This window comes from Microtetraspora sp. AC03309, from assembly GCF_020826795.1.
GTDB lineage: Bacteria > Actinomycetota > Actinomycetes > Streptosporangiales > Streptosporangiaceae > Microtetraspora > Microtetraspora glauca.
Genome location: NZ_JADDIL010000003.1, coordinates 1 through 55,576, shown reverse-complemented (window position 1 = coordinate 55,576; position 55,576 = coordinate 1). Strand labels below are relative to the sequence as shown.

The 55,576-nt window shown below is 68.1% G+C and carries 57 protein-coding genes (1 of these 57 cut by a window edge); 38 read left to right on the top strand and 19 right to left on the bottom strand.

The annotated features are described in order from the left end of the window. The 4 genes from IMZ11_RS02135 to IMZ11_RS02120 all read left to right on the top strand — a co-directional run. Positions 1-251: the 3' portion of a winged helix-turn-helix domain-containing protein gene (locus IMZ11_RS02135; protein WP_228637197.1), read on the top strand. 7 nt of this gene lie to the left of the window's left edge; 251 of the gene's 258 nt are visible here — the last part of the coding sequence; the start codon falls outside the window, past its left edge; it ends in the stop codon at positions 249-251. Between the two features lie 171 nt (positions 252-422). Further along, complete coding sequence (locus IMZ11_RS02130) at positions 423-1,262, top strand: helix-turn-helix transcriptional regulator (protein ID WP_228637196.1); 840 nt, start codon at positions 423-425, stop codon at positions 1,260-1,262. Between the two features lie 15 nt (positions 1,263-1,277). Continuing rightward, positions 1,278-1,481 (top strand): DUF397 domain-containing protein, encoded by a 204-nt coding sequence (locus IMZ11_RS02125; RefSeq protein ID WP_228637195.1) that lies wholly within the window; start codon positions 1,278-1,280, stop codon positions 1,479-1,481. A 414-nt stretch (positions 1,482-1,895) separates the two neighbouring features. Further along, complete coding sequence (locus IMZ11_RS02120) at positions 1,896-2,552, top strand: hypothetical protein (protein ID WP_228637194.1); 657 nt, start codon at positions 1,896-1,898, stop codon at positions 2,550-2,552. Between the two features lie 214 nt (positions 2,553-2,766). Here the strand turns inward: IMZ11_RS02120 and IMZ11_RS02115 are convergent, their stop codons facing one another. Together IMZ11_RS02115 and IMZ11_RS02110 are read right to left on the bottom strand one after the other, a co-directional pair. Beyond that, positions 2,767-3,027, bottom strand: coding sequence for a hypothetical protein (locus IMZ11_RS02115; RefSeq protein ID WP_228637193.1), 261 nt, complete (start codon positions 3,025-3,027; stop codon positions 2,767-2,769). A gap of 564 nt (positions 3,028-3,591) precedes the next feature. After that, a complete protein-coding gene (locus IMZ11_RS02110) occupies positions 3,592-4,137 on the bottom strand; it encodes a hypothetical protein (RefSeq protein WP_228637192.1) in 546 nt (181 codons plus the stop codon). Positions 4,138-4,251: 114 nt separating this feature from the next. Between IMZ11_RS02110 and IMZ11_RS02105 the strand changes: the two genes are divergently transcribed. From IMZ11_RS02105 to IMZ11_RS02095, 3 genes are all read left to right on the top strand, one after another. Beyond that, positions 4,252-5,301 (top strand): NAD-dependent epimerase/dehydratase family protein, encoded by a 1,050-nt coding sequence (locus IMZ11_RS02105; protein WP_228637191.1) that lies wholly within the window; start codon positions 4,252-4,254, stop codon positions 5,299-5,301. A gap of 44 nt (positions 5,302-5,345) precedes the next feature. After that, the gene (locus tag IMZ11_RS02100) at positions 5,346-5,708 is read left to right on the top strand and encodes an MmcQ/YjbR family DNA-binding protein (RefSeq protein ID WP_228637190.1); all 363 of its coding nucleotides are present in this window, start codon (positions 5,346-5,348) and stop codon (positions 5,706-5,708) included. 310 nt (positions 5,709-6,018) lie between these two features. Beyond that, positions 6,019-6,891, top strand: coding sequence for an aldo/keto reductase (locus IMZ11_RS02095; RefSeq protein WP_228637189.1), 873 nt, complete (start codon positions 6,019-6,021; stop codon positions 6,889-6,891). 184 nt (positions 6,892-7,075) lie between these two features. Here the strand turns inward: IMZ11_RS02095 and IMZ11_RS02090 are convergent, their stop codons facing one another. Then, positions 7,076-7,756, bottom strand: coding sequence for a thioredoxin domain-containing protein (locus tag IMZ11_RS02090; protein ID WP_228637188.1), 681 nt, complete (start codon positions 7,754-7,756; stop codon positions 7,076-7,078). A 211-nt stretch (positions 7,757-7,967) separates the two neighbouring features. Between IMZ11_RS02090 and IMZ11_RS02085 the strand changes: the two genes are divergently transcribed. Continuing rightward, positions 7,968-9,428: an MFS transporter gene (locus IMZ11_RS02085; protein ID WP_228637187.1), complete on the top strand. Its 1,461-nt coding sequence runs from the start codon at positions 7,968-7,970 to the stop codon at positions 9,426-9,428. Positions 9,429-9,813: 385 nt separating this feature from the next. Further along, on the top strand, positions 9,814-10,185 hold the full coding sequence (locus IMZ11_RS02080; protein WP_228637186.1) for a hypothetical protein: 372 nt from the start codon (positions 9,814-9,816) through the stop codon (positions 10,183-10,185). Between the two features lie 16 nt (positions 10,186-10,201). On the opposite strand, the gene IMZ11_RS02075 is transcribed toward IMZ11_RS02080, so the two are convergent. Then, on the bottom strand, positions 10,202-10,756 hold the full coding sequence (locus tag IMZ11_RS02075; RefSeq protein ID WP_228637185.1) for a GNAT family N-acetyltransferase: 555 nt from the start codon (positions 10,754-10,756) through the stop codon (positions 10,202-10,204). 136 nt (positions 10,757-10,892) lie between these two features. Here IMZ11_RS02075 and IMZ11_RS02070 point away from each other — a divergent pair, with 136 nt between their 5' ends. Together IMZ11_RS02070 and IMZ11_RS02065 are read left to right on the top strand one after the other, a co-directional pair. Continuing rightward, the gene (locus tag IMZ11_RS02070; RefSeq protein WP_228637184.1) at positions 10,893-11,195 is read left to right on the top strand and encodes a hypothetical protein; all 303 of its coding nucleotides are present in this window, start codon (positions 10,893-10,895) and stop codon (positions 11,193-11,195) included. Beyond that, positions 11,192-12,349 carry an NlpC/P60 family protein gene (locus tag IMZ11_RS02065; RefSeq protein WP_228637183.1) on the top strand — a complete coding sequence of 386 codons (1,158 nt, stop codon included), beginning with the start codon at positions 11,192-11,194 and terminating at the stop codon, positions 12,347-12,349. The genes IMZ11_RS02070 and IMZ11_RS02065 overlap by 4 nt, the downstream gene beginning before the upstream one ends. Before the next feature lie 61 nt (positions 12,350-12,410). Here IMZ11_RS02065 and IMZ11_RS02060 read toward each other — a convergent pair whose 3' ends face one another. From IMZ11_RS02060 to IMZ11_RS02050, 3 genes are all read right to left on the bottom strand, one after another. Next, positions 12,411-13,724 carry an MFS transporter gene (locus IMZ11_RS02060; RefSeq protein ID WP_228637182.1) on the bottom strand — a complete coding sequence of 438 codons (1,314 nt, stop codon included), beginning with the start codon at positions 13,722-13,724 and terminating at the stop codon, positions 12,411-12,413. A gap of 43 nt (positions 13,725-13,767) precedes the next feature. Further along, entirely contained in the window at positions 13,768-14,667 is a 900-nt protein-coding gene (gene blaOXA, locus IMZ11_RS02055; RefSeq protein WP_228637181.1) for a class D beta-lactamase, read from the bottom strand. 101 nt (positions 14,668-14,768) lie between these two features. Next, the gene (locus IMZ11_RS02050; protein WP_228637375.1) at positions 14,769-15,044 is read right to left on the bottom strand and encodes a hypothetical protein; all 276 of its coding nucleotides are present in this window, start codon (positions 15,042-15,044) and stop codon (positions 14,769-14,771) included. On the opposite strand from IMZ11_RS02050, the gene IMZ11_RS02045 reads away from it, so the two are divergent. The 4 genes from IMZ11_RS02045 (at position 15,045) to IMZ11_RS02030 (ending at position 19,113) form a co-directional block, all read left to right on the top strand. Then, on the top strand, positions 15,045-15,866 hold the full coding sequence (locus tag IMZ11_RS02045) for a hypothetical protein (RefSeq protein WP_228637180.1): 822 nt from the start codon (positions 15,045-15,047) through the stop codon (positions 15,864-15,866). It abuts the gene before it with no gap. A gap of 174 nt (positions 15,867-16,040) precedes the next feature. Then, a complete protein-coding gene (locus tag IMZ11_RS02040) occupies positions 16,041-16,907 on the top strand; it encodes an AraC family transcriptional regulator (protein ID WP_228637179.1) in 867 nt (288 codons plus the stop codon). Positions 16,908-17,047: 140 nt separating this feature from the next. Continuing rightward, entirely contained in the window at positions 17,048-18,067 is a 1,020-nt protein-coding gene (locus tag IMZ11_RS02035; protein ID WP_228637178.1) for a DNA polymerase IV, read from the top strand. Positions 18,068-18,309: 242 nt separating this feature from the next. After that, on the top strand, positions 18,310-19,113 hold the full coding sequence (locus IMZ11_RS02030; RefSeq protein WP_228637177.1) for an SDR family NAD(P)-dependent oxidoreductase: 804 nt from the start codon (positions 18,310-18,312) through the stop codon (positions 19,111-19,113). Between the two features lie 210 nt (positions 19,114-19,323). Here the strand turns inward: IMZ11_RS02030 and IMZ11_RS02025 are convergent, their stop codons facing one another. Then, complete coding sequence (locus tag IMZ11_RS02025; protein ID WP_228637176.1) at positions 19,324-20,418, bottom strand: alpha/beta fold hydrolase; 1,095 nt, start codon at positions 20,416-20,418, stop codon at positions 19,324-19,326. 312 nt (positions 20,419-20,730) lie between these two features. Next, positions 20,731-21,264, bottom strand: coding sequence for a MarR family winged helix-turn-helix transcriptional regulator (locus tag IMZ11_RS02020; protein ID WP_228637175.1), 534 nt, complete (start codon positions 21,262-21,264; stop codon positions 20,731-20,733). A 152-nt stretch (positions 21,265-21,416) separates the two neighbouring features. On the opposite strand from IMZ11_RS02020, the gene IMZ11_RS02015 reads away from it, so the two are divergent. Next, the gene (locus IMZ11_RS02015) at positions 21,417-22,187 is read left to right on the top strand and encodes a pirin-like bicupin family protein (protein ID WP_061253086.1); all 771 of its coding nucleotides are present in this window, start codon (positions 21,417-21,419) and stop codon (positions 22,185-22,187) included. Positions 22,188-22,275: 88 nt separating this feature from the next. After that, positions 22,276-22,638, top strand: coding sequence for a GNAT family N-acetyltransferase (locus IMZ11_RS02010; RefSeq protein WP_228637174.1), 363 nt, complete (start codon positions 22,276-22,278; stop codon positions 22,636-22,638). 124 nt (positions 22,639-22,762) lie between these two features. On the opposite strand, the gene IMZ11_RS02005 is transcribed toward IMZ11_RS02010, so the two are convergent. Both IMZ11_RS02005 and IMZ11_RS02000 read right to left on the bottom strand, forming a co-directional pair. After that, positions 22,763-23,761 (bottom strand): hypothetical protein, encoded by a 999-nt coding sequence (locus IMZ11_RS02005; RefSeq protein ID WP_228637173.1) that lies wholly within the window; start codon positions 23,759-23,761, stop codon positions 22,763-22,765. A 164-nt stretch (positions 23,762-23,925) separates the two neighbouring features. Beyond that, positions 23,926-25,125, bottom strand: coding sequence for an MFS transporter (locus IMZ11_RS02000; protein ID WP_228637172.1), 1,200 nt, complete (start codon positions 25,123-25,125; stop codon positions 23,926-23,928). Positions 25,126-25,216: 91 nt separating this feature from the next. On the opposite strand from IMZ11_RS02000, the gene IMZ11_RS01995 reads away from it, so the two are divergent. Then, entirely contained in the window at positions 25,217-26,119 is a 903-nt protein-coding gene (locus IMZ11_RS01995) for a LysR family transcriptional regulator (protein WP_228637171.1), read from the top strand. A 178-nt stretch (positions 26,120-26,297) separates the two neighbouring features. Here the strand turns inward: IMZ11_RS01995 and IMZ11_RS01990 are convergent, their stop codons facing one another. Next, positions 26,298-26,954 (bottom strand): TetR/AcrR family transcriptional regulator, encoded by a 657-nt coding sequence (locus tag IMZ11_RS01990; RefSeq protein ID WP_228637373.1) that lies wholly within the window; start codon positions 26,952-26,954, stop codon positions 26,298-26,300. Positions 26,955-27,141: 187 nt separating this feature from the next. Between IMZ11_RS01990 and IMZ11_RS01985 the strand changes: the two genes are divergently transcribed. From IMZ11_RS01985 to IMZ11_RS01970, 4 genes are all read left to right on the top strand, one after another. After that, a complete protein-coding gene (locus IMZ11_RS01985; protein WP_228637170.1) occupies positions 27,142-28,371 on the top strand; it encodes an oxygenase MpaB family protein in 1,230 nt (409 codons plus the stop codon). A gap of 324 nt (positions 28,372-28,695) precedes the next feature. Beyond that, positions 28,696-29,928, top strand: a complete 1,233-nt coding sequence (locus IMZ11_RS01980) for an oxygenase MpaB family protein (protein ID WP_228637169.1) — start codon at positions 28,696-28,698, stop codon at positions 29,926-29,928. 3 nt (positions 29,929-29,931) lie between these two features. Then, complete coding sequence (locus IMZ11_RS01975) at positions 29,932-32,232, top strand: molybdopterin cofactor-binding domain-containing protein (protein ID WP_228637168.1); 2,301 nt, start codon at positions 29,932-29,934, stop codon at positions 32,230-32,232. A 15-nt stretch (positions 32,233-32,247) separates the two neighbouring features. Then, entirely contained in the window at positions 32,248-32,724 is a 477-nt protein-coding gene (locus IMZ11_RS01970; protein ID WP_228637167.1) for a (2Fe-2S)-binding protein, read from the top strand. A 281-nt stretch (positions 32,725-33,005) separates the two neighbouring features. On the opposite strand, the gene IMZ11_RS01965 is transcribed toward IMZ11_RS01970, so the two are convergent. Both IMZ11_RS01965 and IMZ11_RS01960 read right to left on the bottom strand, forming a co-directional pair. Then, positions 33,006-34,148, bottom strand: a complete 1,143-nt coding sequence (locus tag IMZ11_RS01965) for an acyl-CoA dehydrogenase family protein (protein ID WP_228637166.1) — start codon at positions 34,146-34,148, stop codon at positions 33,006-33,008. Beyond that, the gene (locus IMZ11_RS01960; RefSeq protein ID WP_228637164.1) at positions 34,145-35,926 is read right to left on the bottom strand and encodes a long-chain fatty acid--CoA ligase; all 1,782 of its coding nucleotides are present in this window, start codon (positions 35,924-35,926) and stop codon (positions 34,145-34,147) included. The genes IMZ11_RS01965 and IMZ11_RS01960 overlap by 4 nt, the downstream gene beginning before the upstream one ends. A 173-nt stretch (positions 35,927-36,099) precedes the next feature. Between IMZ11_RS01960 and IMZ11_RS01955 the strand changes: the two genes are divergently transcribed. The 4 genes from IMZ11_RS01955 to IMZ11_RS01940 all read left to right on the top strand — a co-directional run bounded on the left by IMZ11_RS01955 (position 36,100) and on the right by IMZ11_RS01940 (position 40,735). Continuing rightward, complete coding sequence (locus IMZ11_RS01955) at positions 36,100-37,317, top strand: TetR/AcrR family transcriptional regulator (RefSeq protein ID WP_228637163.1); 1,218 nt, start codon at positions 36,100-36,102, stop codon at positions 37,315-37,317. A gap of 278 nt (positions 37,318-37,595) precedes the next feature. Continuing rightward, a complete protein-coding gene (locus IMZ11_RS01950; protein ID WP_228637160.1) occupies positions 37,596-38,600 on the top strand; it encodes a hypothetical protein in 1,005 nt (334 codons plus the stop codon). Between the two features lie 315 nt (positions 38,601-38,915). Beyond that, positions 38,916-39,887 carry an ATP-binding cassette domain-containing protein gene (locus tag IMZ11_RS01945; RefSeq protein ID WP_228637157.1) on the top strand — a complete coding sequence of 324 codons (972 nt, stop codon included), beginning with the start codon at positions 38,916-38,918 and terminating at the stop codon, positions 39,885-39,887. Next, positions 39,884-40,735 (top strand): ABC transporter permease, encoded by an 852-nt coding sequence (locus IMZ11_RS01940; protein WP_228637155.1) that lies wholly within the window; start codon positions 39,884-39,886, stop codon positions 40,733-40,735. Before IMZ11_RS01945 ends, IMZ11_RS01940 begins: the two co-directional genes overlap by 4 nt. Before the next feature lie 6 nt (positions 40,736-40,741). Here IMZ11_RS01940 and IMZ11_RS01935 read toward each other — a convergent pair whose 3' ends face one another. Further along, complete coding sequence (locus tag IMZ11_RS01935) at positions 40,742-43,852, bottom strand: BTAD domain-containing putative transcriptional regulator (protein ID WP_228637150.1); 3,111 nt, start codon at positions 43,850-43,852, stop codon at positions 40,742-40,744. A 345-nt stretch (positions 43,853-44,197) separates the two neighbouring features. Here IMZ11_RS01935 and IMZ11_RS01930 point away from each other — a divergent pair, with 345 nt between their 5' ends. Continuing rightward, positions 44,198-44,791, top strand: coding sequence for a hypothetical protein (locus IMZ11_RS01930; RefSeq protein WP_228637146.1), 594 nt, complete (start codon positions 44,198-44,200; stop codon positions 44,789-44,791). Positions 44,792-44,884: 93 nt separating this feature from the next. Here IMZ11_RS01930 and IMZ11_RS01925 read toward each other — a convergent pair whose 3' ends face one another. Further along, the gene (locus tag IMZ11_RS01925) at positions 44,885-45,496 is read right to left on the bottom strand and encodes a DinB family protein (RefSeq protein ID WP_228637143.1); all 612 of its coding nucleotides are present in this window, start codon (positions 45,494-45,496) and stop codon (positions 44,885-44,887) included. 467 nt (positions 45,497-45,963) lie between these two features. On the opposite strand from IMZ11_RS01925, the gene IMZ11_RS01915 reads away from it, so the two are divergent. Continuing rightward, positions 45,964-46,947, top strand: a complete 984-nt coding sequence (locus IMZ11_RS01915) for a BtrH N-terminal domain-containing protein (RefSeq protein WP_228637140.1) — start codon at positions 45,964-45,966, stop codon at positions 46,945-46,947. A gap of 285 nt (positions 46,948-47,232) precedes the next feature. Here IMZ11_RS01915 and IMZ11_RS01910 read toward each other — a convergent pair whose 3' ends face one another. Then, positions 47,233-48,282, bottom strand: a complete 1,050-nt coding sequence (locus tag IMZ11_RS01910; protein WP_228637138.1) for a helix-turn-helix transcriptional regulator — start codon at positions 48,280-48,282, stop codon at positions 47,233-47,235. A gap of 174 nt (positions 48,283-48,456) precedes the next feature. On the opposite strand from IMZ11_RS01910, the gene IMZ11_RS01905 reads away from it, so the two are divergent. From IMZ11_RS01905 to IMZ11_RS01880, 6 genes are all read left to right on the top strand, one after another. Then, positions 48,457-48,918, top strand: a complete 462-nt coding sequence (locus IMZ11_RS01905) for a cupin domain-containing protein (RefSeq protein WP_061253105.1) — start codon at positions 48,457-48,459, stop codon at positions 48,916-48,918. 67 nt (positions 48,919-48,985) lie between these two features. After that, positions 48,986-49,915, top strand: a complete 930-nt coding sequence (locus IMZ11_RS01900; protein WP_228637135.1) for an AfsR/SARP family transcriptional regulator — start codon at positions 48,986-48,988, stop codon at positions 49,913-49,915. Between the two features lie 4 nt (positions 49,916-49,919). Beyond that, complete coding sequence (locus IMZ11_RS01895; RefSeq protein ID WP_228637132.1) at positions 49,920-50,405, top strand: cupin domain-containing protein; 486 nt, start codon at positions 49,920-49,922, stop codon at positions 50,403-50,405. 38 nt (positions 50,406-50,443) lie between these two features. After that, the gene (locus IMZ11_RS01890; RefSeq protein WP_228637129.1) at positions 50,444-50,596 is read left to right on the top strand and encodes a hypothetical protein; all 153 of its coding nucleotides are present in this window, start codon (positions 50,444-50,446) and stop codon (positions 50,594-50,596) included. A gap of 311 nt (positions 50,597-50,907) precedes the next feature. Further along, a complete protein-coding gene (locus tag IMZ11_RS01885) occupies positions 50,908-51,615 on the top strand; it encodes a carbonic anhydrase (RefSeq protein ID WP_228637126.1) in 708 nt (235 codons plus the stop codon). 68 nt (positions 51,616-51,683) lie between these two features. Then, complete coding sequence (locus tag IMZ11_RS01880) at positions 51,684-51,821, top strand: hypothetical protein (RefSeq protein WP_228637124.1); 138 nt, start codon at positions 51,684-51,686, stop codon at positions 51,819-51,821. 339 nt (positions 51,822-52,160) lie between these two features. On the opposite strand, the gene IMZ11_RS01875 is transcribed toward IMZ11_RS01880, so the two are convergent. Then, positions 52,161-52,580, bottom strand: a complete 420-nt coding sequence (locus IMZ11_RS01875) for a DNA-binding protein (RefSeq protein WP_228637122.1) — start codon at positions 52,578-52,580, stop codon at positions 52,161-52,163. 300 nt (positions 52,581-52,880) lie between these two features. Here IMZ11_RS01875 and IMZ11_RS01870 point away from each other — a divergent pair, with 300 nt between their 5' ends. The 4 genes from IMZ11_RS01870 (at position 52,881) to IMZ11_RS01855 (ending at position 54,888) form a co-directional block, all read left to right on the top strand. Continuing rightward, on the top strand, positions 52,881-53,084 hold the full coding sequence (locus tag IMZ11_RS01870; RefSeq protein ID WP_228637120.1) for a hypothetical protein: 204 nt from the start codon (positions 52,881-52,883) through the stop codon (positions 53,082-53,084). Further along, the gene (locus IMZ11_RS01865; RefSeq protein WP_228637118.1) at positions 53,068-53,793 is read left to right on the top strand and encodes a site-specific integrase; all 726 of its coding nucleotides are present in this window, start codon (positions 53,068-53,070) and stop codon (positions 53,791-53,793) included. The genes IMZ11_RS01870 and IMZ11_RS01865 overlap by 17 nt, the downstream gene beginning before the upstream one ends. Positions 53,794-53,964: 171 nt before the next feature. Next, positions 53,965-54,360, top strand: a complete 396-nt coding sequence (locus IMZ11_RS01860) for a hypothetical protein (RefSeq protein ID WP_228637115.1) — start codon at positions 53,965-53,967, stop codon at positions 54,358-54,360. Between the two features lie 276 nt (positions 54,361-54,636). Next, positions 54,637-54,888: a hypothetical protein gene (locus IMZ11_RS01855; RefSeq protein WP_228637113.1), complete on the top strand. Its 252-nt coding sequence runs from the start codon at positions 54,637-54,639 to the stop codon at positions 54,886-54,888. 266 nt (positions 54,889-55,154) lie between these two features. Here IMZ11_RS01855 and IMZ11_RS01850 read toward each other — a convergent pair whose 3' ends face one another. Continuing rightward, a complete protein-coding gene (locus IMZ11_RS01850; RefSeq protein WP_228637111.1) occupies positions 55,155-55,388 on the bottom strand; it encodes a hypothetical protein in 234 nt (77 codons plus the stop codon). Between the last annotated feature and the right edge of the window lie 188 nt (positions 55,389-55,576).

Sequence of the window (55,576 nt, the reverse complement as noted above, 5' to 3'; positions counted from 1 at the left end):
TGTTCGACGAGGACCGGACGGTGTGGGAGCAGGTTTATGAGCTCCTGCGCGCTCGGATCGAGGGCGACGTCTACAAGGAGCGGCGCCCGATCCCGAGCAGTGTCCATCTCGTCGAGGAGTTGGGGGTCGCGCAGAACACGATCCGTAAAGCCGTCTTGCGTCTTAAGGCGGAAGGGTTCGTCCGGCCCATCAACGGCAAGGGCACTTACGTTCGCCCACGTGAGGAATGGTCGCCGCCTGGCGATGAGTGACGCCATCGGCTGACCTCCCCGTCCCCGTTGACTGGATCGCCCTCGCGGGCTGCACACGTCATACTCTTAGCCGCAGCACGCATGCGCAAGAGGCAATTCCATATCAGCAATTTCATATAGGCAGATATGGCCCGGTTTGTGGTGGAATATCCACGACGCGCGAGGACGACCATGCATTTCAGCCCCGCCGAGCGACGGCAAGAACTGGCGATTACCCTCAAGAGCTACCGCGAGAACGCCGGACTCGACTCCACCAAGGTGTCGCGGCATCTCGGATGGGATCCGTCGAAGATCTCCCGCATCGAAGGCGGCCGATTCAAGCGGATCAACCTCCGTGATGTCCTCGACATGCTTGCCATGTACGGGATCACCGATGAGACCGACCTGCAGAACCTCGTACAGATCGTCCGGGAATCCCGCACGCGCGGCTGGTGGGAGGAGTACGCAGACCTCCTCTCCGACCTGCCCAACTTGGAAGCCGGCGCCGTAACCATCCAGACCTACGAGCTGCTTTGTGTCCCAGGACTGCTGCAGACACGGGAGTATGCCGCAGCCATGTTTCGCGGCCTTGGCATCACAGATGAGGGCGCGATTGCCCGGCGGGTCACGGCGAGGATGACGCGTCAGGAGGTCCTCGCGCGGCAGGACCCGCCCGAACTGCATGCCGTGATCGATGAGGCTGCTTTGCTCAAGAGCGTCGGCGGCCCGGATGTCATGCGTGAGCAGATCTATCGACTGATCGAGCTGGCAGCGCTGCCCAATGTCACGGTCCAAGTGATTCCGAATAGCATTGGCGCGCATGCTGCTATGACAATGCCGTTCACGGTCATGTCCTTCTCTGGCGAGCGGGCCTTGCGGATCGTGTACGTGGAGATGGCAGTCACGCCTGTCATCTCCTACAGGAGCGAGGACGTGGAGAGTTGCAGCACCATCTACGACCAGCTAGTGGCGAGCGCTCTGTCGCCGGAGGACACTGTGGCGGCCATGCATTCGATAGCGGCCCGTTCATAGTCCGGGGGAGGATTTATGCAGCGCGAAGAGCCGGCGTGGAGAACGTCGTCATATAGCGCGGAGGACAACTGTGTCGCAGTGGCGGATCTCCCCGAGGGGTGCGTCGGGGTCCGTGACAGCAAGAACCAGGATGGTCCTGTCCTCGTCTTCACGCCCGAAGAGTGGGATGCCTTCATCGCGGGCGCCAAGGCCGGCGAGTTCGACCGCGCAAGGCAGTAGAAGCAGAGAGCGAGCCCCTGGCAGTGCATCAGAGACCCGCTCTTTTGCTGTCCGATTTTGGGAGCGAAATGGGAGTGACCTTGGGAGCGCGAGAGTCCCTCAGAATGCCTCAGAATCCCCGCCATGTTGGCACTGGCCTGCGAAAACACTCAATCAGCCAAGGTCGCATAAGCCGCCTTTCCTCGTTCGCATCGAAGGGGTCTGGGGTTCAAATCCCCATAGCTCCACCAATGTCAGAGGCCGGTTCCGCCCAGCGGGACCGGCCTCTTTGATCTTCCGGGTGACTGACTGAGTGACTACGGCGCCGGCTTCCCGGTCTGGGCGACCCGCTAGACCTAGTCGTCGGCCACCTCGATGTCCGCTGCCCTCGATCCCCTCTTCGGAACACCCGCCGTTGGCGATATGGTCCCTGCCGTGTCTCAATCAGCCGAAGCCGGACCGCCCCGATCGCCGGTGACGGCGGACGACCTCGACCAAGCCGTCCAGCTCGCCATCGGGATCCTCCGGGAGGCGCCTTCGCAGGCGTGGGACGGCAAGGCCGGTTCGCTGGAGTGGGACTGCTGGGAGACCGTCGAGCACCTCAGCGACGACCTCTTCTCCTACGCCGCCCAACTGGGCCCCAGGACGCCGCCGTTGGACGGCGTCGTGCCCTTCGCGTGGGCGAGCAGAAGGCCCGGAGGCCCCCCGAACGCCATCCACGCGGACCGTACGGTGGGCCCGGCCGGGCTGTTGCAGGTGCTGGAGGCGAGTGGCGCGCTGCTGGTCGCCATGGTCCGTACGACGCCGTCTCAGGTCCGGGCACACCACGTCTTCGGGGCCTCGGACCCGGAAGGCTTCGCCGCGATGGGGATCGTGGAGACCCTGGTGCACACCCACGATCTGGCCGAGGGCCTCGGGCTTGCCTGGACACCACCCACCGATCTGTGCTCGCGGGTGCTCGCCCGCCTGTTTTCGAACACCCCAGAGGGCACGGACCCGTGGCTCACCCTGCTGTGGGCCACCGGACGCGCTGAACTTCCCGGGCATCCGCGCCTCACGACATGGCGCTGGTACGGCGCACCCCGGTCATAGATCTCCGGCAGAGGTACTCGCTGCCCGTGTGGCCAGGTGCGGCCCCGTGACGACGGGCCGCCCCGGGGGCCTCATGCGGCTGCGCGTGGGACACGCACCCGCCGCGCCGACGAGCATCGGCCGGAGCTGCTCGCGATACGCCGCCTTCGCGACCTGTCGGCCTGGGGTTCGTACGGGAGGCGGGCGGGAAGCCCGCATGTTCAGGGGACCCGGTTCAGGGTCGCCCCTTCCGGTAGCTCTCGTACAGCGCGGCGAGGTTGTCGGTGTAGAGCTCGGTGTGACCGCAGGCCGCGCAGATCCAGGCGCGGACGACCCCCGATGACGAGCCCTGCTTCCAGATGAAGCCGTGGTTCGGCGGTTCCGGCTCCGTGATGTGGACGCGCAGCGGGAGCGCGCCGTTCTGACCGCGGTCATGCACGTCGACATCGGCCATGACGTGGGAGGAGCCGCATTTCGGGCAGGAGCCGTTCTTCATAGATCCGCCTCTCCTGGGTCGGGGTCCATCAGGGCTCACCGGCTGTCCCGGGTGTTCGCGGTGTTCGCGTACGGCGCCGGCGTCGAAGGTGGTGTCGTGATCGATGCGGTGACGCCATGCCTGGTGGCGGGGGCTGCCGTGCTCCTCGATGACGTCCCGCCATTCGGCGGGCGCCGGTGGCAGGCCGTCCGGGCGCCATTAAGGGGAAGCCGCCGGTGAGAACCGGCTCGGCGACGAAGTCCGCGACATGCCGGCAGCCGTGTCCCGGGCACGCCACCAGTCGCGCTGCTGGGAAAGGGGTGCTTCACGGACGGCCTTCCGCGCTGGGTCGCTCGTTTCGCCGTGGCGAGCGGAGAACGCCTGCCTTCGCGCGTCAGGAGCCGAGGGGATGATTGGCGGCAGCGGAAGGATACCGGAGCGACGCCTGCCGGTACGGCGATCGGAGACAGTCGCGTTCCCGCACGCGTCTTCCGGTACGTGGGGGACGAACGCAGACCTCCCGACGTCTCCATGGCTCGCGCCCGCCGTGTGGGGAGCCCTGTGTACGGCGCCCCGGCTCCATGGTCAGACCGGGGGTGACGGTTGCCGGAGGAGGCGGTTCATGGTGGCCACGAGGACCATGCCGTACACCACGTGCCCGGCGGCCGTCACGGCGGCGCGGCAGGAGTCGTCACGGGTCTCCGGCGGGAGGATGCCGATGCACGGCACCCAGCCGTTGTGGCTCGCGATCCAGGCCGCGAGGGCGTAGCCGACGCCCAGCGGCAGCCGGGCTCGCCGCCCTCGGGAAAGGGTGGAGAACACGACACCGGATGCCACGCCGATCCCGAAGTGGGCGAGCGCCTCACCACGCCGGGTCCGACGGCCTCCGTGCCGGGAGGCGTGGGGAGCCCCGGGAGCCATGCCGGACGTGAGGGGAGTGCGGGAAGTCCGGGGAGGCAGGCCGGGCGTGAGGGGAGTGCGGGAGGCCCGGAGAGGCAGGCCGCCGGGCGTGACATGTCTGGACGGCTGGTCGCGCATCAGCCCGGCCTGGTCTCCGGCCAGCGACACCGCGGCCAGCGCCACGGTGGCGAGGGCGCCGCTTGCGGCGCCGTGCACCAGCTTGGTCAACATGATCGTCCTTCTTCCCCGAGAGATCCCCTCATGCCCGTCCAGGGCTCGGGCGAAACGGGCGAACCCGCAGGCAGGACGTGTTTCGACGGCCGCCATCTGGGCAGCCAACGGCACATGCGAGTAGTCGTGGTCGGAGCGACCGGAAACGTCGGGACGAGCGTGGTCTCCGCGCTGGAATCGGATCCCGACATCACCACGATCCTGGGCGTGGCGAGGCGGTTCCCCGGATGGAGGCCCGGCAAGACGGAGTGGCGGGCGGCCGACGTCATCACGGCGGACCTGGCCCGAATCTTCACCGGGGCCGACGCCGTCATCCATCTGGCGTGGTTGTTCCAGCCGACGCACGACCCGGTGACCACCTGGCGCGCCAACGTGATGGGCAGCCAGCGGGTGTTCCGCGCGGCGGCGAAGGCGGGCGTGTCCACGCTGGTGTACGCCTCGTCGGTGGGCGCGTACTCTCCGGGGCCGAAGGAACAGGGCGTCGACGAGACGTGGCCGACCCACGGCTGGCCGAACGCCGCGTACGGGCGCGAGAAGGCCTATGTCGAGCGACTGCTGGACATCTTCGAGCGGGATCACCCTGACATCCGCGTGGTGCGGATGCGGCCGGGCTTCATCTTCAAGCGCGAGGCCGCGACCGAGCAGCGACGCATCTTCGCAGGTCCCTTCCTGCCGGGACGGCTGGTGCGCCCCGGCATGATTCCCTTCGTGCCGGACATCCCGGGGCTGCGGCTGCAGGCGCTGCACGCCGAGGACGCCGCGGAGGCCTACCGGCTCGCGGTGACCCGTCCCGTCATCGGCGCGTTCAACATCGCCGCCGACCCGGTCATCACCCCGGACGTGCTGGCGGAGATCCTCGGCACCCGGACGGTGAGCATGCCGACCATGCTGGCGAGGGCGGCGGTGGCGGCCGGCTGGCATCTGCGTCTGGTGCCCGCGTCCCCCGGGCTGCTGGAGATGGCCTTGAAGATCCCCCGGATGGACATCTCCCGGGCCCACGACGAGCTCGGCTGGCATCCCCTCCGTACCGGACGGCAGGCGCTGGAGGAGTTCTTCGAGGGCCTGCGCGCCGGCGAGGGGATGGACACGCCCCCGCTGGCGATGGAGACCGGAGTGAAGGGTCGCATCAAGGAGTTCGCCACGGGAGTCGGGCAGCGCGCCTGACCGAGCGGCGGAGGAATGTCGGTCCTGCCTGATAGACCTGCGACATGGACAATCTCCATGACCAGGCGGTCGGCGTCGAGGAGTTCCTGCGACTCGTGCGGGCGCTTCCGGAGGCTCAGGTCGGTGCCCCCGCCAACTATGTCGGGATCAAGGTGCGGGGAAAAGGGTTCGCCTACCTTCAGGAGGACACCGGCATCGCCCTGGTGAAGGTGACCATGGAGGAGCGGGAGGCGCTCGTCGGGCAGGATCCGGAGACCTTCGCGCGTTCCTACACCTCCGGCCGTTTCGGCTGGGTGCAGATCCGGCTGGACATGGTGCCGCCGGACGAGCTGGCCGAGTTGGTGACCGAGGCATGGTGCCTCACGGCTCCCCGCCGGTTGGTCGAGGAGTATGAGGCGGCCGGGTGACCACTCAAGGATCTCGGTCGCAATGAGGTGATCTGTTCGGGCTACCCGTCGTCTCCCGGGTGCGCTCTCCGGCCTGCCGACTCCCGGGCGTGCTCCATAACCCTCCGCTCTGTCTTCTGGACGTGCTCACGGCCCTCTGTCTCCCGGGTGCGCTCTACGGCCTGCCGACTCCTGGACGTCCTGGAGTCGCATGTGCGACGGTCGCTGGGATTCCACCTTTTCCGGGGCTCCATCTTGCTCGTTCTCGGGTACGCGGAGACTGGTGGGGGATGTCCCATGACCTCGTCTCATGACTTTTCAGGGGTGGCACATGGCAAGGCAGGCGGAGCGCCTTCCGGCACAGCGGAGCGGCACCTTTCTTCTCGGCGGAGATCTGCCGGTCGTCCGGCTCGGTTACGGCGCGATGCAGCTCACCGGGCCGGGCGTCTGGGGCGAGCCGCGTGACCGGGGGGAGGCGCGCGCGGTGTTGCGCCGGGCCGTGGAGCTCGGGGTGAACTTCATCGACACCGCCGACTCCTACGGTCCCTATGTCAGCGAGGAGATCATCGCCGAGGCGCTGCATCCGTACGGCGACTCTCTGGTGATCGCGACCAAGGCGGGTCTGGTCCGCACCGGCCCGGGCGAGTGGCATCCGGTCGGTCGCCCGGAATACCTCCGCCAGGAGGTCGAGATGTCGCTCCGCCGGTTGCGGCTCGACCGGATCGACCTGCTCCAACTGCACCGGATCGACCCGCAGGTGCCGCTGCCCGACCAGATCGGCGTGCTGGCCGATCTGAAGAACGAGGGAAAGATCCGGCACATCGGGGTGTCCGAGGTCTCCGTGGAGGAGATCGAGCAGGTAAGGAAGATCGCGGAGATCGTCTCCGTGCAGAACCTGTACAACCTGGCGAACCGCCAGTCCGAGGCGGTGCTGGACTACGCGGAGCGGGAGGGGCTGGGCTTCATCCCCTGGTTCCCGATCGCGACCGGTGAGCTGGCCAAGCCCGGCGGCCCGCTGGCGGGTGCGGCGAAGGACCATGGCGTCAGTCCGGCCCAGCTCGCGCTGGCATGGTTGCTGCGCCGCTCTCCTGTGATGCTCCCGATCCCCGGCACGTCACGGGTCGCGCACTTGGAGGAGAACGTCGCCGCGGCGGAGGTCGACCTCACCGACGACGAGTACGACGTCCTCGCCAAGGCCGTCTGACGTCTCCTCGCCGAGGCCGAGGCCGTACGGCTGGGTAGGGACGTCGGGCGCCGGAGCGACTGCGCGGCCGCGCCTCACGGGCGAGATCGCCGGTGTGGATCATTGAAACGGGCCATGTCGCCGTGAGACTCCGGGTGGATCCGGCGGCGCCTCCTAGGCGGGACGTCTGATGATCACCGGAGAATCAGACCTGCTGTACGGGCGTGGCCCATGAGGTGCTCCAGTCGAGGTCGCGTCCGTCCAGCCGGATGGTCGGCGTGCCCTGGACACCGCGGGCGAAGGCGAGCTTCGACAGCGCGTCGGCGCGGTCGGCGGTCTCCTGGGAGTTCAGGCACGTGGTGAACTCGGACTCGGCGATGCCGATCCCCTTCGCGTACCCCACGAGTTCCTCGACGGCAAATCCGCCCGCCAGCGTCTCTTCGGGCTGGTGGGAGTACAGCGCGTCGTGGAAGTCCAGCCACTTGCGCGGGTCGGTGACGCACAGGGACGCCATGAGCGCACGACGCGAGTTGTCCCGCGTCACGCGGGTGTTCTCGCCGAAGACCGTGAACGGGTGGATGATCACCGCGACCTTGCCCTGCACCGCCCATTCCCGGACGACGCCGCCGTTGAGCCGCTCGAAGTCCCGGCAGTACGGGCACTGGTAGTCCTCGTACACCTCCAGGACGGGGGCGGTGACTCCGGGGCGCGCCATCAAGATGGTCCCGTCGGGACGGAATGAGACGAGGTCGGACGGAGAGGCGGCGGCGCGCTCCTGCTGCCCGTTCGGCGCGAGCGCGACGATGCCCAGCATGACGATGACGACGGCCGCGACGGCCAGCTTGACCGCACGCGTGCGGATCGCGTGGAAGCGGGAGGTATCCAAGATCAGCCTGCCCCTAAGAACGGCGCACGGTTCCGCGTTGATCGTATCCGGGCGTTCCTCCTACGCAGGCCACCGGGCTCCCGGGCGACGTGCGGCATCGCCGATCATGCCCCCTTGAGTGAGGGCCGCCGGAATGTTGCCGGAAGCGACTGTGCATGATGCGTATGTCGGGGTGTGGGCCGGTCCGCCGGACATGCGAGCGGGGGGCCTTTTGAGCGCGACGTCACTCACCGGTCACGAAAAGGGGTCCGCGACCGGCTCGTCGCGCACCAGAGGCGTGATCGCCGTCCTGTGCATCGCCGGCATCCTGGTCGCCTTGATGCAGACTCTGGTGCTTCCGCTGGTGTCCGAGCTGCCCGTCCTGCTGCACACCTCCGCATCGAACGCGTCCTGGGTGTTCACCTCGACGCTGCTCGCCGGCGCGGTCGCCACCCCCGTCATCACCAGGCTCGCCGACATGTACGGCAAGCGGCGGATGCTGCTGCTCAGCCTGACGCTGCTGATCGTGGGTTCCCTGGTGTGCGCGCTGAGTGAATCGCTCGTACCGATGGTGATCGGGCGGGCTCTGCAGGGATTCGGCATCGGGGTGATCCCGCTCGGCATCAGCATCATGCGCGACGAACTGCCGCCCGAGAGGCTGGGCGCGGCGATGGCGCTGATGAGTTCCTCGATGGGCATCGGCGGGGCTCTGGGCCTGCCGGCCGCGGCGGCGGTGGCGCAGTACGTCCACTGGCACGTGCTCTTCTGGGCGTCCGGCGGGCTGGCCCTGGTGGTGCTGGCGTTGGTGATCGTCCTGGTGCCGGAGTCGCCGGTGCGCAGCGGAGGCAGATTCGACCTCGTCGGCGCGTTCGGTCTCTGCACGGGGCTGATCTGCCTGCTGCTGGGTGTCTCCAAGGGGGGCGACTGGGGCTGGACGAGCGGGGTCACCCTCGGACTTCTCGGCGCGGCCGTGCTGGTGCTGCTCGTCTGGGGCTGGTACGAGCTGCGCGCCCGGGAGCCCCTCGTGGACCTGCGGACCACCGCCCGCCGTCAGGTCCTGATGACCAACCTCGCCTCCGTCGTGGTCGGATTCGCCATGTACGCGCAGGCGCTGGTCATCCCGCAGCTCCTGCAGCTGCCCACGGCGACCGGGTACGGCCTGGGCCAGTCCATGCTGGCGGCCGGGCTGTGCCTGCTCCCCGGCGGACTCGTGATGGTGCTGGTCTCGTCGCTGTCCGCGCGCATCTCGGCGGCTCGCGGGCCCAGGGCGTCGCTGGTCACCGGCTGCCTGGTGATCGTCTGCGGATACGCGATGGGGCTCGGGATGACCCGCGAGGTATGGCAGATCATGGTGATCTCCGCGGTCATCTCCGCCGGGATCGCCTTCACGTACGCCGCCATGCCCGCGCTGATCATGTCCGTGGTGCCGACCTCGGAGACGGCGGCGGCGAACGGGCTCAACAGCCTGATGCGGTCCATCGGCACCTCCACCGCGAGTGCCGTCATCGGTGTGGTGCTCAGCCACATGATCGTTCACCTGGGGCCGAGTTCGCTGCCCTCCATGGCCGGGTTCCGTACCAGCTTCGTGATCGGCGGCGGCGCGGCGCTGCTGGCCGCGCTGCTGGCCCTGGCGATCCCGCGCCGCCGGACCGGCGTGGCCCCGGTGCTCGCCGGTGGAAACGCGACCGGCTGAGCCGGAGGCCGCGTCGCATGCCATACGCGTACCGCGACACGCATGTGCCCGATCCAGTCGATCTGCTCGTGGGGCGGGAAGGCGGGATGGAGCGGCTGGACACGAAGATCTTCCTGGTGCGCCCACCGGACTCGCCGGGCCCACGGTCCCCCCGCCGGCGCGTGTGTCATCCCATCCAGAGTGAGAAGGATGTCCCGATCCGGGAAATCGTGAGATCGTGAATTTCATGTGATCGCCGGACGTGCCGAAAGAAGGGGATCCCATGTCGACAGCTCCGCCGGAGGCTCGGCACGACGTACGGCCGCACACGGCGTCGGGACCGAAACGCCGATTGGGACGCGTCATCGCGAGCCTGTCGGTTCTTCCTCTGCTCTACGTTCTCGCGATGGCGCCTGTGTGGATCCACGACCACCAGATGGCCGGAGTCGCCGACCGATTCCTGGACCATCCCCCTCCGCCGGAGACGTCTATCAGCAGCACCGACTACCACGGTTCGGTAGGGGCGTACGACATGAAGGACATGTGCACTTTCCGGCTGCGCTTCGACCTGAGCACCACACTGTCTCTGGATGAGATCGCCGGCTACTACAGGGCGGCCGGGATCCGGCCGAGCGAGGGCGGGAACGACTCCCTTGAGTTCATGGTGTGGGAGTCCCCTCACCTGACGGGATACCGGTACGGCGTTGATGATCGGCCGGTCATCGTTGAGATCCAGGACCGCGATCACGGCTCCTTCTGGGACCTCCGCTGCATGTGAGCCGACTGGACCGGTGTTACGAGGTGACGGGATCCGGGGTGGGGATGCTCCTCATGGCGGGTGCGTCCCAGGTGTACTCGACGACGGAGACCTCGAATCCCGCGGAGAACGGTTCCACGAACTCCCGGGTCACCCGACCTCCCATGCGCCGGTAGAAGGATCGTGCCGGGGTGTTGTCCCGGAGCACCTCCAGATAGACGGCCCGGCCGGGGTGGTGCGCGGCCGCCCACTCGAAGCCGTGGTGCATGAGGTGGCGTCCGATGCCCGAACGCTTCAGGGCCGGGCTGACGTGGAGGTTGTCCAGCAGGACGCGCCCGTCGTCCTGGAGAAGGAGATAGACGAATCCGCTGAGCGCGTCGCCGTCCTCGGCGATCAGGAGGCGCCAGGTGGTGTCGCCGCCGGGGTGCGGATCGGCTCCCAGCCGGGCACGCCACAGGCGTGATCGCTCGTCGAGCAGCGGCCCGTTGAGGTAGCTGTCCGGCATGAGCCCGGCATAGGCCGTCCGCCAGCTCGCGGTGTGTAGCGCCGCGACCGCTTCGATGTCGTTCGCGGTGCCTTGTCGGATTTTCACGGAACGGAGAATATCCACCTGCCTGATCCGGCCCGGCCACAAGGCTGTCGGGGCTCGCCGCTTGATCGCATTACGCACCTGATCGTAAAATTTCCGGCACGACGGATGTCAGACGAGCACCTGGGGCGAGGCTTACATGGCGGGGTTCGAGGTCTACGTCGACGCTCTGGAGGATTGCGCCGGCAAAGCAATGAGTGTCTCCAACCTGTTCAAGGCTGATGCCGACGAGGCTCCCGTGCACGTCGGCCAGCTCTCCTTCGGGACACTTGAGAACACGTCCGGCAAGCTCGTCGCAGCCGTCGGCAAGCTCCAGGCGAAGATCCGATCCGAGACACGGCACGCCCAGCAGAACCTGGCCGAGGTCGAGACGGCCGTGCACACGGTCATCGGGAACGTCAAGAGTGCCAACTCCCCGGGCTCTGGGGTGGTGCAGGCGTGACGGACATCTGGGACACATACCTTCAGCCCATCCAGCGCATCATCGACACACTGGCGACCGATCAGTCCGAGATCAGCGCGCTCTCGGCACGCCTGCGGAAGGTGGCCGGTGACGTGACCGAGCACACCGATGCCCTCAAGCGCGTGGTCGGCACCGTCGACGACGCGTGGAACGGCGAGGCCGCCGAGAGCTTCGTCACCTACATGGCCGCCTATCCCAATGCCGCCACGGACCTGAGCAGCGCTCTGACCAGCTGCGCCAGCATGATCGACGCTGCGGCGACGGCGCTGTCGACCGCCAAGACCGACGTCCAGACGATCTACAACGAGAAGCGCCTCTGGCTGGACGAGCAGCGTAGCAACAGCGACGTGATCTCCATGACGAGCATCAGGATCGAGGTGGACGACGGCGTGAGCCGGGCGGCGGCGCCGAAGCAGCGGGCGGTCGACGCCGTCACGAAGGCGGTCGACGAGGTCGACAAGTACGTCTCGGTCTCCTTCTTCACGTCCATCAATCCTCCCAGCCAGCAGACCTTCACCGCGAAGGACAACCCTGCGATGCGCTGGATCCCCGACCCCGCGTACTCCCATGGGAACGTCGATCTGGCGAGCTACACCGGCACCGAGACCGGCGCGGGACCCGACTCCGCCTCCGGTACGGGCGCCGGCAGCGGCACCGCCGCTCAGACCGGCGGCAACGGGTCCGGCTCGGGCGGAGGCGTCTACGGGCCGCAGAACACCAGGGTCCCGCCGAACGCCCACAGCCTTGCCAAGAACCCCCGGGCAGGTGCCGTCATCGACTACGCGCTCGCGCAACTCGGCGACCGCTATGTCTGGGGTGCGACGGGGCCGAACACCTTCGACTGCTCCGGGCTGACGCTACGCGCCTACCAGGCGGCGGGGATCAACATTCCCCGGGTCGCCGCGGACCAGTGGTTCCAGGGACCCCGCATCCCCGACGGTACGGAGCAGGCGGGAGACCTCATCTTCTTCGACAACAACGGGGACGGCAGCCCCGACCACGTGGGCATCGTGCTCGACCCCGAGAAGCACACGATGATCCACGCGCCCAACTCGCACTCGGTGGTCCGTATCGAGAGCTACGCGAACTATTCGACGCCCCGCGTCGGCTTCTCCCGCCCCGGGAACCACTAGCCGAGACGGGGAGCCGGTCGCTCGCGGCTCACCGGACGACATGGCCGGTTTCTGGACAGGGCTACGCGCTTCCGCGTCCCGGCGGATGGGGGCGGGGAAGGCGCAGGGCGGCGGCGGAGAGCGCCGCGACCAGGCCGAGTCCGACCAGCGCCGTCGCCATGCCCTGGCTCCCGGCGTCGAGAAGCGGGCCGACGGCGAACCCTCCCGCCAGGGAGACCACTCCGGAGAGGAAGCTGAGCAGACCGAAATAGGCGCCGAAGCGCTGCGGTGGAGCGCAGCGGGTGAAGGTCTGGAACACCGCCGACTGCGTCAGCCCGGCGGCCAGTCCGTGCAGTACGGCGGCCGCCACCAGCACGGCGGTCCGGTCACCTCCGTCGGGAGGCACCGCCAGCAGCGCCAGATAGCCGATCCCCGCGCAGAGCAGGCCGCTCCTGAGCAACCAGGGGCGCTCGCCTCGCCCGCCACCCGCGCACCAGGGCTGGATCGCGGCCGTGGCCGCCGCCACCACGCAGAAGAACAGGGTCGTCGCGCCGGCGCCGACCCCTGTGAGCGGGACCACGGTCGCGATCTGGTTGGTGAGCAGCGTGACGGGCGCCGCGATCAGGGCGTATCGGAGGAAGCCCCGGTCGCGGAGCGCCACCGACACCCCTTCGGCGAGCGCCCGTACGTCCAGGCGCATGTCCGTCCGCGTGTCCGCCGGCGGGTCCGGCGGTGTGTCCGTACGCGGGTTGCCGGGCTCGCGACGTAGCAGCATGAACAGCACGGCGCCGGCCGCCCACGCACCCGCGGTCACCGCCGACAGCAGCCAGAACCCGCCCGCCAGCAGGACCAGCCCGATGGGCGGGCCCGCCACCGCGCCCAGCTGGCCGACGATCACGTAGGCCGCGAAGCCACGGGAGCGATGTGCCGGAGCCACCCCGGCCAGCAGCGACTGGGCGGCCGGATGGAACAGCGCCCCGCCCACCGCCATCACCACGGCCGCGCAGAGCAGCCCGCCGAATCCACTGGTGAACCCCAGCAGCGCGAACGCCGTCGCCCGCAGCCCGCAGGCCAGCGCCCCCGTACGCGCCGGGCCGATCGCGTCCGTGATCGCGCCGGCGGGCAGGTACAGCATGTACTGGATCGCTACGCGCAGGCCGAGCACCACGGCGATGGTGCCGGCGAGCATGCCGAGATCATGGCGCAGGTGGAGGACCAGGTGCGCCATCACCGCGTAGTAGCCGAGCGAGATGGCCAGCTGTATCCCCACGACGATCGCGACCGTCCGGCGGTCGGAGACCGCCTGCCGTCCTCGCCGCGCAGGGGTGGGTGCTGTCGCCACACCCCCGGCCGACGGGCGGCCGGGGGCATCGGGATCCGTGCGCGGCGACGTCATGGCATCGGAGGATTCCATGTGATCGCGACGCCCGGCGAACCGGTCATGCCTTCGGGAGGACGCCGAGCGCCTTCAGCAACTCTCTGGCGAGGGGGATCCGCTTCTCGGTGTCCTTGTCGACGTTGATGTCGATGTTCAGCGCGAAGGTGTAGAGGCGGTCACCGCGCTCGACCCAGCCGACCCACCAGCCGATGCCCGGCTTGGTGGACATGCCCCAGCCGGTCTTGGCGAACAGCGCGTAGCCGTCCTTCTCCTCGATCTTCAGCAGGTCGCGCACCGTCAGCTGGTTCCGCTTGGACGCCGGCAACTGCTGACGGGCCAGCCGGGACAGGAAGCCGGTCTGCTCGACCGCCGAGATCTCCAGCGGGCCGTCGAGCCAGAAGCGGTCCACGACCGTACCGACCCGGCGGTTGCCGTAGTGCAGCCGGTTGACCCACTGCTGCTCCCGCTTGAGGCCGATCCGGCGGGAGAGCGTCTGGAACACCGGGACGTTGGACGCCCGGACCGCGTCACGCAGGTTCATGTCGTGCTCCCACTCCGGGAACGGCTGCGGCTGCCCGCCGTAGGGGATCACCTCGTTCTCGTCTTTGACGGCTCGGGTCTCCAGCGCGATCAGGCTGTGCGGGATCTTGAACGTGGAGGCCGGGATCAACCGCTGTCGCGCCCGCTGCGAGTCGACGACGGTGGTCTGTCCCCGCTTCACGTCGTAGAGCGCGAACGTTCCACGCACGGCCGCATCGCGGAACAGCGCCTGAAGATCGTCGCGAACGATCAGGTCGTGGTGGCCCACCGCCTGCGACGCCTCGGGGGCGGCGGTGCTCGTGGCGTGGCCGCCGGTGGCGCCGTAGGCGGTTCCTCCGAACAGTGCGGAGGCGGTCAGGACGGCCACGCCCAGCGCCCCGCGCAGCCGTGCCCGGGGGGCGGGGGTGGGGGAGTTCTGCATGTCAAGCTCCTCACTATCGATCTTCAGTGAGAGAGCAGACCAGAACTCGTCAGATCATGTCCAATATCGATATGGCTTTCCAATCGATATTGAGATGAATATCAGACGTGGTGGAGGGGGTAATTCGCGCCGCAGATTCCGCAGCGATGTGCTGCTCGGCCGTCGACGCGGCCGTAGCGGTCGATGGCTTTGGTCGGCTGCTTGTCGTCAGCGGCCCCGACCGGTTCGTCGACCCGTTCGGTCGCCAGGGTGTCGCGGACGCGGAAGCCGGGGAGACCCGCGAGCACCTCCAGGTAGTGGTCCGACTCCAGACGCGACAGGTCGTGCTCCGGGTCCGGGCTTGACCCGTGAATCGGCGATGCAGCATCGTCATCCACGTGTCATGGGCGAACGACGAACCCGGAGCCGAGGCGCTCGCCTTCGAGCGCGTGCCGAAGTCGCGCCCGAAGCCGTGGGCGGCCGCGGCGGTCATGGCCGCGCTCCTCATCGTCGGTGGAGCAGGTGCCACCTGGTTCTTCGGGACGCGGTCAGCGGATGTCCTTCCTCCGCCGGACGGTCCCTGGCCCGAGCAACGCGGGTTCGTGGTTTCGCAGTGCTCGGTGGAAGGGCTCACGCCGCTGACCCAGCCGGTTGTGGAGAAGTTCCTCCGTACCTTGCCGGAGATCGAGAGTCTCACGGCCTACACCAAGCTGCAGGCGTCGGCGGAGCCACTGACGCCCGGCATCACCTGCGGTGTTCAGGCGTACTTCATGGGAACCGCTCACCGTGCGGATGACATCCCGAAGATCGCGGTCGATATCAGCACGTCGCCGGTTCCCGTGAACCTGGTGCGGAGGCCGTCCAACTTCTGGGCGGGCAAGGCGGACGTCCACATCATCTTGACCCGTCCAGGGTCCGGTCTACTCCAGTTTGGAATAGAGGGAGCCCGGGTGGCGACCGAGCGGGACAAAGAAATCATCGCCGAGAAGATCCGGCGGACAGTGGACGTCGACACGATCTACTACGAGGACAGTGCTTTCGCGACGAAGCTCCACGCCTTCTACTGCCCTGATCGGTTGTGCCATGTCGAACCGGGGCCGATCGACCAGCAGAGCTTCTACGTCAGGACCGATGAGCCTGACGCGGCCGAGACGCTGAAGCGCGCGCTGGGCGGCATGCCGGGCGTGGACTTCGTCCTTCCGGTCCGGCCCGACATCTGACTCGGCCCGCTTGTCCGCCGGCACGCGCCATGCGACGGCGGAAGCGCGGAGCGCCGCATCGCTGATCACAAGAGCATGGGCGTGCCGTACCCGATCGTGCCGGGCACAGGATGTCGGGTCCGGCGGGGCGTTCCTGCCTAGCGTTGGTGATCGTAAGAGGAAGGAGGGCCGGGGATGCTGGAGCGGCTGAACCAGGCCATGGAGCACATCGAGCGCCATCTCGATCAGCGGATCGAGGTGGCCGAGTTGGCGCGGTTGGCCTTCACGTCGGAGTACCACTTCCGGCGGCTGTTCTCCGCGCTGGCGGGCATCCCGCTGTCGGAGTACATCCGCCGCAGGCGGCTCACCGTCGCGGGCGCGCAGGTGCTCGCCGGCGAGGAGACGCTGCTCGATATCGCGGTGCGGTACGGCTACGGCTCGGCTGAGGCGTTCGCACGCGCGTTCCGCGCCGTGCACGGCGTCGGCCCGGGCGAGGCCCGGCGGACCGGTGCGGCTCTGTACTCCCAGCCCCGGATGTCCTTCCGCCTCATCATCGAAGGGAGCAGCAGCATGCGGTACCGGATCGTGGAGAAGGAAGAGTTCCGCCTGGTGGGCAAGAAGGCACGCGTTCCGCTCGTCCACGAGGGGATGAACCCGGCGATCGTCGCGTTCATACGGAGCATCGACCAGGAGACCGTGCGGCAGATGGAGCGACTCTCCGACCAGGAGCCGCAGGGAGTCGTCAACGTGGCCGACCACGTCGCCGACGGCCGTGAGGAGGGCACCGAACTGGACTACTACCACGGCGTGGTGACCAGCGCCGTCGCGCCCGAGGACATGGAGACCCTCACCGTCCCGGCGGGGACCTGGGCGGTGTTCGAGAGTTCGGGCGCGTTCCCGCAGACACTCCAGTACCTGTGGCGGGACGTGTTCACGCAGTGGTTCCCCTCCAACCCGTACCGGAGCAGGCCGGGGCCCGAGATCTCCCGCACGCGGCTGTCGCAGGACGGGACGGAGGCGGACGCCGAGCTGTGGATCCCCGTGGAGCGGGTCGCGGACTGAGGACGAGCGCCCGCCGGCACGGCCGGTCGGCGGGCGCTCGTCCCCGCCGGCCGTACGCGACCAGGACTCCGGCGATCTCGTACGGGCTTCGGTCGGTCACCCGGCTCCTGCTCGGGGTGGGACGGTGCGCACAATGAGATGTGAGCCGTTGGGTGCTGCACGTCGACCTCGACCAGTTCATCGCCGCCGTCGAGCTGCTGCGCCGTCCGGAACTGCGCGGGCGCCCGGTGGTCGTCGGCGGGGACGGCGATCCGACCAAGCGCGGCGTGGTCAGCACGGCCTCGTACGAGGCACGCCCGTACGGCGTGCACTCCGGCCTCCCGCTCCGTACGGCGGCGCGGCGATGTCCGGACGCGGTGTTCCTCCCGGTCGACCGGGAGGCGTACGAAGCGGCGTCGTCCGACGTGATGGCGACGTTGAAGGAACTCGACGCCGTGGTCGAAGTGGTCGGCTGGGATGAGGCGTTCCTCGCGGTCGACGGCGATCCCGAGGAGACGGCGCGTCTGATCCGGCGGCGCGTACGCGAGTCCACCGACCTCGAGTGCACCGTCGGCATCGGGCGGAACAAGCTGCAGGCCAAGCTGGCGACCGGCTTCGGCAAGCCCGCCGGAGTCTTCCGGCTGACCGACGAGACATGGTTCGAGGTGCTCGGCGACCGGCCGACCGATGCGCTGTGGGGTGTGGGGGCCAAGACCGCCAAGCGGCTCGCCGCGATGGGCATCGGCACCGTCTCCGAACTCGCGACCACCGACCCGCACGCTCTCGCTGAACGGTTCGGTCCCACGATCGGGCCGTGGCTGGTACGGCTCGCGCTCGGCCGGGACGAGTCGCGGGTGGTCGACACGCCGTACGTTCCGCGCTCACGCGGCCGTGAGACCACCTTCCAGCACGATCTCGACGACTGGGACGAGGTACGGCGCGAGGTCGTACGGCTGGCCCGGCGCGTAGCGGACGACGTGGCCGCCGAGCGGCGGCCCGCCACTCGGATCGTGGTCAAGGTGCGCTACGCGCCTTTCGTGACTCACACCCACGGCTATCCCCTGGCGGCGCCGACCACTGATGTGGCGGCGATCGAGCGGGCCGCCCTCGCCGCCCTCGATCGGTTCGACGGACGGAGGCCGGTGCGGTTGCTGGGCGTCAGAGCCGAGTTCCCCCGTTAGCTGACCTGTCAGGTTTCACGTTCCGGCGGTCCTGTTCTGGCTGTTCCTCGTAATTCGGTTCTGCGATCCCCGTCGAGATCGAAGAGCTCGTAAATCATGCGCGGATATACGGATGCCGCGTCCGATTTCCGCTGCGATTGCTGGTCCGAATCACGCCATCCCTCGTCAGGTGATCGCTCCTAACGTATTCCGCGAAGAGCCCATCCACTTTTCCGGATGGCGATTACACGAGGGAAAACAGTATGGATCTCCAGCTTTCCGGCCGGGTCGCCGTTGTCACCGGCGCCTCCAAGGGCATCGGCCTGGCCGTCACCCGCACCCTCCTGAGCGAGGGCGTCCGCGTCGTGGCCGCCTCGCGGAAAAGCACCCCCGAGTTGGAGGCGCTCAGTGGCGATCTGCGCCATGTCCCGGCCGACCTGATGGACCCCGAGGCCCCCGGGGAGATCGTGGCGAGGGCCGTGTCCGAGTTCGGTGGGCTCGACATCCTGGTGAACAACGCCGGTGGACCGCCGCCCGGCGTGGCCCTGCCGCGCTTCTCGTTCCTGACTCCTACTGACGAAGACTGGCGGGTGATGTTCGAGTTCAACCTGTTCTCGATCGTGCGCACCGTCCGGGCAGCCATCACACCGATGCTCGCCCGTGGCGGAGGTTCGATCGTCAACGTTTCCTCGGGCAGCGCCCGCCTGCCCGCTCCCATGAACGTCGACTACAACGCCGCCAAGGCGGGCCTCAACAATCTGACCAAGGCCCTCTCGGAGGAGTTCGCACCCCAGGGCATCCGGGTGAACACCATCTCCCCAGGTCCCGTGCGTACGGCATGGTGGACGGAGAGCGGCGGCGCGGCCGACATCATCGCCGCCCAGGCCGGAACCGACCGCGACAGCGTCATCAACCAGGTGGCACCCGAAATGATGAAGCTGTCGACCGGCCGTCTGGTCGAGCCCCAGGAGATCGCCGATGTGGTCGCCTTGCTCGCCTCACCTCGCTCGGCCAGCACGACCGGCGCGGACTTCGCCGTCGACGGTGGGTTCCTCAAGCAGGTCTGACCCACCGATCGGCCCCTGCGGAAGGAAGGCGTCTTCGGCGGAAAGGAGCTCACGAGGCTGGGCTCTGCCGCGTAGCCGCAACTCGCGATCGCCGCGAGGAGATCACTCCGACCATGCCGATTATGAACAGGCCGATGGAAATGTAGGAGACGGGCGTTTCGGCACGAGGTGTGCGCAGGCCGTAGCCCCAGACGACGGTGAGGCGCCGGGTCACACCGCTTGCGGGGTCTCGTCGGGGTCGCCGGGTGGACGTTGCCGCTTCAGCGTGTACGAAGCCGGGCTCGTGTACCGCGGCCATGTGGGGTCCGGGGGCACGGTCGTCCCTTGGAGGATGATCCGGGCGACGACTTCGGGCGTGTCGTTCATGGGGATGTGCCCGCATCCGGGCAGCCGCACCATCCGCGCGCCAGGGATCATCGCGGCTGCCCGCGCCGCCTGACGTATGGGAAGGATGTGGTCGCCACTGCCCCAGGCGATGGTCACCGGAACGCCGGGGATGTCACCGAGGAACAGATCCGGGGCGCGCCCGGCCCGCAATGTGGCGGCGAACCCCGCCGCCTGGCGCATCGCCTGCAACGACGCGGCCACGGCGTCCGGAGGGCAGAGTTCGGGACGCCCGTAGAGGGTGCCGGTCAGGGCGACCCGCCCGACGGGCGTCTTCGACAACGGCACCACGATCGAATCCGGCAGGCGCGCCATCTGGTGCGCCGCGGCCAGGACGGCGTAGGCATACCGTCGCTCGGCCTCGTTCCAGAATCCGGCTGGAGCGAGGGCGATCACACTGCGGGCGAGGTGAGCCTGGGCCAGTCGCAGCGCGATCAGCCCTCCCAGCGAATGCCCCACGACGTGCGGCCGCTCCAGCCCCAACGCGGTGAACACCGCGCCCAGCTCGCTCACCACGGTGGGCAGATCACGCGGTACGCAGGCAGGGGACTCGGGAGACTCCCCGAAGCCCGGCAGATCGACCGTGATCACCTCACGTTCTGCCACGAGCAACGGCACCACCGGATCCCATGCCTGACGGCGTGACCCGAGGCCGTGCAGCAGGACCACCGGCTCTCCGCTCCCATGCCGCTCGTAGGCGAGGGTCATCGGAGCGAGTCCTTCCGGCCGCACCTCGACGAAGGAGACCCCTTTCGCCGCGGCCGGGATCGCCCCATCAGGGACGTTCTCGACCTGTACGGAGGATGTGGGAGATGTCCCACCCATCCACCGCCGGACCTGTTCTGTCGCCCACGTCCTTGTCCGCCGCATTCCGCCGCCGAGGTAGGTAGCCGCGGTGAAGGGGGAGGCCAGCACCGCCATAGGCGTAATCTTCGACATCGCTCATGGGTGGGACCTCCGCTCCCTTCTCGAACTGCACGGTTCCCACCGAACCTCTCATCTACGTATAACAGCCGCGGTGAGCTGGTTCATCGCAAGGGTCGTGATCCAGCCCGCCGTGTGGCCGCGCGAACGATATCCCGCGAGCCAGGCACATGGCCTTCACCGGGCGGCGGTGAGCGGAGTGCGCGCGGCATGCGTTCCTCGCCCGCGGGCTGTCATCGTCACGCAAGACGCAAGCGGTTCCCGACGTCCTTGTCCGGGTCCCTCACCGATACGCGCGCGAGATCACTGTCAGCCGACGTCGCCTTCGGTTTCGGCGTCCGCGTCGGAGAGGCGATCGAGAATCCGAGTGGTGAGCCGTTCGAGCATGGCGACCTCCTCGCGGGTCAGCCCGTCGAAGAAGAACCGCCGTACCACGCCGACATGGCCGGGCGCGGCGGCGGTGATGGCCTGGCGCCCTTTCTCGGTGAGCACGACGAACGCGCCTCGCCCGTCCTCGGAGCACTCCTCGCGCTCGACCAGGCCGCGGCGGCGCATCCGGGCCAGGTGGTGTGACAGGCGGCTCTGCTCCCACTGCAGCTCGTGTTGCAGCTCGAACGGGCGCAGCCGCGCCTCCGGGGTGTCGGTGAGCTGGACCAGCACGTCGTAGTCGGCGAGGGACAGGCCCGACTCGAGCTGGAGCTCGCGGTTGAGCCGCGCCGCCAGCAGGCCCTGCATGCGCACGTAGGCCCGCCAGGCGCGCTGCTCGTCCGCGTCCAGCCAGGGAGTGCCGGCTTCGGAGTCTGCCCGACCGGAGGGGGCGAGTGGGGAGGAGGGACCGTCCATGCCGTCCAGCGTACCCCGGATGGATGACACGTCATGCGCTTGCGGAATAGATGATGCGTCATGTATGTTGAGCCGGAACGTAGATGACAGATCATCTACAGAGCCGGACCTCACCTCCGGCGCTTCGGGCGAGACCTCCGGAAGGGGATCCCATGACCAGGACCACGCCGACCCCGCGAGTGGACGTCCGCCGCGCGGACGAGCGGTTCGCCACGGCGACCACGTGGCTTGATTCAAAGCACTCCTTCTCCTTCAGCCGTCACTACGACCCCGGCAACACTCACCACGGCACGCTGCTGGTCAACAACGACGACCGGGTGCTCCCGGGCACCGGCTTCGACACTCACCCGCACCAGGACATGGAGATCGTCACCTGGGTCATGGAGGGTTCTCTGGTCCACCAGGACTCGACCGGCCACTCCGGCGTGATCTACCCCGGCCTGGCGCAGCGGATGAGCGCGGGCACCGGCATCCTGCACTCGGAGAAGAACGACTCCTGGCGGCTGCGGGGCGGCGCCGCCCACGACGAGCCGGTGCACTTCGTCCAGATGTGGGTGGTCCCCGACGAGCCCGGCATCACCCCCGGCTACGAGCAACTCGAAATCGAGAACGAGCTGCTGTCCGGCGGCCTGGTTCCGGTGGCGTCCGGGATGGACAAGCACGATGGCGCCTCCGCCATCCGGATCAAGAACCGGTACGCCGCGCTCTACGCCGCCCGGCTGCGGCCGGAGCAGAGCGTCGAGCTGCCCGAGGCTCCGTTCCTGCACCTGTTCGTGCCGCGCGGCACGGTCACGCTCGAAGGCGCGGGCACTCTCGGCCCCGGCGACGCCGTACGGTTCACCGCGACCGGTGGGCAGCGGGTCACCGCCGTCGAGCCCGCCGAGATCCTGGTGTGGGAGATGCACGCCACGATCGCCGCCTGACCGTCACGCCGCAGAACAGAGAGTCCGTCCGTACGACCCGGGTCGCCGTGGGGCGATCCGGGCGCCCGCCGAAGGAGCCGAGACACACATGGAGCACACCGAACCACGGGTTGCCGACAACCCGGAGGCCAGGCGGTTCGAGATCACCGTGGACGGGAAGGTCGCAGGTTTCGCCGAGTACCGGCGTCACGGATCGAGGATCTCGTTCATCCACACCGAGGTCGATCCCGCGTACGAGGGGCGCGGCCTCGGCTCGGCACTCGTCCGGGGCGCGCTGGACGCGTCCCGGGCCGCCGGACTGTCGGTCATGCCGTACTGCCCGTTCGTCCGCGACTACATCGCCCGGCATCCCGGATACCTCGACCTGGTTCCGCCTGACCGGCGGGACCGCTTCTCCCTCCCCACCGAGGACGAGCGCACCGGGGATTCGGCAACGGGTCTGTCCGGTTGAGAAAGAGAGACAGAGCCGTCGCTCGTAGAGTCCCGATCCGGCGGCGCGTCTCTGACCGGCGGGTGCTCGGTGCAGCTCCGCCCTGCTGTAGTGTCACCGGCCGGCGATCTTGTCACCGCTGTCGTCAGTGGCACCCCATGTCGTTCGCGACCTTGTTCAGAACGGCGCGTTTGATCGCCGCGTACTCGGCGTCGGAACCTGAGGCGAATACATGCACGAACCTGGCGGCACCACCGTCGCCGCACACTAGACGTGTCGCGGCGTCGCGGTCGTAGCGGAGGTCCTCGCGCGTCAGATCCAGGGGCTTGCCAGGAGATACGCGCACGGTGGTTCGAACGCCGTCCGGCGAGAGGGCGTTCAGAATCGCCTCGTCGTACAGGACGACAGCCGAGAACAGACCCAGGTCGTGCTCGTCGTCGCCTTCGCGGAGGGCTGCGCACCGGGCGACAGGGCCCTCGCCGAAGACGCCGATCTGTGCCAGATCACCGTTCTTCTTCCGTACGGTCGCGGGTAGCTCCACACCGCAGGGTGATTCGCCCGGGGCGAGGCGTACGGACTCCATTCCGGACCAGTCGAAGGTGCCAGGATCGGGGAACGGCTTGCCTCCGCACCTGGCGATCTTCGCGTTGCCGACGGTGAGCAGGGATTTCGCGGCGAAATCCGCGGCGCCGCGCCGCTCCGACGCCGTGCCGGGGACGTTGACGTTCACCAGTGCGTTCCCGCATGGGGGCAGATAGAGCCAGCCCTCGACGCGGTCGCCGCTGGGCCTGATCATCCCTGGCAGGCCGTGGCCCAGCGGGACGATGCCGAGCCTCCACCACAGATGTGCCTTGAGCGGCGTCTTCATCACGGTGGTGCTGAACCGCCAGTCGCCCGTCGTGACGGTGCACTCCGCGTCACCCCACCGGTCCTCACCCTCGGCGACCTCCCAGGACGTGTCGCCACGCCGTGCCGCGTCCGACAACAGTGATCGGTCGATGGAGTTCCAGCACGACCGGTCCGGCAGCGCGTTGCTCCACGGCCACGCCTGGTTCACCGTCGCCCAGGCCGCCGCGAGCAGCGCCGCCGTCCCCAGCGCGACGGCGGTCCACAGCGCTTTGGTACGTCGGCTGCTGCGGTCCATGTCTCCCTATTGATCAATTCGCGTAGACGCGTAAACCTAGCAAGCGCGGGGCCGGTCGCCGGTACCGAGGGAGACGAACGCGGGCATGGGGGACATGAGGAGTGGCCAGATCACGCTTACGACCTGCGGCGGAGTGGGGCGGCACCCCGATCAGGCGCGATTCTTCATGAACCGGTCGTCCCACTCCTGCCCGAGATGCCGGCGACGGCCGCGCCGGCCGCAGCGAGTGCCGCTCCCACCCACATGACCGCGGAGATCGACACGCCGTCCACGACCCGGCCGCCGGCGAACGAGCCGAGCGCGATGGAGACGTTGAAGGCGCAGACGAAGAGCGCCGTGCCCATTTCACCGCCACCCGACCGCATGATCCAGAGCTGCAGGGTCACCCCCACACCGCCGTAGCCCAGGCCCCACACCACGAGCACGATCAGGGGCAGGCCGATCAGGGGCAGCGCGGCCGTGGAGAGTGCCATGAGCACGGCCAGCGCGACCAGGACCGGCTTGGGGTTCCTGGCCGCCCATGCGCCTGCCGCGAAATTACCGGCCACGCCCGCGGCGCCGTACAGGAGGAGGGCGGTGCTGACGAGGGCGGGACCGGCGTGCGAGACCTGCTCCAGGAACGGCCGGACATAGGTGTAGGCCGCGAAGTGCCCGGACACGATCAGGACGGTCAGGACGAGGACGACCTTGAGCGGGCCGGAGAGCCACGTGAGCTGCCCTTCCGAGGCGTGGGCCGGGGCCTCGTGGGGCAACGGCTCAGACGCGCGGGCTCGGGGTTCGCCGGGTAGGGGCGGCAGGGTGGTGGCCAGCAGCGCGAGCATGGCCAGGGCCAGCACCCCCATGGCGATGAACGCGGTCCGCCATCCCGCGAACGACGAGATGAACGTCGCCGCGGGCACCCCCAGTACCGACGCCACCGACACTCCGGCCAAGATGATCGACGTGGCCCGCCCGACGGACCCTTCGGGCACCAGCCGCAGCCCGAGGCCGGCCGCGAAGGCCCAGAACCCGCCGATGCTCACCCCGGTCAGCACCCGGGCGGCCAGCATGACGGGGTAGTTCGGCGCGAGCGCGCCCGTCAGGTTGGCCACCGCCAGCAGCGCCATCAGCCCCAGCAGCGTGACGCGCCGGTCGAGCCGTCGGGTGGTGATTGCCAGCACGGGCGCGGAGACGGCGGCGACCAGTCCGGGAACCGACATCATCAGCCCGGCCGTCCCGTCGGAGACGTCGAGGGTGGCGGCGATCGAGGTCAACAGGCCGACGGGCAGCATCTCGCTGGTCACGATGGTGAAGGTGCCTACCGCGACCGAGGACACGGCGAGCCAGCGTGCCCGGGTGGCGGCGGAAACATCAGTCATGGTCATGCCGGCAAGCCTTCTGCCGGCTACCAGCGGGAACAATGGCGAAGATCGAAAGCTTGGTTTAGGTGGACTAAACGATCAGCCGGAGGCGGAGATGGAGTTCAGGGAGCTGGAGTGCTTCGTTGTGCTCAGCGAGGAGCTGCACTTCGCGCGTACGGCCGAGCGCCTCTACCTGTCACCTGGCCGGGTGAGCCAGCTCATGCGCTCGTTGGAGACCAGGATCGGCGGCCGGCTCTTCCACCGGACCAGCAGGCGCGTGCGCCTTACGACCTTGGGCGAACGTTTCCTGGCCGACCTGCGCCTCTCCTATGACGGCCTCGCGAACGCGGTCAGCCGGGCCAAGGCGGCCGCCCGCGAGGTGACAGGCGTGATCAGGATCGGCTTTTTGGCCACGCCCACGGACGTCGTCATCGGCAGCGTGCGCACCTTCGAGCGCCAGTACCCGGGGTGCGAGGCGGAGCTGGTGGAGATCCCGCTCTCCGATCCCTTCGGCAAGTTGCGGGCCGGACAGGTGGACATCGCGTTCACGCTGCTCCCGGTGGACGAGCCCGATCTGGCGACGGGCGAAGGGCTGAACCGGGTCTCGTACCAGCTCGGCGTCTCCTCGCGCCACCCGTTGGCCGCCCGTACGAGCATCGGAGCGGAGGAGCTGGCGGACGTGTCCCTGATCGGCCTGGACGGCCCGGCTCCGCGCGTGTGGCGCGAGCGTGTGGCACCGTCCGCAACCCCTTCCGGTCGGCCCATTCCCCTGGCCGGTACGGTGGCCACCAGCCAGGAGGGTCTGACCCAGGTGGCGCTCAACCGGGGCGGCATGTTGTTCTGCACCCCCACGGCGGCTCACCACGGGCGCCCGGACGTCAGCTTCGTCCCCGTCACGGGGTTGCCTCCCTCGATCCTCGGCCTGGCTTGGGTGAAGACGGCGGAGACGGCGGCGATTCGGGCGTTCAACGAGGCGGCGGTCGGGCACGCGCTCGGGGGAGCGGCCCTGGTGGCGTAAGACCTAAGGCGAGACAAAATGCCAGATGAGATTCCCCCCGTCTGCTTCTGGCATGACACCGATCACTCCTCATCGGTGCTGCGGTTCGCAGGGGCTGACCTCCTGGCGCCGTCACCTGACATCATCGCCAGATGTTCGACTTCGGGGTCGCTGAAGCGGACTTCTCTTTCCTTGGCGGTCAATCCGACGAGCGGGTTGCTTCCAGCATGGGCACGAGGAACTGCCGGGCGACCGCGGCCAACTGCTCGTCGTCGTCGAGGTCGATGATGTGGCTGGGGGTCGCGAGGAAGGAGGTGGAGACTCGAACCATCAGTTCGGCCACGAGATCGGTGTCCAAGTCGCTCGACACGTTGCCCGCGCGTTGCTCGCTGCGGAGCTGGCCCGCGACGAACTGCCGTACGGTGGCGAGGGTCCGGCCCCCGTCACTGATCATGGAGGGCACGAGCAGGTCCGGTTCCGCGGCGATCAGACCGCCGATCAGCGGGTTGCTCCGGATCGCGCGCAACGAGCTCACAAAGCCCAGAACCACCCGGTCGGCGGCGGTGCCGGCTTGTTCTATATCGATGAGAAACTGATCGAAATACCGGCGAAACTCGCGACGCACCACGTGTTCGACCAGCACGTCCTTCGTGGCGAACCGCCGGTAGACCGTGATCCGTGAAACCCCCGCCCGTCGGGCCACGTCCTCCACGGTGGACCGTCGAATTCCCATCCGGCAGAACTGTTCATACGCCGCATCGAGTATGCGCGCACGGGTCTCGTCCATGTCGTCGACGCGTTCGACGGCGTCGAGGTATGCGCGCTCCAGCAACGACTCCGAGTCCGAAGGCGCCATAAGAGCGGACAGCGCGGATTCCACGCATCATCTCCTGTGAGTCATCTGACCGGTTCGCCTAACAAGATGTTGTGGGTCTTGTGAGGAGCGCAACAGTGTGCTGTCATTGCGATGATACACAGAAGCACACTCTGTGTCATCGTATCAACGCGCGCGCTCGGCCTCGACAACGAGGAGGAACGAAAGCATGGGCGAAGTCAGCAGGCGCAATATGTTGAAGGCCGGTGGTGCGCTCGGTGCGCTCGGTGCGCTCGGCATCGCGACGCCCGCACAGGCGCGTACACCGTGGACGTGGTCGGCCAGCGGGTCGGTGGCGGGCACAGGGGCAGGCATCGACCCGCGGTGGGTGTGGGACGAGGAGGCCGATCCGCTGGTCGCCTCGCTGATCGACCGGGGAGACGTGCCCAAGGTCAATCCGCTACTCCGGACCTGGACCAAGAACGGTCAGCCGTTGCCGGCCGGACTGCCTGCAGACCTGCGGGACTTCATGGAGCGAGCCCGCCAGATGCCCTCATGGGTCGACGGGGGCAAGCTCGCCACCGCGGTCCAGTTCAACAACAAGCGGGGTCTCTACCTCGGCGTGCTGTACGGCTTCGCCAGCGGCATGATCAGCACGGCCATCCCCAAGGAGGCGCGAGCGGTCTACTACTCGCAGGGTGGTGCGGACATGAAGGACCGCGTCTCCAAGACCGCCAAGCTCGGGTACGACATCGGGACCGCGAACGCCTACGACGCCGATGGCGAAATGATCGTGACCTGCGTCAAGACCCGGCTGGTCCATGCGGCCGTCCGTCACCTGCTGCCGAAGTCCCCGTACTGGCAGAAGTCCGCCGACGAGGAGATCCCGATCAGCCAGGCGGACATGATGGTCACGTGGCACAGCCTGCCCACGACTGTCATGAAGACCCTGCAGGCGTGGAAGGTGCCGCTCCCCGTCGACGAGTCCGAGGCATTCCTGCACTCGTGGCAGGTGGCCGGGCACATGCTCGGCATCAAGGACGAGTACATCCCCTCGTCGTGGAGCGAGGCCAACTCCCAGGCCAAGCAGGTCCTGGACCCGGTGCTGGCCCCGACGCCCGAGGGCATCAAGCTGGCCGACATCCTCCTGAACCTCGGCTCCGGCATCGATGGCAGCCTCATCACCAAGGACATTCTCGCCGCGTTCACGCGCTTCCTGCTCGGCGACAAGATCGGCGACTGGATGAAGATCCCCAAGGAGCCGTTCTGGGGAGGGGTCCTCAACACGTTCTGGGGGCCCTTCATCGCCGTCCGTGAAGGACTGCTCAAGGTGTTCCCCGGGACGCAGAGCACCTACTGGCTCTTCGAGGAGCTCCTTCGCCAGGTGCTGCTGGTCTACCTGTCCGAAGCACGAAAGATCAACATCGAGATTCCGCTGTCCAACAACCCCAACTACTGATCGGGACCGCCTGGGTCGGACCCACGGCCCAGGCGATGAGCACCGCTGTGAATTCCGGGGTCCGAGACGTGGGGGAGTCCGGGCCCCAGGATCTCCGTTCCGCCCTGCCGAGCTCGCAAGGCACCAGAGCTGTTCGGTCGCGGCGCTGTGGCAGTTCCTCGATATCGATGAGGAGCCGGCCGGGATACCGAGGTCCAGCCGGGAACCGCGAAGCGACAGCCGTTTCTGCGGGTGTTTCCGGCTTGGTCCGCACCCTTCGAGATACAAGTAAACCTGATGCGTATCAACGTATCATCAGCTTCCGCAACTCACGAGGAGCCCAGCATGGCGGAGTTGAGTAGGCGCAAGATTCTGATTTCAGGCGGGGCCCTGGGGACGCTCGGAGCATTGGGGGTGGCGTTCCCGGCTCGGGCGATGCCCTGGACCTGGGCGCCGACCGGTTCGATCGCCGGTGCCGGCGCAGGCGTCGATCCGCGGTGGGTGTGGGACGAGGAGGCCGACCCGCTGGTCGCCTCGCTGCTCGATCGCGGCGCCGTGCCCGAGGTCAACCGTCTGCTCTGGGACTGGAACCGTAACGACCAGCCCCTGCCCGCAGGGCTACCGGCGGACCTGCGGGACTTCATGGAGCGAGCCCGCCAACTGCCCTCGTGGGCGGACCAGGGCAAGCTGGAGATCGCGGCCCAGTTCAACAAGTCCCGAGGGTTCTACCTCAACCTGCTCAACGGCGTGGGTGGCGGCATGCTGAGCACCGCCATTCCCAAGGAGGCGCGCGCGGTCTACTACTCCAAGGGTGGCGCGGACATGGAAGACCGCGTCGCCAAGACCAGCCTCCTGGGATTCGCCGTCGGTGACCTGAACGCGTACCGGCCCGACGGCACCTGCGTCGTTCAGGCCGTGAAGACCCGGCTGGTGCACGCGGCGGTACGGCACCTGCTGCCGCAGTCCCCGTACTGGGGGCAGGTCTCCGGCGAGGAGATTCCGATCAGCCAGGAAGACATGCTGGTCACCTGGCACACCTTGCCGACCTACGCCATGCGCAAGCTGCGCGGGTGGAATGTCCCGATCAAGACCGCCGAGTCCGAGGCGTACCTGCATGTGTGGCAGGTGACCGCGCACATGCTCGGCATCAGGGACGAGTACATCCCCGCGAGCTGGGACGCGGCCAACGCTCAGTCGGACCAGATCCTGCCCCGGAACATGGGACCGACGCCCGAGGGTGTGAAGCTGACCGACATCCTGCTGGATCAGCTCGCCGAGCAGACCAGCCTCGGCACCAAGGCCAGCCGGTCCCTGTGCAACGCGCTCGCCAGGTACCTGGTCGACGACCAGATCGCGGGCTGGGACGGCATCGAGCGCGAGCCGGTGTGGGACCCGGCGGTCAGGACCGCCTGGCCGCTTCTGGTGAAGTTCCGCGAGGGTCTCATTCCGCTGCCGCTGGTCCCCGAGATCGCCTGGGTCATCGACGAAGCCCTGCGGAAGTACATCCTGTTCTATCTCACCAAGGCCAAGGAGACCAAGATCGAAATTCCCACGATCAACCGTCCGAACTCGAGCTGAGCGATGACGGAAACAAATGGTGGCGGGCTACCGGACGAGGCCATTGGGCGGCGGCGGTTCCTCGGGTACGTGGTAGCGGCTCCGACCCTGGTGGCCGCTGCCAACCTCGTCCCGACGCCGGCGTCGGCAGACGTCCAGCTGCCTTCGCCGGAAATCACCGACATACTCGACCTCAGCGACATGATGACCCTGGCGGCGCTGCCGACCTCGGGCCTGATCACGGTCGAGGTCAACCGGGACGGCACGGTGTCGTTCGCGTTGCCGCGGGTCGAGGTGGGGCAGGGCATCACCACCTCGACTGCCATGCTGATCGCCGAGGAGATGTCCGTTCCGCTGGACCGGGTGCGGGTCACGCTGGCCGACGCCCGGCCGGAACTGGTGTTCAACCAGCTCACCGGTGGGTCGAACACGACCATCGCGACCTTCACCCCGATCCGGGTCGCCGCCGCCGTCGCCCGCTCCCGGCTGATGGTGGCGGCGGCGGCCGAACTCGGTTCGGCGGTCACCGCCCTGACGCTGAAGGCCGGAGTGATCAGCGATCGCTCCGGCCGCAGCGTCGACATCGGTGCGCTCGCCGAGAAGGCCGCGAGCATGCGGACCCAGCAGGTGTCGGTGGAGCTCACCCCACGCGAGAACTTCACCGTCATCGGCAGGCCGCACAACCGGATCGACGCGCTGGACGCGGTGACCGGACGCAAGAAGTTCACGATGGATCTCGACGTCCCGGGCGCGAAGCCGACGATGGTGTGTCGCCCGCCGACCATCAACGGCAAAGTCGGTTCGGTGGCCAATCTCGACGAGGTCCGTGCCATGCCGGGCGTCACCGACGTCGTGACGATTTCCACCGGGGTGGCGGTGCGCGCCGAGACCTTCGGCCAGTGCATCGACGCCGTACGCGCCCTGAAGGTCTCCTGGAAGGCCGGTACCGCGGAAGGGAAGTCCGACGAGACCGTACTCCGGGAACTGGAAGCCGCGGAGTTACCGCTCGGGCTCAGGCCGCCGACTCCGATCGTCGAAGGCAAGTTCACCTTCTACTTCCGGAGCAACAGCGCGCTGGAGCCCAACTGCGCGATCGCGGACGTGCGGGCGGACCGCGCCGAGATCTGGTCGGGGTTGAAGTCGCCGATCGTCGCCCAGGAGACCATCGCGGCCAAGCTGGGGCTGCCGGTCGGCAAGGTTACCGTGCACGTCGTCGAGGGCGGTGGTTCCTTCGGGCGCAAGCTGTTCTTCGACGCCGCGCTGGAAGCCGCCGAGGTGTCCCAGAAGACCGGCAAGCCGGTCAAGCTCATGTGGCACCGCGCCGACGACTCCCGCCAGGGCCGCACACACCCGATGGCCACCTCGCGGGTACGTGTCTCCTACCTCGGCGGCACCGTGCTGAGCTACGGTCAGCGGCACACCAGCGTCTCCACGGACCTCGGCCACGGGCTCGGCGAGATCATCACCGCCATGGCCGCGAAGCTTCCGGTGGGCGACATCGGGTTCTCCGAAACGTTCTTCCAGCTCAGCCAGACGATGTCGTACGACTTCGGTAGCAACAGCCGGTTGCTCAGCGAAACGGACAAGAGCTTCAACACCGGCAGCATGCGCAACGTCTACTCGCCCGACGTCACCTGCGCCCGGGAGCTCATCGTCGACCAGCTCGCCGCGAAGATGGGCAAGGACCCCTGTCGGTTGCGGCGTGACTTTCTCCGCGATGACCGCTCCCGCGCGGTGCTGGCCAAGGTGGCCGAGGCCGGCGGCTGGGGGCGCTCGATGCCGGCCGGCACCGCGCAGGGCATCGCGTTCCACGCGGAGTACAAGTCCGTCAGCGCCGCGCTGGTGGAGATCGACTGCCGGCCCGAGACCGTCAACCGTCCCGTCCGCGACGGCGTGGCCGGACCACGCGTCACCAAGGTCGTATTCGCGGTGGACGTCGGCCTTGTCGTGAACCCGCGGGGTCTGGAAGCGCAGATGATGGGCTGCGTCATGGACGGCATCGCGCTGGCCTTGACCTCCAGTCTGCACCTGCGCGACGGATACTTCCTCGAAGCGAGCTGGGACAACTACTTCTACACCCGGCAGTGGAACACTCCGCCCGAACTCCAGATCATCATCATGCCCGGCACCTCAGAGAAGCCCGGCGGTGCCGGGGAGCTGGGCGTCGCCGCGTCGATGGCCGCGGTCGCCTGTGCGTACGGCCGCGCGACCGGAAAGATGCCCACCAGTTTCCCGATCAACCACGGCACGCTCTCCTTCACCCCCAAACCGACTGTTCCCCCCATTCCCCCATCCCCGACCGACGGCCTGAACTACGTCCGCTGAAACAAGGAGATCTGAGTGTCCGAGCACACGTTTCGCGTCAACGGCGAGCAGGTCACCGTCAACGTCGACGGGGACGTGCGACTGCTGTGGGTCCTGCGCGACATTCTCGGTATCACCGGACCCAAGTACGGCTGCGGCATCAACGTCTGCAAGGCGTGTACCAGCCACATCAACAGCAAAGCGGTCAACCCCTGCGCGGTCCCCGTCGGGGATCTCCAGCCGACAGACGAGGTCACTACCATCGAAGGGCTTCCGGCCACGGTCGGTAAGGACCTGCACCCTATGCAGCAGGCATGGCTCGACCACGACGTCGCCCAGTGCGGCTACTGCCAACCCGGCCAGATCATGGCCGCCGTGGCGCTGGTCCGCCGTGTCGCCGCCGAAGGCCGCGCAATCACCGACGCCGACCTGGACGGCATCCGCAACATCTGCCGCTGCGGCACCTACTTCCGCATCCGCCAAGCCATCAAAGCCGGTGCCGAGAACATGTGAGGTGGACTCTCCCGCGTAGCGGGACAGGAAACGCCGGTTCGCCGTCGAGGCGAACCGGCGCCTTGTCATGAAGCAGGAAAGCCGCAGAAGTGCCGCACGCGCGGTACAGGCGGAATCGTCGGCGATCATGCCGCCGGAGAGCGCGTCACGAGGTCACCCCGCCACGGTGAGTGCGGACGAGCGCCTCCCGGCTGAGGCCCGGCGGATCCCGTTGAGGACCCGAGGTCAGCCATACGCTGGGTCGGACCCCTACCGGGAGGCGCTCATCCGCGTCATCACTGTCAGAGTCCGTAGGCCTTTCCGATGATGTCGCGCTGGATCTCGCTCGTGCCGCCGTAGACCGTGGACACCACCGTGGATCGCAGCAGGCGTTCCATGCCGTACTCCGTGGCGTAGCCGTAGCCGCCCATCATCTGCATGCCGTCGAGCGCCATGGCCTTGGCGAACTCCGTGGCCTTCAGCTTGGCCATCGACGTCTCGCGCGGCAGTTGCCGCTCCGGGTCGGCCTCGATCCGCCGCGCCACATCGTGCACCAGCAACCGGGCGCACTCCAACTCCGTCGCGTGGTCGGCGAGCCGGTGCCGCAGTGCCTGGAAGCTGCCGACCGGACGGCCGAACTGCCGGCGTTCCCGCACGTAGGACACCGTGTCGTCGAACACCCTGCGTGCGGTGCCGAGCATCAGACCGGCAATGATCATGCGCTCCAGGTTCAGCCCCGCCATCAACTGGCGCCAGGCCTGGTCGACCTGGCCGACCACCGCGTCGTCGGGCAGGAGGCAGTCGGTGAAGTAAAGGTCGTTGACCTCGCGGCCGCCCATCGTGTCGATGCCGCGCACGGTGAGGCCGTCGATTCCGGCCGGTACGGAGAACATGGTGAGCCCGTCGTGCTTGCGGTCTTCCGTGGAGGTGCGGGCGACAAGCAGGATGTGTTCAGCGATGTGCGCGTTGGAGCACCAGGTCTTCTGGCCGTTGATCACCCACCCGCCGTCACGCCGCTCGGCCTTGCAGGTCAGCGCGCCGACGTCCGAACCGGCGCCGGGCTCGGACATCGACACCGCCAGCACCTTGCCGCTCAGGAAATCGCCGAGCACGCGCCGTTTCTGCTCCTCGCTGCCGAACTTCTCGTACGAGGCGGCGGTGATCGCGGACGTGGCGAACCCGCCGATCGGGACCTGCCAGTAGGCGGTCGTCTCCAGGAACAGGAGCAGATCGACCATGCTCTGACCGGCGCCGCCGTACTCCTCCGGCACCGCGACTCCCAGCCAGCCAAGCTCGGCCATCTTCCGGTACAGCTCGGCGTTGTGCGGTGAGCTGCCGCCGTCGGTCAGCTTGAGCCACTGCTCGCGGGTCCCGACCTCGCGTTTGCAGAAGTCATCGATCGCGGCGACGAAGTCACGTCGCTCATCGGTCAAGGTCAAGGTCACGATCCTTCCGTGTAGAGCTTCTCGATCACGTCGGCGTAGCGCTGCTGGATCACGCGCCGCCGCAGCTTCAGTGATGGGGTGAGCTCTCCGCCGTCCGGGCGCCACGCGTGGTCGAGCACGCGGAACGCCTTCACCTGTTCCGGCCGCGACAATGCCTCGTTCGCCCGCTGGACGGCGGCGGCCAGTTCCTCATGCAGGCGTGGTTCCGCGGCCAGCTCCTTCAGGTCCACAGCGGCCAGGCCGTGGGCCGCGGCCCAGGCGGGCGCGGCTTCCTCGTCCAGCGCCAGTAACGCTGTCAGGTAGGGGCGGCGATCGCCCACCACCATCGCATAGCTGATCAAGGGGTGTGCCCGCAGCAGTGACTCGACCGCGCTCGGCGCGATGTTCTTGCCGCTCGAAGTGATGATCATCTCCTTCTTGCGGTCGATGATCTGCAGCAGCCCGCGCTCGTCGAACCGGCCGATGTCGCCGGTGGACAGCCAGCCGTCCGCGTCCATATCCGCCTGGATCCGCCCATCCGGCTGGAGGTAGCCCAGGAACACCAGGGGGCCGCGCACCTGGATCTCGCCGTCCGCGGCGAGCCGGACCTCCATCCCGGACATGGGCAGGCCGACCGTGCCGGCCTCGTAGTTGTCGGGGAATGTGCTGGTGGCCGCGCCCGTGGTCTCGCTGAGGCCCCAGACCTCCATGATCGTCATGCCGAGGCTGCCGAAGAACTCCAGCACCTGGGCCGGGATGGGGGCGGCACCGCTGCCCAGCCGGGCCGCTTCGGCGAGTCCGATCCGTTCCCGCATCGGGCGCAGCACCGTCTGGTCCGCGCGCTCCAGCGCAGTGGCGAGATCGTCGGGCAGCGGGTCCCCGGTGGCATGGATCCGGTACGCCTCGGCGGCCAGCTCCCGCGCGTGGCCGACCGCGGCACGGCGGTCATCGTCCAGGCCGGACAGCATGTGCTGTATCCCGGCCGCGAACTTCTCCCATATGCGTGGCACGCCGAAGAACCCCTGCGGCCGTACCTTGCTCAAGGTGGCGAGCAGTTGGGTGGGGTCGGTGCAGATCGTCACGTGTCCCGCCGTGTAGATCGGCAGATAGATGCCGAGCACCCGCTCGGCGATGTGCGCGAGCGGCAGGTAGGCGACTGATCTGGGATGCGCGGGAACCGGCTGGACCAGTTCCTGGAGCGCGCACTGGTAGAGCACGTTGCGATGCGACAGCACCACGCCCTTCGGATCGCCGGTCGTGCCCGAGGTGTAGATCATCGCTACCGGGTCGTCCTGGCCGGCTTCCGCGACCGGCGTTTCATGCGCCGCCGCCAGCAGATCGGCGTAGCGCGTGTGCCGGCCATCCGGGTCCTCGATGACGACGACCTTGACCGCGGGCATCTCGGCCAGCGCGAGCGCCCAGCGGGCCAACTCGGCGGGACCTTCCAGCACCACCACGGCCGCCGCGCTGTGCACGGCGACCTGCCGGATCTGCTCGGGGCTCAATGTCGCGTAGGTCGTGCATGGGATCGCGCCCAGCTCGACCGCGGCGAGGTCGACGACCCAGTGCTCCGGGCGGCTCGACATGCCGATGAGCATCCGGTCACCGCGTCGCAGTCCCAGCGCCCGTAGCCCACTCGCCATGGACAGCACCTGGTCGTACAGCTCCCGCCAGGTCCAGGTGCGCCCGTCGGCTCCGGTCAGGGCGGGCAGGTCTCCGTACGCATCGGCATTGCGCCGCAGCAGTCCTGGCACCGTGTGCGCCCCCACCGCGGCGCGCACGTCCTCCTCTGTGACCATCCTTCGCTCCCTTCGCCGGGCACTGAGCGCATCCATCAGAACCCGAACAACGTTCTATCGTCAAGGCATCCGAATCCCCACTTACTTTCTTTTCTGTTTCCGCAGGTCAGCATCATCTAATGATGTGAGTGGGCACGATCCTGGCGTCACAGTTCGGCCGCTACACTCGGTTCATGCCAACAAGCCAGCGCCGACGGTCGAAGGATCGCAAGGAGGCCATCGCTGTCGTCGCCGCGGAACTGTTCTGTGCTCGCGGCTATCACAATGTCGGCATCGAGGACATCGCCGAGGAAGTCGGTATCACCGGCCCGGCGATCTACCGGCACTTCTCGACCAAACAGGCCGTCCTCGCCGCGGCCGTCCAGGAACTGGTCACCCACTTCGTGGAGTGCGTCCGCTCCGGCGCTCACATGGATGCTCCCCACGACCGCCTGCACGCCGCTCTGCGGGCGTTGGTGCGCTACACCCTGGACAGGCGCACCATGGCGCGGCTCTACCAGTGGGAGGGCCGCTATCTCCCCGCCGAGCAACGGGCGGTGGTCGCCGCGTCGTTCGACGGCGCGGTGCGCACACTCCGCGAGTTACTGCTGGACCTCCGGCCCGAACTGGCCAAACACGATGCCGCGCTCCTGACGGCCGCGGCACTGAGTGTGATCGCGAGCCCCTCCACCCACCGCGCGAGCCTGTCCAGAACCAAGGCCGAACGTACGATCCTCGACTGTGTCACCGCCGTGATCTCCGCTGACCTGCCCGCGGCACCGCGACAGAGACAGTGGCGTCATCGGCCCGACCAGTTCACTCTGCTGCCCCGCCGCGAGCGGCTGCTGGCCGAGGCGATACGGCTGTTCCACGAGCGCGGCTACCACCAGGTGAGCATCTCCGACATCGGCCAGGCCGCCGGGATCAACGCCTCCAGTGTGTACACGCATTTCGCGAGCAAGGCCGAGTTGCTGGCCGCCGCCTATTACCGTGCCACCAGCCGCCTGGAGCACACCGTGGCCGCGACGCTGGCCGACGCGAGCACACCGGTGCAGGCCCTGGGCCGACTGATCGACGCTTACGTCAAGATCACATTCGACCAGGCCGACCTGGCCGCGGTCTACCTCTCGGAGAGCGAGAACCTGCCCCCGGCCGACCTCCGGCGACTGCGAGCCGCGCAGCGGCGGCACGTCGACACCTGGGTCGGCCTGGTCGCCGAGGTGTGTCCGGAGGAGGAGCCGTCCGAGACTCGCTTCCGAACGCATGCGGCACTGAACATCGTGGCCGACCTCGCCCGCTCCGCCAACCCATCGGTAACCGAGGAGAGAACCGCCGCTCTGCTCGGGCAGATGCTGAGATTGCCGGATCGCGGCGGGCTCACGCCGGCACAGAGGCGGCCACCAACGAAATGATCGGTCGCGCCGGTCTCAAGGCCGGCCAGGGGGCGTCCTGCTCGACGGCCGGCTCGCTGAGCAGTCCACCGAGGGGCCGCAGGTGACCTCGGTATCGGTTTCGAGAGGGCCTGGCAGGGGCTCGTAGCGGAGGCCGCCGACTGCCCCGATGCCACCGCGCTTGATGACCGAAGTTGCCGACTTGGGGGGCCGCGGCTTCGATGAACTCCGTGTCCCGCCTGTTTTCCGCGCCCGCATGCCGACATCGGCCGGTCCGTCGAGCGCTTGTCATCGTCCTTATGATCGTGTGCTTCGGTCCGCTCGCGCTGACGGGCTGCACCCGATCGGACGGGCCGCCGTCGCTGCCGCCCGCCGGCGTCTACGAACATGACGCGGCGGGTGAGAACTCGCGGGCCGAACCGGCCCCGACCGACGGTACGGCAGGGGCGCTCACTCGGCCGTTGAGGGAGGCCGGTTGGTTCTGTGCGCAGGTCCGAGCCAATGCGGACGGCCGTGCCCTGTGGTGCCGGATCGGTCACCGCGACGAGGCGGACTCGGTCCATCCGCAGGTGGCGCAGTTCCTGCTCGACCGCGACGACCGGCTCGCCTGGGTGTGGTTCCCGCCCACCCAGGCGAACCATGAGGACGATCAGGTTGCCGCGGCCGCGGCATCGGCGCTGACCGCGATCTGGCCCGACGCCGGTGATCGCGTGCGGCAGGAGATCGACGACTTCGATCGGGATCTCGAGACCCGTACGACGCGGCGGAGTGACGACATCCCCCGGACGGGGTGGCGGGACACACACGCGGACTACAGCTACGACGGGCACAACGGACTGGTCGCCACCGCCCGGGACACCTCCGTGCGGCGCTGGCCGTTCGGCTCCGAGCACTACGCGACCGCGATGAGCTCCGCTGTTGACGATCTTCTGGCTGGTGGTTACGACTGCTTCTATCCACCCCAGCAGAGCTGCGACCGCCCCCAGTCGAACGGCTATTTCCGTGTCGCCCTCCGTGGTGACCAGATCGTCTCGGCCCAGTTCGGCATCGGCAGCCTGATCGAGTCGGGGCGGCAACGACACCCGCTCAGCGAGGAGTTCCCGCACGGCCTCACCTTTCTTACCGAGGCGGTCCGCGGTCCGGTCAGGGAGCGCATCGAACAGTCCCGGCGATCCGGCACCAGCTTCGCCGGCATCGTGGCCGGAACGGTCGTGATCATCGACGCGCGCCGGGGCGCCGTGGAGGGAGATGATCTGGTGGCGTACTTCGACATCCAGATCGGCGCACCGCTGGCCGCGACCTGATCGCGCAGGCCGGAGTCATACATCGGACCGCTGACAGCGTCGCGGCTCCTAATGATCGGTGAGCACCCGCCTGGTGCCAGGGGACCACGATCCTCAACCCGTCGGCTCGATGGCGCGGGACAACGCGCGGGCCCTTCTCTCGGACGGTGAAGATGTGGCCGCGGATGGCGAAGACATGCCGTAGTGGAGGAGCACACCGGAGCCGGTGAAACCGCCAGGTCAGGGGTGAAACCACCGTGAAGCCGCGATGAAGCCGACAACGCGGACGCTCTCCTCGGACGCCGGGAGGTACCCGGCGGAGAGAGGAGACGCGTCATGGCGGACCTCAGTGCCGTCAGGGCCGAGAGTCTGGTCAAGAACTTCGGAGACTTCCGGGCCGTGGACGGAATCGACCTTCACGTACGGCAAGGCGAGATCTTCGGAGTCCTGGGCCCCAACGGAGCGGGTAAGACCACGATGCTCCGGATGCTCGCCACCCTGCTCCCGATCGACGGCGGCCACGCGGAGATCTTCGGCGTCGACGTCCGGCGGGAACCCCACCGCATCCGACAACTGGTGGGCGTCACCGGCCAGTACGCCTCGGTGGACGAGGACCTGACCGCCCGGGAGAACCTCTGGCTGTTCGCCCGTCTACAAGGCCTGACCGGCACCCGAGCCAAGGCCGTAGCCGTCAAGTTGCTCGAACGATTCGGCCTTCAGGAGGCGGCAGACCGTCCCCTGTCCCAGTTCAGCGGTGGCATGCGCCGCCGCCTGGACCTCGCGTCGAGCCTGATCACCCGTCCACCCCTGATCTTCCTGGACGAGCCCACGACCGGCCTTGATCCGAGAACCCGGGGCCAGATGTGGGACACCATCCGGGAGTTGGTCACCGACGGCTCCACGATCCTCCTTACCACCCAATATCTGGACGAGGCCGACCAACTGGCCGATCGTGTTGCCGTGATCGACCGAGGCCGGAAGGTCGCCGAAGACACCCCCGACGCCCTGAAGACCCAGGTGGGCGACTCGACCCTGCAGCTCAGCCTCGCCGACGGCTCCGACATCGCCCTGGCCGCGGACGTCGTCCGCCGACTGCTGGGTGAGGAGCCGGTCCTGACCCCGGAATCAGGACGTATGAACATCCCCCTCCCCGACCCCAACCGGGCCGCGGACGTCCTGATCGGCCTGCGGGAAGCAGGCCTCGGCATCTCCTCGGTGAGCGTCGCCAAACCGACGCTGGACGAGGTCTTCCTGGCGCTGACCGGCCACGGCGCCGTCGACGAACCCCAGATGGAGGCGGCCCGATGACCACGACGAGCACCATGACCGCGACCCCCCTCGCCCCCCGGCGCGTCGATCCGGCCGCCGTGGTCGCCCGCACCACGTCCCGCAGCTCGGTCCAGGAGACCTGGGTCCAGGTCCTGGCGATGGCACGGCGAGCCCTGAAGAAGATGCGCCGCAAGCCCGAGCAGTTCTTCGACGTCCTCATCCAGCCCCTGCTGTTCACCGCGATGTTCGCGTTCATCTTCGGCGGTGCGATCTCCGGCAGCGTGTCGGACTACCTCCCGGTACTGATCCCCGGCATCCTCGCCCAGACGGCCCTGACCGTCTGCATGGCGACCGGCGTGCAGTTGCGCGAAGACATGGACAAGGGGGTGTTCGACCGCTTCAAGTCCCTGCCGATCGCGAGGATCGCCCCCCTGGCGGGGCCGATGATCGCCGACCTGATCCGTTACGGCATCGCGTCGGTGCTGACGCTCGTCACCGGCCTGGTCATCGGTTACCGCCCCGGCGGCGGCGTGCTCGGCTGCGTCGGCGGCGTCGCCCTCACCGTGATCTCAGGCTGGTCACTGGCGTGGATCTTCACCTGGCTGGGCACGATGGCGCGTTCCGCGCAGAGCGTCCAGGGCATCTCGATGATGATCATGTTCCCGCTCACCTTCCTGTCCAACGCCTTCGTCCCCGCGGAGACGCTGCCCGGCTGGCTGGAGGCGTTCGTGAAGGTCAACCCGGTGTCACACGTCGTCTCCGCAGTGCGTGACCTGTTCAACGACGGGGCCGTGACGGCCGAGGTCGGCTGGGCGCTCGTCGGCTGCGTGGTCGTCGTCGTGATCTTCGCTCCGCTGGCGGTCCGCTCGTACTCCCGCAAGATGTAGACGGTGTCAGCCCACCCGCTCCAGGACGGTAAGGGCCTCGGCCAGCAGGTCGGGGCCGCGCCGTTCGCCGTATTCGGCCCCGATCCGCGACAACATGCCGGGAGCGATCCGCTCGGCGTGCGCGGACAGCACCGACCACTGCATCGTCGGAGTGAACCGGTTGTAGGCGAACCGGTCGGCGAGCACGAGCAGCCGGACCGCCTCCTCGGCGGGCAGCGCCCCCTTCAGCAGGCCCCAGATGCCCAGCCCGGCGAGCACCATCCCCACCACCGGGAAGTCCCTGAACGTGTGGTCCGGACCGAATATGATCAGGACCTTGGTCCGGAGCGACGCGAAGAAGTCCGCGCCGTCGTCGCCCTCGCCGTACTGCGCGAACGCCGAGAGCGCGATGACCTCGCCCAGGATGGTCCACGGTGTGAAACCGTCCGGCGTGCCCGGGACGCGCAGGTTCCGGAGCACCTCGGCGGTCTCGCGGTGCCGCCGCAGTCCCTCGGCGATGTCTCCGTCGACGAGGGCCAGCTGGGCTCTGCCGACGGTGGCCGACAGGACCCCGCCGTAGGTGCCCTGGGAGGCGAGCGCCTCCAGGTCGTCGATCATCCGTGCGGCCTCGTCACGGCGCCCCTCGGTGAGCGCCGCCATGGCGAGGGCGGCGCGGAGCTGGATGGCGTCGTCCACCGCCCCGAGGCGTTCGAGCACCGGGAGCGCCTCGGTGGCGTGTCCGGAAGCCGACGCGGAGTCACCGAGATGCGCGTACAGGCCGGCGAGCTGGGTGTGCAGCACGGCGCGGCGCCAGGGGCCGTCGTCGTCACCGACGAGCTGGAGGGCGGCCCGGGCCGCTTCGATCGCGCCGGCCGGGTCGCCGGCGTTCTCCAGGCCGTGGCTCAGCCAGTGCAGCGCGATCTGGCGGATCATGGGGTCGGGATCGGCGATCAGCGTGTCGAAGCCGTTCTCGGGGTTCGCCACCGTGGTGAGCAGCGCGGTCACCAGCGCCCGGACGGCCGGGTTCGCCGAGTCGGCTCCCAGCGCGGACAACATCCGTGCCAGCCCCCCGATCTCTTCGGCGGAGATCATGAGGGTGTTGAACAGCGCCATGCTCAGGGCCACCCGGGCCCGGTCGAGGAGCCGGGGCGGTGGTGTCCAGTCGGTCAGCGCGGCGGCGACGGCCGGGGTGAGGACGATGCCGCGCGGATGATCCCCACGAATCTTCCAGTAGCCGTCCAGAGTGGAGAACAGCACGACCACCGCTTCCGGGTCGGGGTCGGCGAGGGCCTCGCGCAGGATGTCGGCGAGGTTCGTCTCCTCCGAACGCAGCCGGTCCACCGCGTCGACCTGCTCCGGCGAGTACAGCCGAACGCCGTGCCGGTCGGCGTAACCGACGGCCCACGCGCGCACGGCGGCCCGCGCCTCGGCGGTCTCGCCGGCCGAGTCCAGCCGCACCCGGCCGAACTCGCGCACCGTCTCCAGCATGCGGTACCGGACGCCGTCGGCCGTCTCCACGACGGTGAGCAGGGACTGCTCCACGAGCTCCTCGATGTCGCCGAGAGCGTCTCCGCCGAGCACCTCCTCCGCCGCGTCGAGGGCGAAGCCGTCCGGGAAGGCCGAGAGGCGGCGCAGGGCCCGGCGCTGCCGCTCGCCGAGAAGGTTCCACGACCAGTCGATCACCGCCAGCAGCGTCTGGTGCCGTGAGGGCGCGCTCCGGTCGCCGCCGCGCAGCAACGCGAACCTGTCCTCCAGCCGGCGGGCGATCTCGACCGGGGACATCACCCTCACCTTCGCGGCGGCCAGTTCGATCGCGAGCGGAAGGCCGTCCAGGCGGGCCACGACGGCGCGCACATCCTCCTCGTGGAGGCGTACACCGGGCCGGGCCGCGGTCGCGCGGTCGCGGAACAGCTCGACGGCGTCGCCGGTTCCCAGCTGGGGCAGCGGGTAGACGCGTTCGGCGGCGATCGCCAGCGGTGAGCGGGTCGTGGTGAGAACGCGGAGCTCCCGCGTGGTCGCGGTCAGATAGGCGACCAGGTCGGCGACCGCCTCCACGAGATGCTCGCAGTTGTCGAGCACCAGCAGTGTCGGGGCCACGTCGAGCTGCTGGGCGATCCGGGCCCGGATGTCGGCGCGCTGCTGCGGGGTGAGCGTGCGGCGTCCGGTCACCGAGTCGCGGACGCCGAGCGCCGACCCGACCTCGCCGACCAGGTCCTCGGCCGCGGTCACGCCGACCAGCTCGACGAAGTGCACCACCGGCTGCTGGGCCTCGCGGGCGACGGCATGGCCGAGCCGGGTCTTGCCGAGCCCGCCCGGGCCGAGGATCGAGACCACCCGGGAGGCGGCGAGCAGTGCCCGCACCCGTCGGAGGTCGTCGCCGCGGCCGAGCAGCGGGGTCGTGTCGAACCGCACGCCGGCACGTACGGGGCTGTCGAGCGCCAGCAGCTCCTGGTGGACCCGCCGCAGCTCCGGGCCGACGTCGGCGCCGACCCGCTCACGCAGGTCCGACCGGTAGCGCTCGAAGCGGTCCAGCGCGGCGCCCGTCCCGCGCACCGCCGCCTCGCTGCGCAGGAGGTCGGTGAGCAGCCCCTCGTCCTCGGGGTGGACGCGCACGGCCTCCTCGAGGCCGGGCAGGGCGGGGCCGTGGTCGCCGCTCCGGCTCCGGGCCCGGGAGAGCACGAGCCGCGCGGACGCCAGGTCGCGTTCCGCGAGCCGGCGCACCTCGGCCAGCGGGCCGCCGCCCTCGGGCGGCAGCGCCCCGATGCCCTGCGCGAGCGCCTCCTCCGCGGCCGCGGCCGCCGCGGCCGGATTCTCGACGAGCAGCGCCCGCGCCCGGCTTGCCAGATCGTGCAGCCTGCCGGCGTCGACCCGGTCGGGCGGAACCTCGAGCCGGTAGCCGCCCCCTTCCGTGACGAGCGCCTCCGACCCCACGACCCCCCTGGTCCGCGACACCAGGACCTGCAGCGCTTTCGCCGGATTGGCCGGTTCGTCGTCCCCCCATACCTCTGCGACGAGCCGGTCCGCGTTCACGGTCCGGCAGGCGAGTGCGAGGGCTGCGAGCAGCGCCTGAGCCCTCTCGCCGACCACCGGCTGCCCTCGCCACCGCACGCCGTCGAGGAGGCTCAGGTAGATGGGCATGGCGCAAGTCTAGTTTTCGCTGAGCCACCCACCCGTTCTCATTTTCGACCCGCAAGGCGCAATGCCCACCGCCGAGCCGGGTGCCGAGCACAAGGACCTGATGGCCCGGGTGGGTCATGACAACGTGCGCGGCGATGATCTGCCGGCACGCCGTACGAGCCGTCGGCAGGACGATCACGGATGCGGTACCCGCCGGTCCCTGGTGATCGCCGTTCGATCTGGCACGCATCTGGCACGCATCTGGCACGCATCTGGCACGGACGGCTCCGAGGATGGTCTCTTGGGGTCGCAGGCCGGTCCTTGATACTGGGAGCCTCCGGCCCGTCCAGAAAGGTTGATCGACCCGTGTTCGATGAGATCGTCGCCCGTTACGACGCGATGCTGGAACGCCTCTGTCTCGGCACCTTCGCGTACACAGTGACGATCCCCGACTCCGGCGTCCTCACGATCGAGGATGTCATGCGCCGTCTCGGAGCCACCCCCGCCGCGGTTCGAGGTCCCGGGGGGCCGCCCGATAGTGATCGACTTTCTCTCTACCAGGTCGGCAGCGGCGTCGTCACCCTGGACTGGTATCCAGTCGAGCGCCAGGAGATTACCGATCGGCTCGCCGGCGACGGATTCCGGCACTGGTATCTGTCCTTCGACATCGAAGGCAACACCATCATGTACGCCCGCTACGGAGAGGTTGAGGGGTGCCTCGAGCATCCCGAGCCGGGATACATACCCTTCACTCCCTGGACGGATCGTTTCGGTCCCCTGAGCCCCTACACCGAGTTCCTCGTAAGCGGCTACGACAGCGAGGAGGCGGAGGCTCAGGTGGACATCACTGCGGCGTGCCTGGCCGTGATCGACATGGAAAGCGGCGTGTGTCTGGACGAGGAACTGATGGACGGGCCTCATTCAGTAGTGTCGATCTCCATGGAGAACCGTCCGGCCTGATGCTCCGGCGGCACGGGCGATCAGCGCGCTGTCTCGGTCTGGACCTTCACCACGATCACCAGGGAGTCATCGGAATGGTCCACGGGGCCTCAATCAACCCTGCGGTCGTGATCGTACACAGACGCCTGGGTCGCCTGTGGCGGCAAAGGTGTCCGCTGTGGCTTGGATCCGAGTGACGTACCGCTTCCACTCCTCCGCGTCGAACATGTCGTGGTCGGACCCGCCGTGTCCGTCGATCATTTCCCGCACGATGTCCGCGTGACCGGCATGCTGGGCGGTCTCTGCGACCATCCGCGCCAGCAACGCTCCCAAGCTCGTGTCGCGCCGTTCCTGCGGCCAATGCGCCACCTGTCCGGGTGCGGCCAAGTCGAGTTCGTCGATGGTCCGGTCGGCGTGGACGCAGGCGCGTCGGTAAAGGCCGATGACGTATTCGCTGGTCTCGCTGGCCGTCGCCCACATGTCGGCGCCCTGCCAGATCGATCCGTCCGCGACCCAGGACAGAGTCTCCGGCGCGGGTCGGTTGAAGCACTCCCCCAGGTAGAGGTATTCCAGGCCCGCAAGGTGTTTGACTAGGCCAAGCAAGTTGGTGCCGGTCGGAGTCATCGGCCGGCGCAGATCGTACTCGCCCAGACCGTCCAGGTTCGAGAGCAGGCGCTCCCTGGATTCCCGCAGATAGCGGTGCATTTCGGCCTTGACGTCGGACATTCGCGCGCCCCACCCCTATGTTGGTGCTCTTTAGTAGTTGAATCATGACAGAGCGGTCTCCGTAAGACCGTCGGGTGGCGCGGGGGCAGCCTGGCCGACGAGCTGTTAGAGCGGGTCACAGAATGCCCACGCTGGATCGTGGTCGGCGCGGCCGCCGTCGGCCGCCGCCTCCGTGCCGGCGGCCTGCCCGGACGGCTGGCGGTGGTCGATCCGGAGAACTCCGCCTACTTCCCCGGCTGGGCGAGTGACGCCCCCCGACTACAGCGTGGGCATGCCCTCCCGCATCGAGGGCATCGGCCGACCGCCGGATGGGAGTCGGCACTCGCCGAGCCGACCCCCGGCGAGGTGTGGATCACGCGGCTGGACTCTCCCCCTATGGGAGGCCTCACGCTACTCCTGACGATCCTGGTGGCTGGTCAAGGAAGTAGCCGGCACGCTGATCGCCCAGGGGTTGAGGAGAGCGACGTATGACCATCGTGAAGGACAGCGAGGCTCGCGGCATGCACCACTGCGAGACGACGGCGCTGGGGGTGCTGTTGCGGCATGAGGGACTTGATCTGTCCGAGCCCATGCTGTTCGGGCTGGGCTCGGGCCTGTCCTTCATCTATTGGGACAGCAAGGGCATGGGGTTCCCCTTTCTCGGAGGCCGCGTCAAGCCTTTCGACCTCACCAGGAACCTGACCGCCAGGCTGGGGCTGACATTGCTCGTCGAGGAGACCACCTCACCGCGAAAGGCGTGGGAGAACGTCGCCGCCCCCATCGATGCCGGTCGGCCGGTCGGCCTTCAACTCGACTGCTATCACCTGGAGTACTTCCGGTCCAAGGTGCACTTCGGCGGCCATGTCGTCGCCATGTACGGCTACGACGAGCACGACGTCCACCTGGTGGACACCGACCAGCAGGGAGGGGCGGTGCGCACCAGCAGGGCCAGCTTGGCCATGGCGCGGACCGAACGCGGCCCGATGACCGCCAGAAACCGATCCTTCACCATCACCCTGCCGGAGCACTCGCCCTGCTGGCAGGACCAGATCATCCCCGCCATCAAAGACTGCGCCGACGCCTTCCTGGCCGCTCCCATCGCGAACCTGGGCCACCGGGGTATCGAGAAAGCCGCCAAGCAGGTGCCCAAATGGCTGCTGCGCGCCGGCAACCCGCAGCAGGACCTACCGCAAGCTGCCCTCCTCATGGAGAAAGCCGGCACCGGCGGTGCCTTGTTTCGTGCCCTCTATCGCGACTTCCTCGGCGAGTGCGTCCAGCTGATCGACGACAGCAACCTGCGCGCCGGTCACAAGCTGTACGCCGAGGCCGCCACCCTGTGGACGGACGTGGCCACCTTGATCACGAAGGCTGGAGAGAGCGGAGACGTGGGGCATCTCGAGCAGGCCCGCGTCATTCTCCATGATCTTTCGCGCATGGAGAGGGATGCCATGCAGGTGCTGCGTCAGTTGTAGCTCTACCCGGATCGTGCATATGAACAGCACGTCGGCTCACGAGCTCAAGGTCCTACCGCGCCAGGAAAGCAGGGCTACCAGGGCCTGTACGGATTTGAGATCAGAAGGTTTCACCTGCGCCTTGAGCTCTGATGCCGGTAAGCCATGGCGCGTGGAGACCTCACTGAGGAGGAATGGTCCTTGATCGAGCCTCGCTTGCCCCGACCTGACCCTCTGATCGAAAGAGACGACCGAAGACGTCGTCAAACGCGATCGACGCTCCATCGCTAGCTTCCTGTCCCTGGATCAGGAACCGCGGAGACGACCGACGAGCTGGTTGCGGCTGCGCACGCCGACCTTCGCGAAGATCGATTTGAGGTAGTCCTGAATGGTGTAGGCCGACAGATGCAACCGATCGGCGATCTCGACGGTGGAACGTCCCGTGAGGACCTCCTCGCACACCTCTCGCTCCCGAGCGGTGAGGGCGTAGGAGGTCAGCATGATGCCGATCACCTCGTCGGCGGGCACCGGTTCGACGGTGATGAGCACCCGCTCGGCCGACGAGTCCAGGGGCATCAACTGCGCGGCGCGGAGCGCGACCCAGGTCCCCGAGATGTCACGCATGCGGGCGTAGGCCGTGCCGGTAGGGGAACCGGACAGCGCGGCGGCCACCGCCTGCAGTGCAACGTTGAGCCAGCCGGGGCGTGTCGCCTCCCAGGCCTCCAGCCATTCGAGGGCGGCGGGCGTGGCGCCCTTGAACTCGCCGCCGGCATCGAGCACGATCACGACCGGGCCGCCGGAGCCCGCACTGGTGCCGGGCATCCTGCTCCTGTTCGCCGTCCGCAGCGCTATGCCGATCAGCGGAGCGACCGAGGCCAGGAAGTCTGCCTCGGCCGTGGAGAAGTCGGGTCCGCCGGGGCCGCGCATCAGGCCGGCGATCCCCCAGCAGGCACCGTCGCTGACGAAGGACGCGCGTAGGTCGAAGGCCACCCCGATGGACTTGTAGAGCTCGTTGACGCGCCGACTGCGCACGACCTCGCCGAACGGCTGGTCGGAGAGCCGGCCGATGGGGACCTGCCTCCGCGCGAGGTCGGCGAAGCTGTTGCAGTCAGAAGGACCGTACTCGATCTCGGCGAACAGTGCCTCCTGCTGTTTGGAGGGGTTGAGGTCGACCGTCACCGAACCGGTGGGCAGCATGGTCTGCGGGTCCACAGCCGCCCAGCAGGTGGCGTCGTACGGCACGACCCGGCCGACCACGTCGATCGCCTCCTGCTGGACGTCGGCGGGGCCCAGGCCGGCCGCCGCGACGGCGGATAGGGCGCGCCTGGCCTCGCAGGCCCGTGCCTGGTTCACCATGGTCCCAGTATCGAAGAGTCCTCCGCCGGCCACCATCCCAGATTCCTGGGGGTGCCGGCCGGGCGAGATCCCCCTTCGCGTGGGATGGAGCGCAGCCGCACCCGGTTCTTAACGTGAGAGCGCAATGCCGGTAGCACCGGGGACTGCGACCCCAGTGTCACAGAAGGAGATTCGATGTCCCAGCAGATTCACCACAGCCTTGCCGGCGAGGGCAGGGAGCTGTTCACGGTCGACAGCACCGCGACGGTGAAGGTCGGCGCGGAGCACACCAATGGTGAGTACGAGTTGTTCGAGATCGACGGCGAGCGAGGTAGCTTCGTCCCGCCGCACCGGCACCCCTGGCCTGAGTCGTACTACATGCTGCACGGCAGGATGTCAGTTCAGGTGGGCTCCAAGCGGTACGAGATGGGCCCCGGCGAGTCGATCACGGTCCCCACTGGTGCCGTGCACACCATCGAGGTGCGCAGCAAGGCCGCGAAGTTCCTGGCTTTCAGCCTGACCGACGGCACCGGAAAGCTCTTCGCCGACCTCGACGCGAACGTTCCTCCCGGGCGCGCGATGGAGGAACTGGCTCCGCTCATCACCGAGATCGCTGAGCGGAACCGGACCAGCTTCATCGGCCGTCCCGCACAGTAACCGCTCTCATTCAGGCCGGCCGAGGAAGGCCCCGGCCAGGGGCCTTCCGTCATTCATGGAGGAGATCATGGACTTCCGGCTACTTGGTGAGACGGCGGTGCTGGCGACTGACGGCACGTCGCTTGATCTCGGCCCCAGAAAGCAGCGCATGGTGCTTGGCGCGCTGATGCTCAGGGCAGATGAGACCATCGACATCGAGCAGCTCATCGACGTGATCTGGCCGGAGACCGCGAACAGTCGCGTCGCCGTGAACAGCCTGCATGCGTACGTGTCCAAGCTGCGCCGGATCCTCGAGCCGGGTACGGAGCGACGCGGCGACTACGAGATCCTCACCAGGCGCTCCAGGGGCTACCGCCTGACCGTCCGGCAGGAGGCCCTGGACATCGGACGGGTGCGCATCCTGGCGCAGGAGGGCCGCGAGCTCTTCGCCGCGGGCCACAGCGCGCAGGCGTCGGCCTATCTGCGCAAGGCACTCGCCGAGTGGCGCGGGGCGCCGCTAAAGGATTTTCCCGACAGGCCATGGATCCGTGACGAGGCGCACTACCTGGCCGAGTTGCACAGGGGCCTCATCGAGGACGCGGCGGAGGCCGATCTGGCTCAGGGGCTCGGCCCTGTGCTGGTCCCCGAACTGGGACGGCTGCTGGCGGCCTTCCCGTACCGGGAGCGGTTGCGTGTGCTCACCGCGCACGCGCTCTACCAGGCGGGCCGGCAGGCGGACGCGCTGTCCCTCATCGCCGAAGGACGCAGGCAGATGGCCGAGGCGTTCGGTCTCGACCCCGATCCTCGCATCCGCGTGATGGAGGATCGGATCCTGCACCACGATCCCTCGCTCACCCCGCGGCAGGTAGTGCGACTGCACGGCAACAGCTGTGCGAGGGGGCGGCGTCAGGCGACCCTCAGGCTCACTCCGAAGGCGTTGGCGACGTCGCCACAGAGGGGCACTCTGTCGACGGCGAAAGGGGCGCTGTCATATGTCACTACCTGTTTCATCCCATGACGTCGTGGTGGTACGAGAGGCGGAGACCGAGATCCTCACGACCGCCCAGGTGACCGGGCGACTGTATGCCGACAGCAGTCAGGTTGGGGGAGCTCTCAGCGCTCAGCGGATCACCCTGGGGCGGGGAGCCTCGGGAGCGTCGCCGCACCATCACACCAGTGCCAGCGAGCTCTTCTACGTCCTGCAGGGGACAGCCGAGATCCTCACCGGAGAACGCGTCCTCACGGCGGAGCAGGGAGACCTGGTCGTGGTCCCGCCTCGCGCCGTCCACGCCTTCGCCGCCGCCCCCGGAACCGAGGCCGATCTGCTGATCGTCGTCACGCCCGGAATAGAGCGCTTCGAGTACTTCCGCCAACTGCAGCGCGTCGCCAAGGGCGAGGCCGCCTTGGAGAGCATCCTCGAAGCCCAGGACCTCTACGACAACCACTTCGAGGAAAACCAGGTCTGGCAGCGGCACCTTCTCCGGCGCGCACCGGGTTTTCGGTCTTGATGACGTGATGCGGCTCCAGGAGCCCCCGGGGATCGTCTATGACGACACGGCGTGTGGAGTTCGACCTGGGGCAGAGTGACACGACCTGGTCTGCACGGATGGCCACCAAGATCCTTCAGACCGAACAGGAGGCCGGCTTCCCCTACGCAATCGCCCGGGTGGAGCTGTACAAGATCCAGTTCTGGAACTGATGGGCTCGCGCGCTGGTCGGTCAGCGCAGACAAGCGCGGCGATCACGAGGAACAGGACGACCACCCTCGGAGGATCCGTTCGTCTCGCGAGACTGCAACACGTGTGCGCCGAGAAGTTCATCCGTGTGAAGGACCAGCGTCCGCGTCCGGCAGTCGGACCACTACCAGGTGGGCGCCTACATCGCCCTCACCCTCGCCAGCCGAAGCGGGTGTATCGTGGCAAATGTGACTATATGTAGCATCGAATGCACCGAGTGTCATCTCGCCTGGCGTGTCGGCATGGCAGCACGTCCTGTTCCACGCCAAATCACATGATCAACCGGCGAGTCCTCCTGCGCGCCGGCATTGTCGCCGGAGGCCTCCTGACCGGTGCGGCATCCGCGGGCACCGCCGTATTCGCCCGCACCGCTCAGTCGTCGAACGGGACCGCGCCGGACCGGCGTCCCGCCACCCCGGACCAGGCGTGGGCAACCCTGCGCGAGGGCAACCGCCGCTGGGTGGACGGCACCGCCACCCACCCGCACCAGGATGTCGATCGCCGCAGAGAGGTGGCGCAGAAGCAGAACCCGTTCGCGGTCATATTCTCGTGCATCGACTCGCGGGTCCCTCCCGAGTTGGTCTTCGACACCGGGCTGGGCGACCTGTTCGTGATACGGACCGCCGCGCAGACCATTGACCCGCTGGTGACAGGTGCCGCCGAGTACGGCCCAGCCGAAATCGGCACCCCGCTCGTCGTCGTGCTCGGCCATCAGCGCTGTGGGGCCGTCACAGCCGCCGCAGAATCGCTGCACGAGCACAAGAAGCTGCCTGGCGACCTGAGCGCGATCGCTGTCGCCCTGCGTTCGGCCTACACGCGTTCGGGCGGCGACGTCGACAAGATGATCCGCATCAACACCGTCGACGTGGTGAACCAGCTCAAGAAGGACAAGCTCTTCGCTCCTCGCGTCGCTAAGGGTGAGCTCAAAGTCATCGGCGCGTACTACTCGATTGACACCGGCACAGTCACCCGCCTCGTCTGACCCGGCGGGAATGGAACCTCGCCCGGCGAAAGGAGGGTGCTCGCCGCGACCTTCGTCACAGCGGCAACATGATCGCGGCCGAGTTCGGAGCGGGGCTCAGGGACCTGATGGCCCGGATGGGGCACGACAACGTGCGGGCGGCCATGATCTATCAGCAGGCGGTGCGCGGGGCCGAGAGGGCGATCACGGACGCGATCGAGCGGTAGATCATCGGACGCGATGGGGATGGCGGCTCGGCGGGGTCGGTGGGCCGATCGCGAACTAATGGCCCGCGAAGATCAATCAGCCCAGAAAATAATCAAGGCCCGGGGATCTACTCCCTGACCTGGGCCTTCAAGCGTGGAGCGGGTGACGGGAATCGAACCCGCGCTGTCAGCTTGGGAAGTCTTTCAAGATCATGCGGCCTGGGCTGGGGAAAGACTCACCTGGACGTATGCCGGTCGAGTGACCGTGACTTCCCGTGATTCCCCGCTGGTCGCCGACCGAACGGGCACGCAACGGGCACGTCTGGCGGACAGGTCCATCGTCTCGATCGCCCAAGCAAACTACGCCTGGCTCGCCTCCACGCGGCCGGCCAGCCGTTCATAGCGTTGTTGGGCTGCCTGGGCGGTACCGAGCCCTAGCCCGAAGGCGATCTCCTGCCAAGTGAGGCCACGGCCTCGTGCGATAAGCAGCAGGGCGGCTTCCAACTGGTCCATCTCGGCCCGCACGAGCGGGATGAGGGTGAGTGCGGCGGTGATGTCGGCTTGGTCGACCTCCGGCTCGTCGTCGTGCTGTGCAGTCCCCGCGGCGAGGAACGACACCAGCCTGACAGCCTCATGCGCGCCGAGGGCTTGTGGGTGGACCTGACGATCGCGCTGGTCTCGCGTCGCTGCGTGCCGTTCGGCGATGCGGGCGAGGGCGGCGTACACGCGGTGCGCCCGCACCTGATCGGCATTTTGGGGAGTGAATGGATCTTCGGACATGCGCCCAGGATGGGCTACCAATAGTTTGTTGTCAACGATTCGTTTAAACGGTCGTGTCCACGACGTGTGGCCCCCGGCGCATAGCTTTTCGACGTACAGCCCGATCGCAGGGCCGTATGGGGGGCTGACTCCTACCCGCCGGTGGCCTTGGTCTGCTCGGCGATGGCGTCTCAGTGTTGATGGCGGCCAAGGCGTATCGGCCGCTTCGGGCGGTGCTGATGACGGCGGCCGAGGAGGACGATTCCGGCCAACCCGTGTCGGATCCGCGGGGCCGGCGACGAGCATCCCGAGGAACGCCCGGTGCTTACCGTGGCCCAGGTCTTCGAGCTGGCCGAGAGGGTGGGCCGTCGTCCGGTCGGCAATGTCCGCAAGGTCAAGAACGGCGCGTACCGGCTGCGTTTCCATCGGCACGGCGAGATGCGCACCCATCCCGAGGTCTTCCGCACCCGCGCGGACGCCGAACGGCCGCTGTGGAAGATGGGCATGGATGGTCGGGCCGACTGACTGCACGCAGGATCGGCGGTTCCGCGCCCTGGTGCTCTTCGCCACCTTCGCCAGCCTGCGATGGGGTGAGGTCAGCGCACTCCGTCCCAGTGACCTCGACCTGGACGCCGGGACGGTGCGCGTCCGAGCCGCCTTCGTCGAGCGCTCTACGGGTGAGCTGGTTCTCGGTCCGCCCAAGTCGAAGGCGGGACGGAGGGTCGTCGGCATCCCGCAAGCCGTTGTCCAGGCGCTCAGGGAGCACATCGCGACCTATGTCCAGGACGAGCCGGGCGCGCTGCTCTTCCCTGGCGCCAAAGGCGGGGCGCTGCGGCGGAGCGGATTCAACACCCGTACGCGCTGGGTGGATGTGGTCAAGGAGATGGGCCTCCCCGGCCTCCACTTCCATGATCTGCGTCACACCAGCAGCATGCTCGCGGCAGAGTCCGGCGCGGGGCTCAAGGACCTCATGGCCCGGATGAGTCACGACAACGTCCGAGCCGCGATCATCTATCAGCACGCCGTACGGGGCGCGGCAAAGACGATCACGGACGCCATCGACCGGAAGATCATCCGGCGCGACGACGACGAGGACGACGACCCGGCCGGGCTGCTGGCTCCGGTGAGCTGGCCAAGGGCTAATGGCCCACGAAGATCAATCGGCCCAGAAAATAATCAAGGCCCGGGTTGGGATCTACTCCCTGACCTGGGCCTTCGTACGTGGAGCGGGTGACGGGAATCGAACCCGCGCTGTCAGCTTGGGAATCGCATGGATCACGGCCCGTACGGGTGCCGACCTGCGCGTGGGGCCGGTCACGAGTGACCGCGGTTGACCGCGCGTCACCCTGCCTAATTGCACGCTAATTGCACGACGATCACGTCCTCAGGCCACCATGATGGCCTCGTGAGCTGGACAAGCGGCTGCTGGTTGGTGGCCATCCGTGACGAGGTTCCTGCCGACGAGATCAGGAGATGGTGGAACGCCAAGGAGACTCCGCTGCTTGACGATCTGGTGATGCGTGCACCCCGCATCTGGCTGGGGCAGATGACCAACGCTATCGAAGAAGCTCTTCCCAGCCCGACCGGACGGGTCCACGCCCTCCTCTTTCTCCGGGGCACCCTGCACGAATACGTCGTTCCTGTCCTCGACGAGGAGCTGATCACTGAGATTTTGGCGGCGTTCCAGCCTCGGGACGATGACAACCCAAAGGATCGGTATGGAGCGTTGGCCGAGGTCACCGCGTTTCTCACCGAGCACCGAGGAGTTGGTGTCCTCACTGATGAGGACTGCATGCCTTAGGGGCGCGGTGCGTAACCTTCCATGGACCTGATCACCCCGTATGCCGTCGACCCGCCTGAAGGGGACCCGGCGGCCTTGGTCTGCTCGGCTTGTTCCGGGTCGATGGCGGGCGGGGTGATCAGGCCCCTACCTCAGCCATCTACGGCCAGCGACGATGAGCAGGCCCTTGGCGGTCACCCCGGAGCCGGAGCGCCCCCGCCGGAGGCGAAAAGGGTTGGCCGGCCAGCGCTCTGGCGTGGAGTATCGGTGCTTATGGGGATGTTCAGCGTTGTGAGGATGCCCGAACCGCTTGTCTGTCCGAAGTGCGGGGAGGCGGGTACGTGGCGAGCGCAGTTCAAGTTCGGTGCTCTCGACCTTGATGAGTATGAGGTCGGCCAGAGGCTGAATTGGGACTACACGTGGGATGTGGAAGGCGAACGGGGACATCACCGCGTGCTGGCCCAAGGCGTTCTTGATGGTTGCCCGCATTGCCATGCTCACGACTTCGAGGGGTTATGGGACCTGGTCGTGATCGAAAATAGTCGATGACGTCATCGTGTCGGCTGTACAGGACACCATTGGTGACGGCTGGTGGGCGGATGACTGGCGGGTGCCTGAGGAATAGTCGGTGCCCTGCCTGGGCGTGGCCGGAGCTGCCGGCGGCCGGGACCGGCCCCCAGGCCGCATGCCCGGCCGCCGAGCGGGCGTAGGGCCGCGAGGCGGCGCGGAGCGCCGCCCTTGATCCCTATGAGCACAAATCGGCAGTGCCGCGAAGCGCGTTTTCGATGCGATTGGCGGGTGTCTGGCAGGTCTTTTCACTTGGTGAGGAGTGCTACGGCATCAGGGGTGAGACGGCCGAGGGTTCTATCGGGGCGCCGGAGGTTGTGGCACCCGTCGAGCGCGACGTATGCCTCCCAGGAGCCGGGGGTCAGTACTGCGAACCGGGTGTGGTTGCTCGGGCAGTCGCTTGCTGGTGCGGTGTCCAGGGCGTTGAGCAGGGTGCGTAGTTTGCTGCCCTTGAGTATGCGCGAAGATTCGAGCTTTCCCATGGCCATACCCCGGGGTCGACCGTGCTCGGGGTTTTCTTTGTGATGCGGTAGAGGCATACCCGTAGGCCCTCTGGCGGGGGGTTCCAGATGTGGGAGGCCACTACCTCTGGCCGTCCCTGGCGAGCAATGCTTGAAACCTGTGGATCTGACGGGAAGGGGTGTACCTTCCCGAATCTGATCAGGTATCT

Bases quoted from the DNA above. Each gene is read 5' to 3' on its own strand.
- IMZ11_RS02010 (WP_228637174.1), top strand. From the start codon at position 22,276: ATGGAGCACACCGAACCACGGGTTGCCGACAACCCGGAGGCCAGGCGG.
- IMZ11_RS02115 (WP_228637193.1), bottom strand. From the start codon at position 3,027: ATGAAGAACGGCTCCTGCCCGAAATGCGGCTCCTCCCACGTCATGGCC.
- IMZ11_RS02025 (WP_228637176.1), bottom strand. From the start codon at position 20,418: ATGGCGGTGCTGGCCTCCCCCTTCACCGCGGCTACCTACCTCGGCGGC.
- IMZ11_RS02030 (WP_228637177.1), top strand. From the start codon at position 18,310: ATGGATCTCCAGCTTTCCGGCCGGGTCGCCGTTGTCACCGGCGCCTCC.
- IMZ11_RS02005 (WP_228637173.1), bottom strand. From the start codon at position 23,761: ATGGACCGCAGCAGCCGACGTACCAAAGCGCTGTGGACCGCCGTCGCG.
- IMZ11_RS02080 (WP_228637186.1), top strand. From the start codon at position 9,814: ATGGCGCCTGTGTGGATCCACGACCACCAGATGGCCGGAGTCGCCGAC.
- IMZ11_RS01980 (WP_228637169.1), top strand. From the start codon at position 28,696: ATGGCGGAGTTGAGTAGGCGCAAGATTCTGATTTCAGGCGGGGCCCTG.
- IMZ11_RS02110 (WP_228637192.1), bottom strand. From the start codon at position 4,137: ATGTTGACCAAGCTGGTGCACGGCGCCGCAAGCGGCGCCCTCGCCACC.
- IMZ11_RS01960 (WP_228637164.1), bottom strand. From the start codon at position 35,926: ATGGTCACAGAGGAGGACGTGCGCGCCGCGGTGGGGGCGCACACGGTG.
- IMZ11_RS02070 (WP_228637184.1), top strand. From the start codon at position 10,893: ATGGCGGGGTTCGAGGTCTACGTCGACGCTCTGGAGGATTGCGCCGGC.
- IMZ11_RS01865 (WP_228637118.1), top strand. From the start codon at position 53,068: ATGGTCGGGCCGACTGACTGCACGCAGGATCGGCGGTTCCGCGCCCTG.
- IMZ11_RS01950 (WP_228637160.1), top strand. From the start codon at position 37,596: ATGATCGTGTGCTTCGGTCCGCTCGCGCTGACGGGCTGCACCCGATCG.
- IMZ11_RS02100 (WP_228637190.1), top strand. From the start codon at position 5,346: ATGGACAATCTCCATGACCAGGCGGTCGGCGTCGAGGAGTTCCTGCGA.
- IMZ11_RS02015 (WP_061253086.1), top strand. From the start codon at position 21,417: ATGACCAGGACCACGCCGACCCCGCGAGTGGACGTCCGCCGCGCGGAC.
- IMZ11_RS01855 (WP_228637113.1), top strand. From the start codon at position 54,637: ATGCCCGAACCGCTTGTCTGTCCGAAGTGCGGGGAGGCGGGTACGTGG.
- IMZ11_RS01945 (WP_228637157.1), top strand. From the start codon at position 38,916: ATGGCGGACCTCAGTGCCGTCAGGGCCGAGAGTCTGGTCAAGAACTTC.
- IMZ11_RS02000 (WP_228637172.1), bottom strand. From the start codon at position 25,125: ATGACCATGACTGATGTTTCCGCCGCCACCCGGGCACGCTGGCTCGCC.
- IMZ11_RS02040 (WP_228637179.1), top strand. From the start codon at position 16,041: ATGCTGGAGCGGCTGAACCAGGCCATGGAGCACATCGAGCGCCATCTC.
- IMZ11_RS01880 (WP_228637124.1), top strand. From the start codon at position 51,684: ATGATCGCGGCCGAGTTCGGAGCGGGGCTCAGGGACCTGATGGCCCGG.
- IMZ11_RS01890 (WP_228637129.1), top strand. From the start codon at position 50,444: ATGACGACACGGCGTGTGGAGTTCGACCTGGGGCAGAGTGACACGACC.
- IMZ11_RS01975 (WP_228637168.1), top strand. From the start codon at position 29,932: ATGACGGAAACAAATGGTGGCGGGCTACCGGACGAGGCCATTGGGCGG.
- IMZ11_RS02125 (WP_228637195.1), top strand. From the start codon at position 1,278: ATGCAGCGCGAAGAGCCGGCGTGGAGAACGTCGTCATATAGCGCGGAG.
- blaOXA (WP_228637181.1), bottom strand. From the start codon at position 14,667: ATGCAGAACTCCCCCACCCCCGCCCCCCGGGCACGGCTGCGCGGGGCG.
- IMZ11_RS01940 (WP_228637155.1), top strand. From the start codon at position 39,884: ATGACCACGACGAGCACCATGACCGCGACCCCCCTCGCCCCCCGGCGC.
- IMZ11_RS02060 (WP_228637182.1), bottom strand. From the start codon at position 13,724: ATGACGTCGCCGCGCACGGATCCCGATGCCCCCGGCCGCCCGTCGGCC.
- IMZ11_RS01910 (WP_228637138.1), bottom strand. From the start codon at position 48,282: ATGGTGAACCAGGCACGGGCCTGCGAGGCCAGGCGCGCCCTATCCGCC.
- IMZ11_RS01885 (WP_228637126.1), top strand. From the start codon at position 50,908: ATGATCAACCGGCGAGTCCTCCTGCGCGCCGGCATTGTCGCCGGAGGC.
- IMZ11_RS02130 (WP_228637196.1), top strand. From the start codon at position 423: ATGCATTTCAGCCCCGCCGAGCGACGGCAAGAACTGGCGATTACCCTC.
- IMZ11_RS01900 (WP_228637135.1), top strand. From the start codon at position 48,986: ATGGACTTCCGGCTACTTGGTGAGACGGCGGTGCTGGCGACTGACGGC.
- IMZ11_RS01850 (WP_228637111.1), bottom strand. From the start codon at position 55,388: ATGGGAAAGCTCGAATCTTCGCGCATACTCAAGGGCAGCAAACTACGC.
- IMZ11_RS01915 (WP_228637140.1), top strand. From the start codon at position 45,964: ATGACCATCGTGAAGGACAGCGAGGCTCGCGGCATGCACCACTGCGAG.
- IMZ11_RS01995 (WP_228637171.1), top strand. From the start codon at position 25,217: ATGGAGTTCAGGGAGCTGGAGTGCTTCGTTGTGCTCAGCGAGGAGCTG.
- IMZ11_RS01935 (WP_228637150.1), bottom strand. From the start codon at position 43,852: ATGCCCATCTACCTGAGCCTCCTCGACGGCGTGCGGTGGCGAGGGCAG.
- IMZ11_RS01985 (WP_228637170.1), top strand. From the start codon at position 27,142: ATGGGCGAAGTCAGCAGGCGCAATATGTTGAAGGCCGGTGGTGCGCTC.
- IMZ11_RS01990 (WP_228637373.1), bottom strand. From the start codon at position 26,954: ATGGCGCCTTCGGACTCGGAGTCGTTGCTGGAGCGCGCATACCTCGAC.
- IMZ11_RS01955 (WP_228637163.1), top strand. From the start codon at position 36,100: ATGCCAACAAGCCAGCGCCGACGGTCGAAGGATCGCAAGGAGGCCATC.
- IMZ11_RS02095 (WP_228637189.1), top strand. From the start codon at position 6,019: ATGGCAAGGCAGGCGGAGCGCCTTCCGGCACAGCGGAGCGGCACCTTT.
- IMZ11_RS01905 (WP_061253105.1), top strand. From the start codon at position 48,457: ATGTCCCAGCAGATTCACCACAGCCTTGCCGGCGAGGGCAGGGAGCTG.
- IMZ11_RS02105 (WP_228637191.1), top strand. From the start codon at position 4,252: ATGCGAGTAGTCGTGGTCGGAGCGACCGGAAACGTCGGGACGAGCGTG.
- IMZ11_RS01875 (WP_228637122.1), bottom strand. From the start codon at position 52,580: ATGTCCGAAGATCCATTCACTCCCCAAAATGCCGATCAGGTGCGGGCG.
- IMZ11_RS02020 (WP_228637175.1), bottom strand. From the start codon at position 21,264: ATGGACGGTCCCTCCTCCCCACTCGCCCCCTCCGGTCGGGCAGACTCC.
- IMZ11_RS01925 (WP_228637143.1), bottom strand. From the start codon at position 45,496: ATGTCCGACGTCAAGGCCGAAATGCACCGCTATCTGCGGGAATCCAGG.